Raw genomic sequence first — 56,525 nt, forward strand, 5'->3', positions numbered from 1 at the left:
TCATTTAACTATTATAAGCTATTGAAGAAATATAAGTTGGACAAGTTAGGCCACAAGCCTCATAACCCGCAACCCAAAAATCACAACTCCTTACGCGATTCCGTCAATCGGGAAAAGGTGTTTTTCTGCATGATAAGAAGAACGTACAAGCGGTCCGCTTTCTACATATTTCAAACCTTTAGCTAAACCAACTTCTTTATACATGGCAAAAGTATCCGGGTGAATCCAGTCTACTACCGGATGGTGATTGGGGGTTGGTTGTAAGTACTGACCTAAGGTTAAAATATGAACACCATTGGCTACTAAATCATCCATTGCCTCGAAAATATCTTCTTCAGTTTCCCCTAAGCCGAGCATGATACCCGTTTTGGTTCTTAAGCCGAATTCAGAAATTCTTTTTAAAGCCTCTAAGCTTCTGTCATATTTAGCTTGAATACGTACCTGTCTGGTTAAGCGCTTAACGGTTTCCATGTTGTGTGAAACCACTTCTGGTCTCTCTTCCAAAACACGGTATAAATTATCCCACTGACCTTTGAAATCGGGGATTAAAGTTTCTAACGTAGTAATTGGACTTTCGCGACGAATAGCCTGCAGCGTTTCAGCCCAGATAATTGATCCACCATCTTTCAAGTCATCGCGATCTACAGAAGTGATTACACAATGCTTAACCCCCATCAGTTTAACTGAGTTGGCCACACGGTTAGGTTCATCAAGGTCTACAGCCAGGGGTCTGCCTGTAGCCACAGCGCAAAATGAACAACTTCTGGTGCAAATATTTCCCAATATCATGAAAGTTGCTGTTCCTGCCCCCCAGCACTCACCCATATTGGGGCAATTTCCGCTTTCGCAAATGGTGTGGAGCTTATGCGTATCAACCAAACTGCGCACTTGGGCATATTCTTTCCCAACAGGCAATTTAACACGTAACCAATCAGGTTTGCGTTTTACTTCGGTTACAGCAGGTACAACAGGTAAATCAATCATGCTACAAAGTTAAGCAATCCTCTTCAAAAGTTTTAACCTTAAAATGTTTGGATGTTGTAATGTTTTGCCAGGTCATTTATCATCAGCTTTTCATCTCAAATACCTTTTGGGTTTTAGATAGGCTAAATCCCGCTTTTTGATAGAACACGTGGCTATCCTCACGAATAATATTGCACCTCACCTTTATGGTTTGAATATCAAAGTTTTTTGCCCAATCCATCACTTCCTTAATGAGATTTTTACCAATTTGTTTATTCCGGTGGTTGATATCTACTACTAAGCCTGCAATTTCAACAAAAGGATCTGACTCTATTCTCAGGGTATGAAATGCATGAATCCATCCAACAACCTGCCGATCAATAAGCGCAACAAAGGCGCAATTACCAGGCGTAGCCAGCAGTATTTTAATTCTTTTGATGATTTTACCGCTATTGGATGGGTATCCCAATTGCTCCGTGAGCTGGGTAATGGCATCAGAATCACCTAGCCCCATTTTTCTAATTTCGATCATTTTACCGGGTTTATTTGATTGACATCATCCTAAGTGTTAACGAAAATAGCTGAAATCTGTATTATTCTAAATACCAATCGCTTTTTTCTAATGTTACCTTAATGTCTTTTTGGCATTTTTAACGTCTAATTAAGAGGTTTGGTTCCAACTTTGCTAATCGTTGGTCAAAATCATAAAAGATTTTTTAATTTTTTGCAATTTTTTCAAGTTTTTTAGCCGAAAATTAGCATCCTTTTTAAATTCGTTCTAAATTTGTAACTCCTTTAAGATAAGATGACAAAAAAGAAAAAGACAGTTGGTAAAACTGACGCAGATGTAATTTTGATAGGGGCGGGCATCATGAGTGCTACCCTCGGAGTTTTGTTAAAAGAACTAGAGCCTAACTTAAGTATTGAGATTTACGAACGCCTTGACATTGCAGCAGCAGAAAGTTCTGATGCCTGGAACAATGCAGGGACAGGTCACTCGGCTTTTTGTGAGTTAAATTATACTCCCGAAAAGAAGGATGGTACAATCGAAACCAAGAAGGCGGTTCAGATTGCCGAACATTTCGAGGTCTCCAAGCAGTTTTGGTCTTATCTTGTTGAAAAGGGGTTGATTTCCGATCCGGAGAACTTCATTCGTAAAATTCCGCATATGAGTTTCGTATGGGGCAAAAAGAATGTGGATTATCTTAAAAAGCGCTACGATGCTTTGCAGAAATGCGATCTTTTTGCAGAAATGCAGTACACAGAAGATATAGAAACCGTGGCGCAATGGGCTCCGTTAATTATGGATGGGCGTAAGAAAAGTGATAAGGTTGCGGCCACCAAAATGGATCTTGGAACAGATGTGAATTTCGGTTCGCTAACCCGCGACATGTTTAATAACCTAAAGGAACAAAGCAACGTAAATCTTTTCTTTAACCATGAAATTCGTGATTTGAAGAAAAATAATGATGGCAACTGGGTTGTTAAAGTTAAAGATTTAGAAACGAAGGATAAACGTAAGCGTGTAGCTAAGTTTGTTTTTATTGGTGCAGGAGGAGGTTCTCTTCCATTGTTAGAAAAATCTGATATTCCGGAAGGTAAAGGTTTTGGCGGTTTCCCGGTTAGCGGTCAATGGCTGAAATGTACCAACGAGGAAATTATTAAGAAACACCACGCCAAGGTATACGGTAAGGCTGCGGTAGGTGCTCCTCCAATGTCGGTACCTCACTTAGATACCCGAATGATTAATGGTAAGCAAGCTTTATTATTTGGGCCGTATGCAGGTTTTTCGACTAAGTTTTTAAAGAACGGATCTTTTCTTGATTTACCCAAATCGATTAAATTTAATAATATCCGCCCGATGATTTCTGCGGGATTACATAACCTCGATCTTACGAAATATTTGATTGAGCAAGTAAGACAATCGCCGGAAGATAGATTAGCAGCATTAAAAGAATATTTGCCAACAGCAGAGTTAAAGGATTGGGAGTTGGAATATGCCGGGCAAAGGGTACAAGTAATTAAAAAGGACGAGAAAAAAGGTGGTATTCTTGAATTTGGTACAGAGGTAGTAAATGCAGGTGATGGTTCTATCGCAGCACTTTTAGGCGCTTCGCCAGGTGCATCTACAGCCGTTTCAATTATGTTGGAATTACTTACCCGTTGTTTTAAGGAAGATTTAGAAACTCCAGAGTGGCAAGCGAAGATTAAGGAAATGATCCCTACTTATGGCAAAGCTTTAGCAAATGATAGCCAACTTTGTAAGGAAACCAGAACCAGAACTTCCAGAGTACTTAAAATAGATGTTGATAAGGCGGTTGAAGTATAAAAGTTATTGAATTATTGAATGAGAGAGTGAGAGAATGCTGGTGCAATCGCTAGCAAACATTCACTCATTCAAACTTCACTCATTTGAAATAATTATAGAATGCTGGTGCAATCGCTAGGAAACATTCAGTCATTCACTCATTCAAAATTCACTCATTTGAAATAATTATAGAATGCAGGTGCGATCGCTAGGAAACATTCACTCATTGATTCATTCCAAATCACTCATTTGAAATAATTATAGAATGCTGCTGCAATCGCTAGGAAACATTCACTCATTGATTCATTCAAAATTCACTCATTAAACAAAAAAGGGATGCAAATTTTGCATCCCCTTTTTGTTTTATATTGTCATATTATGCTGCAATTACTTCTGCTACTTCTTCTGCAGAAATATCGCTATGTGAAGCTTCTAAAATGCAATCGCCATTCTTGATCAATAAAATCTGTGGCGACTGGTGTGCAACTTGAAAAACTTCCGCTATTTGATTAGAAATATCTCTGTAGCTAATCAAATCCAGAAAATAAAGTTTAGTATCTGCAGGAATTACCTCCCAGTTAAATTCGAAGTTGCGTTTTGCCATCATGCTAATAGAGCATCTGGTGCTGTGTTTGAAAATAAGGCTGAAGCCATTGTCGGCCTTAATCTCATCTAGTTGCGCTATGGAAGTTAAATTAACCCAAGTCATATTCTTTAATATTGTTATATAGGCTTAACACTCACAGAAATATAAAGTTCTGCAAATGACCTAAAAATGAAAATCCGGAATCGTTTTTGGTTAGTTTCTTCTGCGTTTTCCCTCTGGATATGAACCGTATGCAGGGCAAAGTTTAGAAGAGCAAGATTCTAAAATGGTAATGGTGCAAAACACCGCCAAAAGTAAGATGGCTATTTTTTTCATCTGATATTTATGTTTTTATTATTGGCTTACCTTTGTAAAAGTAGGTTTCACCTGTAAACATGAATTTAAACCCCTAAGTTACAAATACTTTATTAAAACACAAGGCTAAATATTTGCAGCAAAATCGGCCATTTTAATTGCAGTAATAGCGGCCTCATCTCCTTTATTGCCATGTTTACCTCCGGCTCTGTCTTGCGCCTGCTCCAGGTTATTGGTTGTTAAAACACCGAAAATAACTGGTTTGCTATATTTAATGCCCACGTTAGTTAAGCCCTGAGCTACAGCATCACAGATAAAATCGAAGTGCTTGGTATCTCCCTGAATTACACAGCCTAAACAGATCACACCATCTAAATCACTTCTTTTGCTTAATAAAATTTCAGCACCGCCGGTTAATTCAAAACTGCCGGGAACAGGTAGTGAAATGATATTCTCCTCTTTTACACCATTGTTTAAGAGTGTTTTTAGTGCGCCATTGTAAAGTGCACCAGTAATTTCTGCATTCCATTCGGCAACAATAATCCCGAATTTAAAGTTTGCTCCACTAGGAACAGTAGTGTGTGAGAAATCAGAAAGATTTTTTAATTGTGTTGACATGGAGCAAAGATAGTTGTATGTGTTTAATGTTGAAAGGGCTGAATGTTTAAATGTTGTAAGTTTTAATCAGGTAAGTTGTATTCCGGTATAGGTCGCTCCAATAGGGATGATCTTATCTGATATCCAGATTTGGTTGCGGTCATATTTGGTTATTTTGTTCTTGGCTACAATAAATGCCCTGTGGCAGCGAACGAAATTATTTTTAGGCAATAAGGCAGCCAAATCATTAATCGTAATTCTTGAACTTAATAACTTATCTTTTAATTGAATCTGGGTGTAATTACCTGAAGCCTCCACATATAAAATATCGGCTAATTCTACTTTTACCTGTTCATAACCATCTTTAATGAAGATGTATTCACTTTTAGCTTCCTGGAATTGGTTACGAAGATGATAGAGCTCCTGGGCCTTATTGCAGGCCTTCAAAAAGCGGGAAAGTGAAAAGGGCTTTAATAAATAATCAACGGCATCCAACTCAAAACTCTGTACCGCATGTTCGGTGTAGGCCGTAGTAAAAATGACCATGGGTGGATTGCTCAAACTTTTTAAGAAATCGATCCCGCTAATATCGGGCATTTTGATATCTAAAAAGATCAGATCAACTTTGTTTTGCTGAAGAAAGGTAATGGCATCGAATGCATTATTGAAGGTATTTAATAACTCAATAAAAGGCACTTTTGAGGCGTGTGATTTGATAATCTCAAGTGCAATCGGTTCATCATCTACAGCAATGGCAATCATTATTTTCGATATTAGGCATAGGCTTCTCCTTTAGATCCGCCAGTGCCCTAAAGTAATAAAAATCTCTGTTGTTAATCCAGTTGTAAAGTCAAATGGATAAAAAACTCATTGGCACTTTCCCTGATAATCAGTTCATGTTTGCCGTAATAGAGCAACGAAAGCCGTTGTTTTACGTTTTCTAATCCAATACCACTTTTTAATTTTTCCGGATCGTTGTCTGATTTAATGTAGATGCTGTTGCTTACATCAAAGTAAAGGGTACTTTCTTTGGTTTGTAGCGTAATTTTAATGTATGAAGGTTGTTGTAAACTGATTCCGTGTTTAAAGGCATTTTCAATAAATGGAATTAGCAGCATGGGCGTAATTTGAAGATTGTTCAGTTGCTCTTCAATATGGGTGTCTATCCGAATATCTGCAGAACGGGAAGTACGAAGTTTTTGCAGATCGATGTAATTGTTAAGGTATTCTACTTCTCTGGTTAAAGAAATTTTATCGAGGGTATTTTCATGCAGCATAAAGCGCATCATATCGCCAAGTTTTTGTATGCCTTCTCCCGTTCTTTCCGCATTTTCTTGCAGCGCAGTACCAAACAGTGTATTTAAGGCATTGAACAGGAAATGTGGATTGATCTGTGATTTTAAGAAGTTGAGGTTCGCATCCGATTTGCCTAACTCCGTTTTGAGCATCTGGATTTCAGTGAGTTTTTCAAATTTGTGTTTATAGATATACCAGGCTAAAGGCGTGGTAATACAAATCATGCTAATGCCAGTCAGTATCAAAGTAATCGGAACAGCTTCTCCTCCTCTCATAAAGGACACTGTGGCTAACGTAAGTAATAACGTAATGATAATGGCAATGCCCACATTACCCCAGAAATAGCGGCCAAATCCTTTAAAGTTCTTGCGCAGATTTGGGATAATAAAGTAAATGGAATAGAATGCTAAAAGGATGTTCGCAGGTGGTGCAATTAACCAGAAAACTAAAATATCCCAATCAAAACGAGCAGAAAGTACTGCACCGAAAATCATGAAGGTAATTAACCAGATCCTTGTTACAGTGAAAATTTCAGGTATAATGTTTTGTGTATGATTTTTAAGGAAATTGATTTTATGTAAAAGCTCCAGTCCTCTTTCATTAAAGTAGGCATAAGCATTGAATAGCATATATAAGAAGAATATGTAAGTAAAAGCTTCACCAAAAAAGATGTCGTATGCCTGGTCTAAGCTATCATATTCTAATAAACGGTAAGCCTGTGAATAGGTATTGGCAACCATCCACGTTACTATGGAAATAAAGGTTACAACTACTGTGAGGAATATATTTAAGGCTACATTATTTCGTTTGGCCAGCTGAGGCATGAAGCAAAAATTGAAAAGTAAGAAGCTGATGTATAAAATGCTGATTTTGAAAAGCTCAGGCAAAAAATAGTTCTTGATTACACTGTAATCTAAAGCGCTTGTACTAAACTGGTAATCATTTGATGATCCATAAGTTGTTTGCGAACAGATCCCGATTAATGATAAAATGTATAAAGTAGTAGAGATCCAGAATTCGAGCTGGTTGATGTTTCTTGTTTTCATTTCGCTAATTATCATGCTGCAATTTTACAAAGCTTAAATTAAAGGATATTTAAAATGTGATAAATGGGGCAAAAAATGTGATGAATGAGGGGGGTGTAAGATGTTGGGATGGAAGATGGTGCTGATTTCCTTTCTGGTTGTAGCGTCTCCAATGCTATTAACTTAAGGAGAAAACTAAAATGGATTGTCATCCTGAGCCTGTCGAAGGGCAATCTATTTTAGTTTTCTCCTTATTAGGAAGGTCTTCGACAGGCTCAGACAGGATAGGGTTTAGCTTAACTTAATAGCATTGGTAGCGTCTCGCTACGACCTAATTTTTTAATCTATCGGTTGCTATCCCTACCAACCGGAATAATTTTCCTCTCTAGTTGTAGCGTCTCGCTACAGTACGGCAACTGGTGTGATGCATTACCTGTTTTCTTCTATAGTTCGATAATTTTTCACCATTTAAGGCATGTAAGATCATTGTAATAAAAAGGGCAGTTATGTTTGAACGGGAGGTAGCATGATGCACAATCCCCCTGCGGTCGTCATGTCCTCGCAGGAGGGAATCTTAATGCGACTTTAGGGATATGAAAATGTTATTGGTTTTGATTTGACTCATAGCTTTCATTCCTTTTCATTCAGAAGAGGATTGTATTTTTCCTGCCTCAATGTTGGTTTTAGTACGGTGTGGTTAAATAAGCTATGCTTATGTTTTCTTATATGGCTTATATGGTAAGAATTATTTCGTATTACCCTCTCCAGTTCTAGCGTCTCGCTACGACCGTAATAATTCTCGTTCCTTGTATCATTCCTAATCTTTACCTTTGGATTTACATTTTTAGACATCGCAACACTTTATTAAAATGACAGTTTACGGCATACCCAATTGCAATACAGTTAAAAAGGCACTCGATTGGTTGAAGGAAAACCAGATTACATACGAATTTCACGATTTTAAAAAGAAGGGAATTACTGCAGAGAAGCTCAATGAATGGTCGGCCAGGTTTGGTTGGGAAACGGTGCTCAACAGAAAAGGATTAACCTGGAAAAAACTTTCTAAAGAGGAACAAGCGGCTATTCAAACGCAAGAGGCGGCAGTGAATTACCTGATTAATAATACAAGCGCCATTAAGCGTCCAATAATTGAAAAGAACGATCAGGCCATCCTAATAGGATTTGATGATGACAATTACGCTAAAACACTTGCCTAATTCTATTGTTTTTATGTTAAAGTTTGTTAAAAGCAGGCTTTGAGAATTTAACTCACTTACTTTTGAATTATGTATAAGCTGATCATCATCCTCTTTTTTGCCCTCCCCTTAGGCGCATTTGCACAAACAGTATCTACAGGTATAGTTTACGACTATTCAAAAAAAACATTAACTCTACCGGGTGTGGTGGTTAAAAACCTGAGTACGCAGAAAACGGTATTGAGCAACAGTACAGGTAAATTCACTATTCCTGCAAAGATTGGAGATCTACTCGAGTTTTCTTTAATGGGTTACCATACCGATACTCTCTATCTGAGTAATTTACTAGCCAGGGCAATTTACCTGCCGGTAAAAAGTACAAACTTGAAGGATGTGGATATTCAGGGAGTAAAAATCAACAAAGAAGTGGCAAATGCTGCTGATCCGCTGGCAGAAAAATATACCTTATTAAGCACAGGAGGAAATTTGGGAAGAAAACGCATGACCGACAAAGTAGGGGGATTGGGACTGAATTTAGGATACGGGAAATACAAGCGTCAGCAACGAAAAGAGGCCGATTTGGAAGAAAGAGAACAATATTTAGAAGAGATTGATGAGAATTTCAGTGAAAAGAACATCACTGAGTTGACCAAACTGGAAGGAGAGGATTTGAAGCATTTTATGATCATCTATCGCCCTTCAGTAGAACAGGTAAAGGCCGAACGACCATATCGGTATACCTATTATATATCAAGGGCATATGTAGCCTGGCAAAAGTTAACCCCTCAGCAGCGAAAGTTGCAAGACCTGCCAAAACTTAAAGCGAATTAATCATTATTCAAATAGTAACATTATAAGCACAAACTCAACAGTTTGTGCTTATTTTTTATATTTACGGTTCAATAGAACAAACTTATTAAACATGAAAGTAAACAGATTGATTGCACTGTGCTTAACCTGCTGTGCATTTGATTTTTCAACAAATGCTCAGCAAACCAGCTCAGCACCCGCAAGTAACTATAATGCCGCCGAAGCCTTTGGACCTTTATTTTATACGCAGAACGGTAACGAATTTCGTTCGGCAATTGGTTCTCCTGGCCCTAAGTACTGGCAAAACAGAGTAGATTATAACATTACCGCCAGCTTAGATGAAGCTAAAAATACGGTTACGGGAACAGTTACCCTTACTTATAAAAATAATAGTCCTGATAAATTGCCTTATTTATGGCTTCAACTGGATCAGAATACCTTTAAGAAAACTTCTCGTGGTTATGCCATTACCCCTGCACGTAGCCGTTATGGAGCGCAGGGTGAGAATTTTGAAGGTGGTTATACCATTAGCAACATTAGTGTAGTACAAAAAGCTGCCGCCGTTAAATTCAGCTCTTTGGTGGAAGATACGCGTATGCAAATACGTTTAGACCAGCCTATTGCTGCTGGTGGTGAAGTGGTTACCATTAAAATGGATTATTCTTACGTCGTACCTAAAGAAGGGTCGGATAGAACAGGTCACTTAACTACTAAAAACGGTGAAATTTTTGCCATTGCACAATGGTTCCCACGCATGTGTGTGTATGATGATGTGATTGGTTGGAATACCTTGCCTTATTGGGGCGGAGGCGAGTTCTACTGTGAGTATGGTGACATCAATTTCGCCATTACTGCACCGGCAAGCCATATTGTGATGGGTTCTGGAGAGCTGTTAAATCCGCAGGAAGTTTTCACTGCTGAGCAATTGAAAAGATGGAACGAAGCAAAAAATAGCGACAAAACGATTCATATCCGTAGCGAAGCTGAAGTTACTGATCCTAAATCAAGACCAGCAAAAGATAAGTTAACCTGGAAATTCAAGATCTTAAATGCGCGTGATGCAGCCTGGGCTTCATCTAAATCTTTCGTGCTTGATGCGGCCAGATTTAACCTGCCAAGCGGAAAAAAAGGATTAGCAGTTTCAGCGCACCCGGTAGAAAGTAATGGTGCAGATGGTTATGGGCGTGGAGTTGAATATGTTAAAAGTACTATCGAACATTATTCTAGCAAATGGTTTGAATATCCATACCCAATGGCCGTAAATGTGGCCGCTAATATTGGTGGTATGGAATATCCAGGTATTGTTTTCTGTGGCTGGAAAGCTAAAAATGGAAGCGCCTGGGGAGTAATTGATCACGAATTTGGTCATACCTGGTTCCCAATGATTGTAGGTTCTAACGAACGTAAATATGGCTGGATGGATGAAGGTTTTAATACTTTTATCAATGGTATTTCGTCAGAAAATTTCAATAATGGCGAGTATAAACAACGCCCCACAGATATGCATGCTATTGGCAAGCAGGTAATTGGTAATCCACGTTTTGAAAATATCATGCAAATGCCTGATGAAATGATGGAAGCTAATATTGGTGTTAACCTTTATTCAAAGCCAGGATGGGGATTAGATATTTTAAGAGAGCAGGTTCTGGGTCAAGACCGTTTCGATTATGCTTTCCGTCAATACATTAAAAACTGGGCATTTAAACATCCAACGCCTTTTGATTTTTTCCGTTCTATGGAGAATGCAGCAGGAGAGGATCTTGCCTGGTTCTGGAGAAGTTGGTTCTTAAACAGTTGGAAAATGGATCAGGCCATTGGCAATGTACAACCGATCAAATCCAATGGAACCACTATCGGTTATGCCATTCAGGTGCTTAATTTGGAGAAAATGCCTATGCCGATTATCCTTCAGGTAAAAACCAAAAGTGGTAAAACAGAAATTGTAAAGGTTCCGGTTGATGCCTGGATGAAAGGCAATACCTGGGTAGTACGCTATCCTACTACAGAGGAAGTTGTTTCAGTAACTTTAGATCCAAATAAAGTACTTCCTGATTCAAATGCCGATAATAATACCTGGACTGCTTCAGGAAATTAAGCATTAAAATATTTTAAAGGAAGCCATTTGAATTACATGTTCAAATGGCTTTTTTTATGGCAAAGTACCGACTGTTTTCAGCCCGTCTTCGGTTATGTTTGCAAGTATGGAAACCGAAAACTTACAAATAACAAATCCTGAGGGGATATATGATCCACGGCCACACGGTTATTCGCACCTGGCCAGTATTAGTCCAAATTCGAAATTGGTTTATGTAGCCGGACAGGGTGGGAGTAAAACCGATGGACTATTAAGCAACGATTTCAGAACCCAGGTACAAATTGTTTTCGATAATATCGCTATTGCATTAAGAAGTGAGGGGTTGGAAATGAAACACATTGCTAAGCTAACTACGTTGGTGGTAGATTATGATGAGGCTAAGCATGAAGTGCTTATTGAAGAATCTAACAAAATCTGGCCAGATCTTAAATTTCCGGTAAATACATTGATTCCGGTCCAGCGCCTGGCCTTAACAGGTATGTTAATAGAAATCGATGCCACGGCGGTTGCTTAAAAAACAGAATAAATCTACTAACTTCGCAACATGGCCGAGCAGCAGAAAAACAACCCCCTACATGGTATAACCCTCGAAAAAATAGTAACTGATCTGCAGGTACATTACGGATGGTCGGAGTTGGGGTATATGCTCAGATTCGAATGTTTCATCAATAATCCAAGCATTAAATCCAGCTTAAAGTTTTTACGCAAAACACCCTGGGCCCGTAAAAAGGTAGAAGATTTATTCTTGAGTACTTTTCATAAATAAGCAACTCATCCTAGTTTGCTATTTCTGGTTAACTGCTATTTATTTAGAAAAAAATATCCTCAGGTTGTTACTTTTTCAAATTTGTAGTGTCTTATTGGAGTAACTATTGATCAAAAGATCAAAACCATCAAACCAACAAGAACATCTACTTACTATGAAAACCTACTTATTGATTATCCTGTGCATTTTATCTACGAAGACCTTCGCACAACTTCCTCATGTTACTGGAAAGGTTCTGGAGCGCAAAAATGGATTACCACTTGAATACGCCGGAGTGATCCTATCCAGTAAAAAAGATTCTACCAAAAGGGTTGGGCTTGTTACCAATAAAGCTGGAGAATTTATTTTTAAGGATGTTGCTAATGGAGATTATCAGATTAAGATATCTGTTTTAGGGTATTTATCCCTCAGTAAAAATATAAGTGTATCGGGTAAAGCACTCTCGCTGGGAACATTTAAGTTAGAAGAAGATGCCATTAACTTGAAGGATGTTGCAGTTAAGGCCAGATATGCTACAGCTACCGTAAAAAAGGATACCATAGAATTTAATGCAGATGCTTATAAAACTAAACCCAATGCTGCGGTTGAAGACCTAATCAAAAAGCTTCCCGGTGTAACGGTTGATAAAGATGGAAGTATTTTAGTAGGGGGGCAAAAGGTTACCCGATTAACAGTAGATGGAAAGGATTTTTTTGGAACTGATCCAAAAACCGCGACCAAGAACCTTCCTGCAGATGCAATTGCCAAAGTACAACTCATTGATAGTAAAACCTTAGAGGCAAAGGCAACAGGCATTGATGATGGACAACGAGAAAAAGTACTGAACCTCACCATTAAGGAAGACAAGAAAAAAGGTTGGTTCGGCAATGCCAGTTTATCTGGGGGAACTACCGATAAATATGGTAGTTATTTAAGTGCGAATCATTTTAATAAGAATTTGCAGTTTGCGGTGCTCGGAATGAGCAATAATACCAATGATGCCAGTTTTGGATATGATGATTTAAATAGCTTTAGCAGCGGAAACATCGGGAATATTTTTGCACCTCCTGCCGGCGGAAGCTTCTCTATTAACGTTAACAATGGCAAAACAACGGTAGGAGGAAGTGGAGTGTTTGATAATAATGCTATTGGTCTGTACACTACACATAGCGGTGGTGTTAACTACAGTAACTCCTGGGGTAAGAATAATAAGCTGAGCCTGAGTGGAAGTTATTTTACCTATTTCTCATCGGGTTTAGGGAATAAATTATCAAATATTCAGGATTTAAGTTCTGGCGATATTCTGAGAACTCTGGACAATACAGACCGCAACAGCGATAACCAGGCACACCGTTTTAATTTTAAGGCAGAGTACCATCCGGATTCATTAACTGATATTACTTTCAGACCAAATGTAATTTTAAATAATACCACCAATATTAATAACCGCTCTTTTAATTCTTTCTTTGACGGGACAGGAAAAACCAACGATGGAAGTCAATATTATAACCAGCATAACTTTAGCCCCTCCTTGTTCGGAGAGTTTAGTGTACTTCGAAGGATGGCCAACAAGAAAGGTTCAATCTCTTTGAGACTTAACGGCACTCAAAATACTTATAACTCGGATTGGCTTAACAGATCATTGTTAAACCAGTATACGAATGGTACGCCAACGGCCACAAACATTAACCAGGAAGCCAACCAGGAGAATGCCTCGAAAACCTATACTTTGAATGCCAGTTACGCCAGGCCACTCAGTGCGAAATGGAGTTCTAATTTAGGATATACTTACAACAGGAGTTTGGTTAACGCAGCTCAGGCCACTTTTGATTATAATGCAACTACAGGTAGCTATGATGTTATTGTACCTAACTTAACCAATACCTTTGATAGCCAGAATTACCTGAGTGCTGCGGGTTTAGGTTTTATTTTTACGGGTAAAGATTGGACATACAACTTTGGGGTAAATCTTCAGCAAACAGGTTTAAATGCCAATACATTTGATACAGGTGGAGCCAACATCAACCAAATGGAGAAGACCTATTATAATTTATTACCCCGGCTGATGATTAACTTTAAAAATAAGGCCAATCAAACTTTAGCCATTAATTATAGAGCCAGCGTAAATCTGCCGGCAGTTACCGATTTGCAGCCTGTGCAGAATAATACCAATCCATTATATCAAAGAGAGGGTAATCCTGATTTGGAAGCCAGGAAAAATCATCGGATTTCTGTGAATTTTAATACTTTCAGTCCTGACAATAACCGGTATTGGAATGGATATTTCCTTTATAACTTAGCCTTTGATGATACCGGAAATAACATTAGATACGATAAAGGGGTGCAGTACGTGCGGCCCGTTAATGTGGGTGGCAACTATTTTTTAAGGGCCGGTACGTTCTTTGGTATGCCTGCAAAGTTAAAAGGCCTGAGGACGAATTATGGTGTTAACTTTTTCGCTGAGCACCGCACTAGCTTTATCAGCGATGAGAAGAACATTACCAATAGATTTGAGGTTGGCCCAAATATTAACTGGAGTTATGATGTAGATGATAAATTTAATGCTGATGTTTATGCCTATGTTGCCTATACCAAGGTAAATAATTCATTAGAAACAGCGGTTGATAATCGATATTTCACCCTTTCGAATAGTTTAAATATAAGTTACGAGTTTATTAAAGATTTACGGATAGAAGCAGATTTAGATCATATTGGCTCCGCAGGGAGAGCGGATGGCTTTAACAGTAATTACTTTTTATTAAATGCAGGCATTAATAAATATATTATGCAAAGGCAGGTAACGCTAAGTTTAAAAGGTTTTGATATTTTAAATCAAAATACAAGCATCGATAGAATTATTAACAGCAGTCGTATCGAAGATGTGAGGTATAATAACATCACCCGCTATTTTTATCTTTCATTAAATTACAAACTCAGTAAAGTTGGTGCAAAGAACGAAAGGAGCAATCCACGAAATACCGTGAACTAATAAACGCTAGCTTTTAAATTAACAGAAACCTGGGATATTAAAAATTACCAGGTTTTTTTGTGCCTTATGAAAGGGTTTGAAAGCCAGGATTGTCTTTGTTTTTAGCCAATTTCAACGCAAACGTTTGTTGAAAATCTAACTTCGGTGATCATCCTGCTTCTATCACTTAAATAGTGAAGTTTTTTGTATGATAAATCAGCATAAATTCTATATCCTACATCGAAGGTCCTTTTCTCCACTCCAGCAAAAAGTCGAAACGCCAGTAAATTGCTTAAAAGGCCTTTTTTAGCCAAACAAATTAATTTTTTGAGCAAACGTTTGCGTGGTCTTTTTCAAATTTTTGATGAATTGATGCTCTAATTTAGTTTAAAATTAATTCGCCCTCCACACTTAATCAGGCTTAACTCATCCGCTATCGCAATCTATTTAACCATCGATAGTTGGCTGGTTGTCTTGCCTGAATAAGGGTTTAAGAAAACTGATTGCCAATGACGTAAAGCGAAACATTATCAAAACTAAGACTAACAACTAACTTAAACTAAATCTAAGAACATGAATATTAAGTATTTAATATTTTTGGGTGCAGCAACCTTGCTAGGCGCAAATAAGAGCTATGCGCTAACACCCGACAATCCGCTAAAAAAGAATAATGCACAGAGTCTGATCAGTTCAAAATTAGCAGACAAAAATCTCATCAACAGCTTTGCTGATATTACCGTAAAGGGGAAAATTACCGATAGTGCGGGTCCTGTTCCAGGTGCCTCTATAACACTAAAATCAAACCCGAGTATAGGTACATCAACCGATGGATCAGGGAATTTTGTCATTACGGTTCCTGCAGATGGTATTTTGGTGATCAAATCCATTGGCTATAAAACGCTGGAGGTTCCGGTACAAAATAAAACCAGTATTAATATAAAACTGGAAGAAGAGAATAACAGCCTGTCTGATGTTGTGGTAGTGGGCTATTCTTCTAAAAAACAAGGAGAACTTTCGAGTTCCGTTACCGTACTCTCTGCCGAAAAACTCAAAGGTGTAGCTACGAATGATGTGGTAAACATGATTCAGGGTAAAGCACCTGGTGTAGTGGTTTCCTCAGGTTCTGGAGATCCAACTTCGGCCCCTAAAATTAATATCAGGGGTATAAGCAGTATTAATGGTGGTACGGCACCATTATTAGTTGTAGATGGAAACATTCTTGGCGCATACGGAAGCGAAGGAGCCACCTATAGCCCTAATGATGTTGAATCGGTAACCATTTTAAAGGATGCTGCGGCAACCGGGCTTTATGGCTCCAGGGCTGGTAGTGGAGTAATTATTGTAACCACTAAATCTGGAAAGGCAGGAGAATCTAAGATCGAATTTAATTCAGTTGTCGGGTTTAATACCCCATCCAATGGTAAATTTCATTTGATGGATAGCCAGCAATTGTACGATTATCAAAAAACTTTCTCTAATCCTAATCCATCTGTATTGAATACCAATACCAACTGGTGGGATTTGGCAACCAGAACCGGAATGACTCAAAATTATACGGTATCCGCCTCTGGTGGTTCTGAGAAGATGAAATATTATATCTCCGGAAATTACTACCGGGAGCAAGGTACGGTAGTGAACAATGATAAAAATGCCTACAACCTGAGGGCAAATTTAAACGGACAGCTTACACCAAAACTTAAGCTAAGCTTATTGCTTAATGGTGTGTTTACGAAAGACAATTATCAAACAGGTAATACATTGGGTGATGCTTATTTAAACTTACCCTATGATCCTGCCTATAATCCAGATGGAACACCGGTAGATCCGAGGATTACACCAACATGGCTTGGACGGGATATAGAAAACTTTCTGCACTCCACTCAATATAACTTCTCCAATGCCAGAAGTTTAAATTTAAGTGCAGATTTAAACTTAGATTATAACATCGCTAAACACCTTACTTTTTCGAGTTACAACCGGACAACCTTTTTTAATAGCTTCTCTGTAGATTATTACGATAAAAGAACTAAAGAGGGCGGTTCTACCAATGGTGCGCTTTATAATTCTACCGATTATAAAAACCGTTTGCTTAGCTCAAACCGCTTAAAGTATGAAAATAGTTTTGGTGCACACCACCTTACAGCATTGGCGGTAGGAGAGGCTGAAAAATCATACTATGACGTGGCGAGTTTAAATGGTAAAAATCTTCCTGCTGGTCGTCCGGTAATGTCAACCGCTACCGATATTATCAGTAATCCATCAGGAGGATTAAATGAATATAATTTCAGTAAGTATTTATCGCAGGTAGATTATGATTATGCAGGTAAGTATTTTGCCGTAGCTTCATTTGTACATGAAAACTCTTCCCGTTTTGGTTTAAATAATAGCGGAGGCGATTTCTATCAATTGGGCGCTTCATGGATTTTAAGTAATGAACAGTTTCTAAAAGGTATCAAGCCCATCAGCTTCTTAAAACTAAGAGCAAGTTATGGCACAACGGGAAATGCTGAAATTGGAGATTATCCCTCATTAGGCTTATACGCAATTGATGCTTCTGCAAGCTATGGAGGCGTACCGGGTGCTCGTCCTTCTCAAAAAGGTAATCCAGATTTAACATGGGAAAAGCAAAAAACGACAAACTTAGGCTTCGATATCGGCTTTTGGAACAGGATTGATTTAAGCGTAGATGTTTATGATAAACGTTCTAATGCACTCTTATTTCAAGTGCCTCTACCTTCAACAGAAGGATACTCCTACATTTTTCAAAACGTTGGTGCGCTGAAAAACCGAGGATTAGAATTTAATCTGACTACTAAAAACTTTACAGGTGAATTTACCTGGGAAACCAATTTGAATATGGCTTTTAACCGCAATACGATTTTGCAGTTAACCGATAATAAGGATGCTATTTCACCGGGGGGGTCTCAACCTAAAGCAATTGGGAGAGATATTTACGACTGGAAAATGCCTATCTGGGCAGGAGTAGATCCGAATAATGGCGACCCACTTTGGGAAAAAGTAATTGTTGATGCTGATGGTGTAGAACATATTGCCGTAACTAATACTTATGCACAGGCAACACGTCAATATACAGGAACTTCGGCCACGCCAAAATTTACAGGTGGCTTTACCAATACTTTTGGCTATAAAGGTCTTACCCTGAGTGCTTTTTTCAACTTCGTGTATGGAAACGAAATTTACAATAATAGCCGCGCATACTTTGATAACGATGGCTTGTATGAAAGCTATAACGCCATGGTATTGCAATCTGGGTGGAGCCGCTGGTCTAAAATCGGCGATGTAGCCACTCATCCAAAGCCAGTTTTAGGGGGGAATCACGATTCGAACCAACAGTCTTCTCGCTACCTGGAAGATGGAAGCTACATCCGTTTGCGTAACATCACTTTAGGCTACCAGATTCCTGCAAGCTGGTTAAGCAAGATCAAGATTAGCAGTGCCAGAATATTTGTTAGTGGCGATAACCTTTGGACTGCAACCAGGTTTACGGGGGTAGATCCTGAGGTAGATCTCAGTTCGGGTATATCAAGTTTCAAATACCCGATTAGTAAAAAAGTTTTGTTCGGAATAAATGTTGGTTTATAAGGAGGGGATTATCATGAAAAAAAATCAAATTAAAATATTCACATTGGCATTTGCTTTATTAATAAGTTTTAATGCTTGTAAAAAAGAAGTTAAACCTTCAACAGCTATCGATGACGAGTCGGCGCTAACCAATCCTGGCGATATTGAAACGGCAACAATAGGTACTTATGCTGTTTTAAGAAATGCCACTTATGTAAGAAGTGCCCATTTTTTAACCGAATATCAAGGCGATAATATTGCACAGGGACAGCCATCATCAGATGATTTATCACGTTGCTATCGGTATACCCACATTCCTACAGGAACACATGGTTCAAATTTCTGGAAACAAGCTTTTTACGTAATTGTTGCGGCAAATAAAATTATCGCTGCTATTCCTGATAATGCATCCGTAGAACTAAAGCAGTTAAAGGGAGAAAACCTTTTCTTAAAAGGGATGATGGAGTTTAACCTGGTAAGGGTTTTTGGAAGACCATATACCCAGGATAACGGGGCTAGTGCTGGTGTTCCTATTTTAAAGGAAGGAACCAATGATTCTGCCCCATCTCGTAAACCAGTTAAGGAAGTGTATGAAGCCGCTATTGCCGATTTGCTTAAGGCCGCAGATTTAATGACTGTAAGTAAACCAGATATATTCGCATCAAAAGAAGTTGCATATGCACTTTTATCCCGAATTTATTTAAACATGGGCGATAATGCCAATGCCATTAAATACGCCGATTTGGTCATTAATTCGGGCAGATACACCTTGTTACAAGGCACAGATTATTCTGGTTACTTCACCAAAATCCCTGAAGAAAACAAGGAAACCATATTTGCTATTCGCTATACCAAAACTGAAGATCAGGATTTTGGTGCCATTGGTTCTATGTACTACAGTGGTACCCCAGGAAGCTTGTCAACGCCAGGCCCGCAGGGAAGTACAGGTTACGCTGAAATTTATGCCTCTCAACAATATGTAGCAGAGCTGGATAAGAACCCTACAGATTTAAGGCACAGCTTTATTGCACCTTATAAAGTAAACGGTGTATTGCAAAATAACACGAAAATTGCGCCAAATGTACCGATGTACTATGTAACCAAATACAATTTGCAGGAGGGGATCGCTAATTTAAGTTCGCCGGTTTATTTGCGCCTGGCCGAAATGTATTTGAATAAAGCTGAGGCTTATGCGAAACAGGGTAACGGACAATTGGCCCTAGATAATGTTAACTTAATTAGAACCCGTGCCACCATACCTGCACTTACCTTAACGGGGATTGCTGCGGCAAACAAATCAGCTTTAGATGTAGTGTTGGAAGAACGCAGGTTGGAATTCGCTTTTGAAGGTCAGCGTGCTTATGATCTTTTTAGAAACAACAGGCCAATGGTGAGGAACTATCCGGGTACACATGCCCTTAATAATACACCAACAACCATTATTACCCAGACTATTTTGCCTACAGATGCCAGAGTGATATTCTATGTGCCACAGTATGAAATAGATAACAATAAAAATCTTAGCCAAAATCCTTAAACCAAAAGCAATGAAAAAAATAAAAATATATGCTGCAGCCTTGCTTTTTATGGGGGTAGCACTTACCGCTTGTAAAAAAGATAAGTCTGCCGAACTCAGCTCTAATTTGGAAGAGGTGGTGTTGGATAGAACCGGATGGACAGCAACAGCTTCCAGTCAGGAAGGTGCAAATACAGCCGCAATGGTTTTAGATGGCTATACCAATACTTATTGGAACAGTGCCACCGGACAAGCTTTTCCGCATTCATTAATAATAGATATGAAGCGCCAAACAGTAGTAACAAAGATAGGTTTAACTACAAAGCAGGCAGATCCGAAAGGCTTTACCAAATTTAGGTTGGAGGGGAGCAATGATGGAACAACTTTTACGAGCTTTGGCGAATTTACCTTGAATCCGGTCACTTACACAGAACAATCATTTACACTTTCTCCAGCCAGAAATGTGAGGTTTATTAAGCTGGTGGCTCTAGAAAAGGCAGCTACACAAACCGGAACGATTACGTTTTTGGCAGAGTTTAGCGCCACAGGATTACAGGAACGTAAACCACTTACGGATATAGCACTTAATAAAACCGGTTGGACGGCTACTGCATCCAGTCAGGTTAACTTCCCTGGAGATGAAACCAATTTGGCTGCCCATGTAGTGGATGTGATTTCGGCTAAAAGTCCAACAGCGCCTACTGTGCCATCTTTTTGGCAGGCCGATTATGATGTGCTCCACCCTTATCCGCATTGGATTCTAATTGATATGAAAACTGCAAGCCCATTAACTTACGTTGGTTTAAATGCACATACTGATCCGAAACAAGGTTTTAGCAAATTTTCAATTTCGGGCAGTACAGATGGTGTAAGCTTTACCAAATTAGGTGATGACAGAAACTTTAATGCCACAACCACTTTAGAGCAAAAGTTTGCGGTATCACCAACAGCTCCAATTCGATATGTGAAGATCACATTGCTCGAAGGTTCAAACTACCCTTGTTTGGCCAACTTCGAAGCTTATGTAAAACTTTAATTAAAGTTAATTTTCTGAAGCCTGCCGCTATAATAGTGGCAGGCTTTTTTGGTGATGTGGGAAACCATAATTAATAGGAGTTCCAGTTGGTGCCAATTTTTATCAATTTACTATAAACCGCACTTAAACCGAAGGTTCCCTGCTTGCCATAGTCGCTAATCTCCTTTACGGATTTGTCTTTAAAAGTGATTTTTATGGTTGCTGTTTGGTCATCGGTCCAACTTACTTCATAGTGGTCTTTTAAATTTTTAATATCTATATAGGTGATTAAATCTGCAATTTCTTCGAAAAATCTGGTTGGCAACTTTTTAGTTGACTTGCCTTTAAATTTGGTGTAATCAATTCCATCAAAATTTGCCAATCCACTTTCAAGCAGTTGGAGCGTAAAGGAGGGACAAGTGCCAAAACAGGTACTGGTGTATATTTCAATGGTAGCGATTTCAGATTTATTTTTGGGAGTTGGGTTGAACTCGATAAAATCACTGAATTTGAAAATTAAGGTATCTATAATGACGAGATCTTTATAGCTGAAAGGGATTTTGCTTTGTTCGTCTCTTTCTACTGCTTTATGGTAAACTTTAAGGTAGTTTTTTGAATTTATTTTTATTGGCTTTATAAAATCACAATTTTCAAACGAATTCTTAGAGAACCAGAAAAGTTTAAAGCTGTTGTTACCATCATCGATCAATGCAAATGACTTATAATTGTACCAATGGGCTACAAATAGAAGATCTGTCAAGCCGTCATTGGTAATGTCAATTTTTTCCCAGTTATTTATTTTCCATTGGCGGAATACCCCATTGCAATCCAGCGCCTTAGCTACCGAATCAGTAGGATAAATGTTAAATGAACCATTTTTAGCAAATTGTGGTTGTACCAGTTTTAGAAAGTCTTCAACCTCTTTGTCTGTTTTTAAATTATCTATCTGATTAGCGTATATCTGCTTACTGAAAAGCATTAGTAATAGAAAAAAGGTTGTGCAGTAAATTTTCATTGAGGCGTTTTTTTTATTAAAAATAGCAGTTTTGTTAGATAAATTTTAATCAAATCGATTTTCATTGCATTATAAACCCGATATACGCGTATGCCAATATTTTCTATTGGCAGCAGCATTAGCGGGACCAAACCCGGCCAAAGAATTACTGGACATGCTTTCCAAAAAAAAAAAGTATTTAGAATACCTTGTGGATCATCCTGGTGGTTTGAAAACTGAAAACTCAAAACCGAACTGCAACTCATTCTGTTGCAACCTGTAACCAAGAACTTCAAACTGAAAACTTTTTATCCTAACCCCTTGATTTTTAAAAAGAATTGTTCTACTTTTGCAGTCCGTTTCGTGGGCTTGCTATGCAGCAAGCTGTTTAACGGGAAAAATAAATAAAAAAGAAACATAAAAAGCAACAATGCCAACCATTCAACAATTAGTTAGAAAAGGTAGAGTAGCACTGGAGTTCAAGAGTAAGTCTCCAGCGTTGGACAGCTGTCCACAGCGAAGAGGAGTATGTACACGTGTATATACCACTACCCCTAAAAAACCAAACTCAGCAATGCGTAAAGTAGCCCGTGTTCGTTTAACAAACGGAAAAGAGGTGAATGCATACATCCCTGGTGAAGGTCATAACTTGCAAGAACACTCGATCGTTTTGATCCGTGGTGGTCGTGTTAAGGATTTACCGGGTGTACGTTACCACATCATTCGTGGTGCATTGGATACATCAGGTGTTGCTGGTCGTAACCAACGTCGTTCTAAATATGGTACTAAACGTCCTAAACCAGGTCAGGCAGCTGCTGCACCTGCAAAAGGCAAAAAGAAATAATCAGGAGGAAATAAGAAATGAGAAAGTCAAAACCAAAAAAGAGAATTATTCTTCCTGATCCAAAATTTAATGATGTTCAGGTAACTCGTTTTGTAAACAACATGATGTACGATGGAAAAAAATCTATCGCATATTCAATTTTTTACGATGCTGTTGAAATCGCTGAGAAAAAAGCTGGTGAAAACGGTTTAGAGATCTTTAAACGTGCTTTAACTAACATTATGCCTGCTGTAGAGGTTAAAAGCCGTCGTGTAGGTGGTGCTAACTTCCAGGTTCCAACTGAGGTTAGACCAGAGCGTAAAACAGCTTTAGGTATGAAATGGTTAATTTTATATGCTCGTAAACGTGGTGAAAAAACCATGAAAGAGAAATTAGCTGGTGAAATCGTAGCTGCTGCTAAAGGTGAAGGTGCTGCTGTTAAGAAGAAAGAAGATACGCACAAAATGGCTGAGGCTAACAAAGCGTTCTCTCACTTCAGATTCTAGTATAAAATGATTGAATTTTGAATGACTGAATAATTGAATGATGAAAGGTGTTATGCACTTACTCATTCAAACATTCGGTCATTCATTCATTAATAAAAAAAATGGCAAGAGATTTAAAATTTACAAGAAATATTGGAATCGCGGCTCACATCGATGCAGGTAAAACTACAACAACTGAGCGTATTCTTTATTATGCTGGTGTAAGTCATAAAATTGGTGAAGTGCACGAAGGTGCTGCAACCATGGACTGGATGGCACAAGAGCAAGAGCGTGGTATTACCATTACTTCTGCTGCAACTACAGTTAACTGGAAATACAGAAACCAGAACTATCACATGAACATTATCGATACACCGGGACACGTGGATTTTACCGTAGAGGTAAACCGCTCGTTACGTGTATTAGATGGTTTAGTGTTCTTGTTTTCAGCTGTTGATGGTGTTGAGCCTCAATCTGAAACTAACTGGCGCCTGGCTAACAACTATAACGTTGCCCGTATCGGTTTCGTTAATAAAATGGACCGTTCTGGTGCAGATTTCTTAAAAGTTGTTAAACAAGTTAAAGATATGTTAGGTAGTAATGCAGTTCCTTTGCAATTACCTATCGGTTCTGAAGACCAATTCAAAGGTGTAGTTGATTTGATCAACAACCGTGGTATCGTTTGGAATGAGCACGATAAAGGTATGACCTTTACCGAAGTTCCTATTCCTGATGATATGATTGATGAGGTTGCTGAGTGGAGAGAGAAATTATTAGAATCAGTTGCTGATTATGATGAGTCTCTAATGGAGAAATTCTTCGAAGCTCCTGAAACAATTACTGAGCGCGAAGTTTTAGACGCTTTACGTGCAGCTGTTTTAGATGCTAAAATCGTACCTATGGTTTGTGGTTCATCTTTCAAAAACAAAGGTGTTCAAACCATGTTGGATTATGTAATGGAATTATTGCCTTCTCCTTTAGATTCTGAAGGTGTTGTAGGTACTAACCCTGATACTAACGAAGAAGTTTTATTAAAACCAAGTATTGATGAGCCTTTTGCAGCTTTAGCATTTAAAATTGCAACAGACCCATTCGTAGGTCGTTTATGCTTTATCCGTGTTTACTCGGGTAACTTAGAGGCTGGTTCATACATTTACAATACACGTTCAGAAAGTAAAGAGCGTATTTCTCGTATCTTCCAGATGCACGCTAACAAGCAAAACCCAGTTCCTAATGTAGCTGCTGGTGATATTGCTGCGGTAGTTGGATTTAAAGATATCAAAACTGGTGATACACTATGTGATGAGAAACACCCTATCGTTCTTGAATCAATGGTATTCCCTGAGCCAGTTATCGGTTTAGCTATTGAGCCTAAAACTCAGGCAGACGTAGATAAATTGGGTATGGGCTTAGCCAAATTAGCTGAGGAAGATCCAACATTCAGAGTTCAAACTGATCAGGAAACTGGTCAAACTGTAATCTCTGGTATGGGTGAGCTTCACTTAGATATTTTAATTGACCGTTTAAAACGCGAATTTAAAGTAGAGGTTAACCAAGGAGCGCCACAAGTAGCTTACAAAGAAGCTATCTTTGGTACTACTCAACACCGTGAAACATACAAAAAACAATCAGGTGGTCGTGGTAAATTCGCCGATATCCAGGTTGTTATTTCTCCAATTGATGCAGATTTCGAAAAAGGTGGTTTACAATTCGTAAACGAAATTACAGGTGGTTCAATTCCACGTGAATTTATCCCTTCAGTAGAAAAAGGATTTGCAGCAGCAATGTCTAATGGTGTATTAGCTGGTTATCCACTTCCTGATATGAAAGTACGTTTGATTGATGGTTCATTCCACGCAGTCGATTCAGATGCTTTATCATTCGAGCTTGCAGCCCGTATGGCATATCGTGAAGCTTTACCTAAATGTAAACCTACTTTGATGGAGCCAATCATGAAAATCGAAATCTTAACCCCTGAAGAAAACATGGGTGATGTTATCGGTGATATGAACCGTCGTCGTGGTCAATTATTAGGTATGGATACTCGTAATGGATCTCAGGTAATTAAAGCAACTGTGCCTCTTTCTGAAATGTTCGGTTATGTAACTCAGTTACGTACAATCACTTCAGGACGTGCAACTTCTACAATGGAATTTGACCACTACGAAGCTGCGCCTAAAAACGTACAGGATGAAGTAATTGCTAAATCTAAAGGTAGAATCAAGTCTGAAGACTAGTAATAAAGTATCAAGATAAAAGTATCAAGTAGCAAGATAAAAGTATCGAGATAGATTTAACGTCTTGATACTTGATACTAAATACCTGATACTCAATGATAAATCCGGTCAATGTTATAAATAGCTCTAACAATGATCATAATTAAATAAAAAATGAGCCAAAGAATCAGAATTAAATTAAAATCTTACGATTATAACTTAGTAGATAAATCTGCTGAGAAAATCGTAAAAACTGTTAAACCTACGGGTGCAGTTGTAAGTGGTCCAATTCCACTTCCTACAGAGAAAAAAATCTTTACTGTATTACGTTCTCCACACGTAAACAAAAAAGCTAGAGAGCAGTTCCAATTATGCGCTTACAAACGTTTATTGGATATTTATAGCTCTAACTCTAAAACAGTTGATGCTTTGATGAAACTTGAATTACCTAGCGGTGTTGAAGTTGAAATCAAAGTGTGATAGATTTTAAAGAGAAACAAAAAAGCCTTAACGAAAGTTGAGGCTTTTTTGTTTTTATACTAATACTAAACTTTGTTGCCGCATCTGTTGTTATAACTTTAAACATTAACCTGATGAATAACGAGACTAAAAAAGATGGAATAACACCATCATCTGCTGCAGAGCAAGGCAAAACTGTTGAGGTAAGCCCATTTTCAGAACTGGAACTTTCGCGTATGGATAATCCGCCTGAGCAGCGTGATGAAAATGGTTCAACCGAAGCAGATGTGGAAGATGTACAACACGATAAGCAAAATAAAGGTAAAAACTAAATCTGCTTATGTATTTCATTTTTAGTTATTTAATAAACCTTTTCAATAATTCAGTTGTTTATTATTAAAAGATTAATAAAACAGGACATGGAAAATAATAAATCAGAACAAAATAAGCCAATGAAAGAGGATGATGGGATAGAATGGGATGGTGATGATGCAACGTATGGCCATGCAGTTAATAATGCCGCTTTTAAAAGGAAAGATTCGCCAGACGAAGCGCATCAGTCCAAAACAGAAGAGCTAGACAATGCTGAGATCAGAAAGAATTTAAAAAATAGCAAGTTTGTAAATGATACTGATATTGCAAAGCAGAATAAGAAGGAAGAAAAAGGCATCGGGGGCAGAGACTTATAAATAAAAAGGGATTAAATATTTGTTAATCCCTTTTTACTTGATGTATGATTATCCCGGTAGATGGATTGATCATAAAACTCTACAACAGAATGCGTTAATTTAAGCAGCGTTTTTGAATAACCCTCAAATCGTTTTAGTTAATTGATTTTGTTTTAATCGTCGTCGCGAGTTTTAATTAGGTCGCAAATTTGATAATCTTTATTCCAATAGGCAAGTATATTTGATAATTACTTATTGATAAATATCAATATTTATTGTATTAGAATTAGATTAGAATTTGTCAGTATAAGTCGCTTGTCTGTCTGAAATCTCTTTTCATATTTTGACCAAATTCCTTAATCTTATCTATGATTTCAGGAGATTTTTCCTTAAAATCATCTACTAGCGACTTGCCATCCGTTACTCTTTTCTTTGTTGCATATTGGTAACCATAAACGGCCGCTGCTCCAAGTAATGCATATTTTAATAATCCCATAGCTTTATATTTTTAAATTCCTGTATTGAGTACCTCATCCTCATCTCTTTGCTGAACGGGATGTTTTACATCCTTAAAATCATCAGATGAACTTCCTGTGCCGCTTGCCGCACTCTCTACACTTGGATGCCTGTCGGCAGAATGATATGAATCGTCGCTTAGAGAATCTTTTCCTTGTGTTCCGGTGTTATCGTAACCGTCTTTAGCTTTTACAGGCATATTCCTTAAGTTGGTTGCATTTTCTTTTGCAATGGTTTCTCTACCAAAACTGGTCACTTCATTGGTATCATTTCCCTGTTCATAAGCTTTTTGAACGTCAGATTTTTCTGCGGCTTCTTTATCATCACCAACATATCCTTCTAAATGTTCTTTTTTGTTATAAATACTCGTTTTCATAACTTCCTTTTCTTAAAAAACATTTCCAAAAGGTAAAAGTTTTCAATAGCTGTCCTTTTAATAGATTTTAGCATAATTATTTCATTGCCATTTTTCGCTTTTGATTAACTTGCGCCATATTTAATATAGGCTATTATAAATGGATTGGAAATATTTACTCTCAAATAAAAGGTTTGGTCAGGAACAGTATGGTGCAAGTACAGATAAAGCAAGATCTGATTTCCAACGGGATTACGACAGACTGATTTTTTCTTCTCCATTTAGGCGTTTGCAAAATAAAACACAGGTATTCCCCTTGCCTGGGAGTGTTTTTGTTCATAATCGCTTAACACATAGTTTGGAGGTGGCCAGTGTAGCCAGGTCAATGGCTAATATTTTCCTCAATACCGTGGAAGAAAGAAACCCAGATTTGATCAAAGAAGCACCTTTAATTACAGAGGTTGGAAATATTGTTGCAGCTGCCGCCCTGGCGCATGATCTGGGTAACCCCGCATTTGGTCACTCCGGCGAGGCCGCAATCTCCAGATATTTCACCGATGGCGATGGAAAGGTGTATAAAGATCAGATGAGCGATGAACAATGGCATGATTTGATCAATTTTGAAGGAAATGCAAATGCCATCAGGATTTTAACCCACCCACTCAAAGGAAAGGGAAATGATGCTTATGCCTTAACTTATTCTACTTTGGCATCTATCGCCAAATATCCTTGTTCTTCTATAGCAGGTAAACAAAAAGGATTACTACACCGTAAAAAATATGGCTTTTTCCAGTCAGAAGTAGAAACCTTTAAAAGAATTGCTACAGAACTTCATCTGGAACAGGAGGAATCGGAGCACTTAATTTATAAAAGACACCCCTTGGTGTATATCGTAGAAGCAGCAGATGACATCTGTTATAGCATTATCGATTTGGAAGATGCACATCGACTGAAAATATTATCTTATGAAGAGGTGAAGGGTTATTTATTACCTTTTGCGAATTCGAAAACGATTGAAGATCGTTTGATAAATGATTATGAAGATGATGATGCAAAAATTGGACTTTTAAGGGCAAAGGCAATTAATACCTTAACAGGTTTATGTGCCAACATATTTTACAGAGAACAGGAACTGTTATTGAAGGGAGATTTAAATTACAGTCTCACCGACTTAATTCCTGAGCCCTATTTAACTGCCTGGAAAGCTATTGAGGCAGTTTCCATCGAGCGGATTTATAATTTCTCATCAGTAATCCAGAAAGAAGTGGCAGGATATAAAATCATGGCTGGATTGTTAGAGGAGTTTGTGCCTGCATTGATTAATAACAACACGCATTATTACAAGAAACTCGTAAAACTGATTCCTAAGCAATATCACACCGATTTACCTGATATTTACTCACGTACGCAAAGTGTATTGGATTTTGTTTCGGGCATGACTGACTTATATGCCGTAGATCTTTATCGGAATATCAAAGGGATTTCTTTTCCGTCAGAAACTTAATTTATCCCTATACAAAGCAAAAGAGCCCGTTAAACCTATCTAATAAAGGTTTAACGGGCTCAAATCTTTTTAAGATTTATTTATCTGCCTCTGCCATCATCCCACTTATTTCGCTCGTCTTGTAGTTCGCGTGCAAGTTTCATTTCTTTATCCTTTGCCTTAACTTTATGCGTTTGGAATTCATCTGCTACTTCCTGGTAGAGTTGCGTTCTATAGATGGCCTCTCTCCGGTATTTGCCAGATTGGAATACAATGAATGCGAGTACAGCTGCCAGAACAATAATGATTGTCCACACAATAGTGTTGTAAGTACCCTTGTTAAAAGAAATACCTAGAAACTTAATTTCATTAACCATGGCATTTGAAGAGGCCAGGGAGCTCTCTTTCCCCGAAACTTCAGTTTTTAATCCGGCAATGTTTTCGTTCTGCGATTTAATTTGTTGTCGGGCCTCCTGAAGCTGTTTACGCTCTTTCTTCAATGTATCATTAACACTTTTCCATAGTGAAGATAGCCTTGAAGGATTAATCAATCTAGCTCCATTAAAGTTTTTTGATTTAGACAACATGAAATTATACTGCCCGTTTAAAGAAGGGTCGGCATTTTTTGAAGTGTCTCTAACAACTTGGGCGAATGTTGTACTGAACATCAACATGGCCATAAAAAACAGTAAAAGGTGTTTTGGTTTTTGCATAGTTAAATTATAGATTCTTAATGTAAAACTACGTTTTAAATATTTTCTTTTCGATCCACCGGGATAAATCTTAATGTGAAAATATAAAAACAAGTTCGTTTTGATTTATAACATAACAATTTTATCGGAGATTTATTATAATTTAATTAACGATAGATTACATTTGTTCCATGCAAATAGGAATAATAGGCTTGGGCGATATGGGCAAATTGTATGCTTTATCGTTTGCCGCTTCAGGATATAAGGTATGTGGGGCAGATATGCCACTGCGTTTTGCTGACTTAAAAAAGGAGCTTGAACCTAAGGGAATCGAGATTTTGGTTGATGGGCATGAGGTTTCCCGAAAATCAGATTTCATCATTTATTGTGTGGAGGCAGAAAAGATAGATGAGGTGGTTTCAACCTTTGCACGTTCTACCAAATTTGGCGCAATTGTTTCCGGGCAAACTTCAGTTAAGCATCCTGAAATAGCTGCCTTTGAAAAATACCTTCCCGAAGATGTTCAGATCGTAACTTGTCATTCGCTACACGGACCAGCTTTTAGCCCTGAAGGGCAAACACTTGTTGTGGTAAGGCATCGGGCTACTGATGAGGTTTACGCAAAAGCCCTTCAGGTATACCAGTCTTTAAAATCCATCATCATCGAAATGGATGATTATAAAGAGCACGATCGGATAGTGGCCGATACGCAGGCAGTTACCCATATGGGTTTCGAAAGTATGGGCTCTGCCTGGAAGAATGCTGGTTTTTTCCCCTGGGATAACCCTGCTTATGCAGGAGGAATAGATAATGTTAAGATTTTAACTACATTAAGGATTTTTAGCTACAAATCTCACATTTATGCCGGTTTGGCCATCTTAAACCCATATGCACAGAAACAGGTTAAGTACTATGCACAGGCAGAGTCTGAATTATTTAAATTGATGATTTGCGAGAATGAAGCTGAATTCAGGGCTAAAATTTTTGCTGCCCGCGATTTTGTTTTCCATGAAAGCAGGCAGCTTTTGTTGCTCGATGATAAGATTATGAAGGAATTTAGTCTTTCTGACGCTGAGCACAAACAGAAGCCCAATTCTCACCTCAGTTTGCTGAGTATGGTATATGCCTGGTATAAAATGGGCGTTAATCCATACGATAACCTGATATGCCAAACACCGCCCTTTAAATTGCGTTTAGGCATAGCCGAATATTTATTTAAGAATGAAGACATGCTGGAAGAGTCTATCCAAACGGCTTTATATGATAAATCAATCAGAGGTGATGATTTAGAGTTTCATACGGCAGTGCACGAGTGGGCATCTATTATTGGTTATGGTGATATTAACGGGTATAAGGCGCATTTCGAAGCTGCAAAATCCTTTTTTGCCAATAGATTGAATGATGGAAGAGATTTAAGTGCGGAGATGATTAAGCGGCTGGGAAAATAGATTTAATTTAATGCGCTTCTCATGCCTTCTTATTCTTTCAATTTTCAGATAGTAAAATCAGTAAGATATCTTATCTACGGTGCCATATTGGGCTTCAGTTTAATGGTTACACTGTTGCTATGCAATGTGTTAAATATTGTGCTGATTATATTGGCCGTTTTTGTTCCTTTTATCGTAGGTGGCTGGCTTTTTTATCAGAAGGGGAAGGGATCAGATCAGATCGTTCTAGATAATGGTGGCTTCACTTCCTCATTTTTTGGTAGAGTGGAGTATAAGGAGATAGATCGTATTCCACATCCTGCCTGGTTTGGTGCGCCGGCACCTTCATTAAAGATTGTGTTGAAATCTGGCCGTAAGTTGGTGTGGGGGGTGAGCGATATAGGCAGTGTATTTAATACTTCAGCCGATGCGGTAATATTCAGAAATTTTATAGATGATTTGCATGTTCATCTCGAGCGGGATATTCCATCAGCAGCTCCTGAAAAAGATTCACAGCTTGTTAATGGCGACCTACTTTCAAAAGAAAGTCCATTCCGGCAGCTTGATAAAATTAAAACCAAGTATAGTAAACAAGCGATTATTTGGCCTGTTGGAATTCTCTTTTCAATACTCATTTTTGTTAAAACGTGCGGAACAGATTTTATTCGGGAGAACAAGGATAGAGAAATAAAGGAGGCTTTCCGAAATAGTGAGCTGCGTTACAAAGAAAATATTAAGGCTTCTAAACTGGTACTGGATAGTTTTGCTAAAACCTTAGGGCCAGTTTACCTTTACAGTAATGATCAGGATATCGACGTTTTATTGCTTCCCATAATCAAAGAAGAAAATACATTGGATCGGATACCTGCATTAAAACACGCCCTTACAAATGTAGAACTCAGAAAGTTTATTCAGCATCCAGATAGCGCCCAATTTGTGACCGTATTGCTGGATAAGCATAAAAAGATGACGATGATGAAGAAAAGTATGATGAACTATGGCGACTCCAGTAATACTTTTCTATTCCTGCGATTTTATGATCCAAGCCAAAAGCTAAACCCCGATCCCTATATTAAGAATAAACCAGTAGATTCTTCAACTTTCGTACCTTTTGATGTAACTACAGCTGTAATGATTAAAAAAGGGCAGTCCGTAAGTGAAAGCTTAGAAAATTCTGTAGTTTCTTTAAAAATGATGCTGGCACAGGCCAGGCTTAGGCCAGCGTTTCGAATTTATTTGAGTGGAGCACAATATAATAATGTTTCTAAAGTACTTTTCGATGAGGCGGTAGTTGCACTTAAGAAGAAATTGGTAGCGGTGGAGGTAGATACGAGCCAATTTAGCCTGAAGGAGCATAATCAATAATTTACTCCTCAGTAATTCACCATCATTCACTCATTCATTTCTTTACTCATTCATTTCTTTACTCATTCAATCATTTCTATATAGCATATAGACTTTATTTTATCCGCTTAATCCTTCGTTTAGAAGAAAACTGTAGATTATATTTGTCTGCATGTCGGTATTGCTATTTACCTTAATTGTTTTGGTTGGCGCACTTCTAGCTGGTTTTTTGGGCTCACTAACCGGTTTAGGTGGTGGAGTAATTATTATTCCCTTATTAACCCTGGGTTTAGGAGTGGATATTCATTACGCCATTGGAGCATCAATTGTATCGGTTATAGCAACGTCATCAGGTTCGGCGGCAGCGTATGTAAAAGAAGGAATTACCAATATCCGAATCGGGATGTTTCTGGAAATTGCCACAACTGTTGGGGCCATATGCGGGGCAATTGTAGCGGTTTATCTTAACCCGGATTATATTGCGATAATTTTTGGCTTTATATTGATTTTTTCGGCAATCATGACGCTAAAGAAAAAAGTAGATCACTCTACACAAGATGATTCCAGTAAGTTGGCCAGGTTTTTTAAGTTGAATGGTAGTTTTCCTGATAAAGGCGTAACACAAACCTATGCCGTTAAAAATGTTGCAGGCGGCTTTTCTATGATGCTTTTCGCAGGTACACTTTCTGGATTATTGGGTATTGGGAGTGGAGCTTTGAAAGTGATTGCAATGGATAATATTATGCGTTTGCCTTTTAAAGTGTCTACCACCACCAGTAATTTTATGATGGGGGTTACGGCGGCAGCCAGTGCCATCGTTTATCTCCACAGGGGGCAAATTGATCCGGGCATAGCTATGCCAGTGTGTATTGGCGTGTTAACAGGGGCTACAGTTGGCTCAAAGGTATTGATTAAAACAAAGACAGATAAACTAAAGGCTGTGTTTGCGGTGGTTGTTATTTTTCTGGCCCTGCAAATGATATATAAAGGTTTAAGTGGCACAATGTAATGGCTGAGACGAGAAAAGAAAATTTGAACGATAGGGATATCCAGGTGATCTTGGGCACACTTTTACGTGCCGGAGTAATTATTTCTATGAGCATAGTACTGCTTGGGGGCATAATATACCTGGTGCATAACAAGGGTGTAATAACCGATTATGCGGTATTCAAACCAGAGCTGTCTAAATTTTCTTCCATTGCATCTATTTTCAAAGGGGTTTTAACCTTTCATGGCGATGCGATTGTTCAATTTGGCGTTTTGATGCTGATATTCACGCCTATAGCACGTATCGTTTTCGCACTTTTTAGCTTTTTAATCGAACGAGATTACCTATATGTTCTTATCGGTATCATCATACTTGGGATCATCACTATCAGTTTAAATGGCGGATTGGCACATTAGCCCTGCTTTTTTAGCTAACTTCCCATCTATCAGCAAATTATTTGAAAAAATATTTAGCTAACTATTTGAAAATTAATAATTCTTTCCTATTTTTGCCGTCCCTTTCGGGGGATGTACAACCACCTTGAACGAAGCCCTACTGCTTCGATGGGTGTTAAATTAAAAGATAAAATGTCAGGAATTATTGGAAAAAAAGTAGGAATGACCAGTATTTTCGATGCTGAAGGAAGAAACATTCCTTGTACAGTGATCGAAGCTGGGCCTTGTGTAGTTACACAGGTAAAAACCGAAGAAAAAGACGGTTATTCATCTATCCAGTTAGGATACGATGAGGCTAAAGAGAAAAACACAACTCAACCGTTAAAAGGCCATTTCGCTAAAGCGAACACAACTCCAAAACGCAAACTGGTAGAATTCAACTCGTTTACAACAGCACTTAATTTAGGTGATGTAGTAACAGTTGATGCATTCGCAGAAGGCGATTTTGTTGATGTTGTAGGAACCTCAAAAGGTAAAGGTTTTCAAGGTGTTGTGAAACGCCACGGATTTGGTGGTGTTGGTATGCAGACTCACGGTCAGCATAACCGTTTACGTGCCCCAGGTTCATTGGGAGCATCATCTTTCCCTTCACGTGTATTCAAAGGAATGCGCATGGCAGGAAGAACAGGTGGAGACAGAGTGAAAATTCAAAACTTACAGGTTTTGAAAGTTTACGCTGATCAAAACTTATTAGTAGTTAGTGGTTCCATTCCAGGAGCTAAGGGTTCTTACGTAATCTTAGATAAGTAGTCAGATGGAAGTTAAAGTATTAAACATTTCAGGTAAAGAAACAGGTGCCAAGGTGCAACTTCCTGAATCGGTATTCGGTATCGAGCCTAACGACCACGCGATTTATTTAGATGTAAAACAGTATTTGGCTAACCAACGTCAAGGTACTCACAAATCTAAACAACGTAATGAGATTGCAGGTTCTACTCGCAAACTATACAAACAAAAAGGTACAGGTGGTGCACGTGCAGGAAGCATTAAATCTCCATTATTCAATGGTGGTGGTCGTGTTTTCGGTCCTCAGCCACGTGATTACAGTTTTAAATTGAACAAGAAATTAAAATCTTTAGCACGTAAATCAGCTTTAGCTTATAAAGCGAAAGATAACAACGTGGTAGTTTTAGAAGATTTCAACTTCGATACGATTAAAACTAAAAACTTCACAAGTTTAATCGCTGCGTTAAACGTAGGTTCTGAGAAAACTTTGTTGGTTTTACCTGCGCAAAATAATAATATCTATTTATCAAGCAGAAACGTTCAGAAAACTAAAGTAATTACTGCAGCAGAATTAAATACATATGATGTATTAAACGCTGGCAAACTTTTATTAACTGCAGATTCTGTTAAAACTTTGGAGGAGGCATTTGCCAAGTAATATGGAAATTTTAAAAAAACCAATATTAACCGAAAAAGCTTCAGCTTTAACTGAGAAATCTAACCGTTTCACATTTAGCGTAAACCATAAAGCAAACAAATTGCAAATTAAAGCAGCTATTGAGAAATTATACGGTGTTACTATCGTAGCTATCAATACAATGGTTGTAGATGGAAAAGCTAAATCTCGTTACACTAAAGCAGGTTTTGTTTCAGGCCGTAGCCCGAAATACAAAAAAGCAATCGTAACGTTAAAAGACGGTGAAACAATAGATTATTACGCAAATCTTTAATTTAATAATTAAAAATAACTATGGGCTTAAGAAAATTTAAACCAGTTACTCCGGGTACCCGCTTTAGAGTAGGGGCTAGTTTTACGGAGATTACAGCAACCAAGCCCGAAAAATCATTGGTTGTATCATCAAAAAAGTCTGGTGGACGTAACAATACAGGTAAAATGACTATGCGCTACATGGGTGGTGGTCATAAAAAATCATATCGTATTATCGACTTCAAACGCGATAAATTTGATATTCCTGCTACAGTAGCTACTGTAGAATACGATCCAAACCGTACTGCACGTATCGCATTATTACACTATGCAGATGGCGAGAAGCGTTATATCATCGCTCCTGAGGGATTACAAGTTGGTCAGAAATTAGTTTCTGGCGATACTGCAGCTCCAGAAGTAGGTAACACTTTAAAATTATCAAACATTCCATTAGGTTCTATCATTCATAATGTAGAGATCCATCCTGGAAAAGGAGCACAATTAGCTCGTAGTGCAGGTGCTTACGCACAATTAGCTGCCCGCGATGGTAAATATGCTACCTTGAAAATGCCTTCAGGTGAAACCCGTTTAATCTTGGTTACTTGTTTAGCAACTATCGGAGCTGTATCTAACTCTGATCACGCTAACGAAGTATTAGGTAAAGCAGGTCGTAAACGTTGGTTAGGTCGTCGTCCAAGAACAAGACCGGTAGCAATGAACCCTGTCGATCACCCAATGGGTGGTGGTGAAGGTAGATCATCAGGTGGTCACCCACGTTCTAGAAAAGGTTTGTTGTCTAAAGGCTACAAAACTAGAGAACTTAAGAAATATTCTAATCGTTACATCATAGAGAGAAGGAAGAAATAATGGCTCGTTCGATAAAAAAAGGACCTTATATTGACCATAACGTAGAGAGAAAAGTTAGCTCTATGAATGATTCAGGCAAAAGAACTGTAATCAAAACTTGGTCTCGCAGATCAATGATCTCACCAGATTTTGTTGGTCATACATTTGCAGTACACAACGGAAATAAATTTATTCCTGTGTATGTTACAGAAAACATGGTTGGTCACAAGTTAGGAGAATTTGCTCCAACTCGTACATTCAGAGGACACGCTGAAAAGAAAAAATAATTAGACAATGGAAGCAGTAGCAAAATTAAACAATTGTCCAACCTCACCGCGTAAGATGCGTTTGGTTGTAGATCTTATCAGAGGTGAACGTGTAGAGAAAGCATTAAGCATTTTAAAGTTTACCAATAAAGAAGCAGCAATAAGAGTTGAGAAATTATTATTATCTGCTATCAAAAACTGGGAATCTAAAAATGAAGGTGCTCGCCCTGAAGAAAGCCAATTATTTGTAAAAACAGTAATGGTAGACGGTGGTCGCCAGCTTAAACGTTTGAGACCGGCACCTCAAGGCCGTGGATACAGAATTCGTAAACGTTCTAACCACGTAACTTTGATCGTAGACAGTAAAAATACAGAAACTCAAAACTAATATCAGGAAATGGGACAAAAAGCAAATCCAATAGGTAACAGGTTAGGTATCATCAAAGGATGGGATTCTAACTGGTTCGGTGGCAACAACTACTCCGATAAATTAGTTGAGGATGAAAAAATCAGAAAATACCTTTCTGCTCGTATCGCAAAAGGCGGTGTTGCAAAAGTAGTTATCGAGCGTACGTTAAAACGTATCACTGTAACTATCCACACAGCTCGTCCAGGTATCGTAATCGGTAAAGCAGGTGCAGAGGTTGATAAAATCAAAGAAGAGTTAAAGAAATTGACTAAAAAGGAAATTCAAATTAACATTTTCGAGATTAAACGCCCGGAACTTGATGCACAATTAGTTGCAGAAGGTGTTGCAAAACAATTAGAAGCAAGGATCTCATTCCGTAGAGCAATGAAATCTTCTATCGCATCAACAATGCGTATGGGTGCTGAAGGTATTAAAATCATGACTTCTGGTCGTTTAGGTGGTGCTGAGATGGCACGTACTGAGCAGTACAAAGAAGGAAGAGTTCCTTTACATACCTTACGTGCTGATATCGACTATGCTTTAGCAGAAGCTTTAACTACTTATGGTAAAATAGGTATCAAAGTTTGGATCTGTAAAGGTGAGGTTTATGGAAAACGTGATTTGTCTCCGAACATCGGATCAACAAACAACGGTCCTAAAGGCCAGTCAGAGAAACCAGCATTCGGTGGAAGAGATAACAGAGGTGGTGGAAGAGACAACCGTGGCGGTGGTGACAGACGTGGTGGAAACCAAGGTCGTCCTGGTCAAGGTGGTGGAAACAGAGGTGGTGGCGCAGGCGCTAACAGAGGTCCTCGTAAATAATTGATTTATTAACATCGTTTAACGATTAGAACAAAATAAAATGTTACAGCCAAAAAGAACGAAGTTCAGGAAGATGCAAAAAGGCAGAATGAAAGGTTTAGCTTCTCGTGGAGCTGAATTAGCATTCGGATCTTTCGGTATCAAATCTTTAGAAGCCACTTGGATCACAAGTCGCCAGATAGAGGCTGCCCGTATTGCCGTAACTCGTTTCATGAAACGTGAAGGACAAGTATGGATCAGGATCTTCCCGGACAAACCGGTAACTAAAAAGCCTGCTGAGGTACGTATGGGTAAAGGTAAGGGTGCTCCTGAATACTGGGTAGCAGTAGTTAGACCCGGACGTGTAATTTTCGAAGCTGAAGGTGTTCCTTTAGAAGTTGCTAAAGAAGCATTACGCTTAGCTGCACAGAAATTACCAATCCAAACTAAATTTGTAGTACGTAGAGATTACGTAGAAGCATAGTAAAGTGTTGAGATGAATGTTGTAAATACTTGTTTTTATAACCGCTACACTCAATCGTAAAAGAAAAATAAAAATGAAAAATTCAGAAATCACAGGGCTTTCAAAAGAAGAATTAGTAGCTAAGATTGCGGAAGAAAAAGAGAACTTGTCAAAATTAAAGTTCGCTCACACCATTTCAGCTATCGAAAATCCTTCACGTATTTCAAAAGTAAGGAAAGATATAGCCCGTTTAAATACTGAACTGACTAAAGTTGTTAAAGCTGAGTCAGCTACTGAAACTAAATAATTTTAGAGTCCAAATGGAAAGAAATTTAAGAAAAACAAGAACCGGGTTGGTGGTAAGCAACAAGATGGATAAATCTGTTGTTGTGTCGGTTGAACGTAAAGTGAAGCACCCGATTTATGGTAAGTTCGTGAAGAAAACTACCAAATTTATGGCTCACGATGAGAAAAACGAATGTGGTATCGGTGATACGGTATTAATCATGGAAACTCGTCCTTTGAGTAAAAACAAGAACTGGAGATTGGTACAAATTTTAGAAAGGGCTAAATAAGATGGTACAACAGGAATCAAGATTAAACGTTGCTGATAACAGCGGCGCAAAAGAAGTATTAGTAATTCGTGTACTGGGTGGAACTGGTAAACGTTATGCTTCAATTGGAGATAAAGTAGTTGTTACCGTAAAAAGCGCTTTACCATCAGGTAACGTAAAAAAAGGTACAGTATCTAAAGCAGTTGTGGTAAGAACAAAGAAAGAGATCAGACGTAAAGATGGTTCTTATATCCGTTTCGACGATAATGCAGCTGTATTATTGAACGCACAGGATGAGCCACGCGGTACACGTATCTTTGGCCCGGTTGCGAGAGAACTACGTGAAAAACAATTCATGAAAATTGTATCATTAGCACCGGAGGTATTATAAAATGGGAAACAAAGTAAATACACCAGTTAAATTAAAGATCCGTAAAGGTGATTTAGTTAAAATCATTGCTGGCGATTCAAAAGGTCAACAAGGAAAAGTACTTGAAGTACTTAAAGATAAAAACAGAGCCGTTGTAGAAGGTATCAATTTAGTGTCTAAACACACTAAACCAAATGCTGCTAATCCAAACGGTGGTATTATTAAAAAAGAAGCCGCTCTTCATATTTCTAACCTGATGTTGGTTGATCCAAAATCTGGTAAACCTACCCGTGTTGGTCGTAAGGCTAACGCTGAAGGTAAATTGGTTAGAGTTGCTAAAGTTTCAGGGGAGGAAATTAAATAATGGCTACACCTAGATTAAAAAGCAAATACAAAGAAGAAGTTGTAAATGCATTAAAAGAAAAATTCCAGTACAAAACTGTAATGCAGGTTCCTAAATTGGAAAAAATCTGTATCAATCAGGGTGTAGGTCGTTTTTCTGTTACTGATAAGAAGATCGTAGATTCTACTATCGTTGAGTTAACCACTATTACTGGTCAACAAGCGGTTCAGGCACAATCTAAGAAAGATATCTCTAACTTTAAATTACGTAAAGGTATGCCAGTAGGTGTACGTGTAACGTTGCGTGACAATAACATGTACGAGTTCTTAGATCGTTTGATCTCTGTAGCTTTGCCACGTATTCGCGATTTCAAAGGTATCAATGACAAAGGATTTGATGGACAAGGTAACTACACTTTAGGTGTTACTGAGCAAATCATCTTCCCAGAGATTAATATCGATAAAATCAATAAAATTTTAGGTATGGATATTACTTTCGTAACTTCGGCCAAATCTGATGTTGAGGCTTTAGAGTTATTGAAACAATTCGGATTACCATTTAAAAATCAAAAAACAGCAGAATAATGGCAAAAGAAGGTGTAAAAGCACGCGAAGTTAAGCGCCAAAAATTGGTTGCTAGATACGCTGAAAAACGTGCAGCTTTAAAAGCAGCGGGTGATTTCGAAGGTTTAGATAAACTACCTAAGAACTCTTCTCCAGTACGTTTACACAACCGTTGTAAATTAACTGGCCGTCCTCGTGGTTATATGCGTACCTTTGGTATCTCAAGGGTAACGTTCCGCGAAATGGCGTTAGACGGTAAAATACCAGGTGTTAAAAAAGCATCTTGGTAATATAAAGTAGCTAGTACAGAGTATCAAGTATCGAGACCGAAAGGTTTCTTGATACTTGATACTTATGTCTATATACTGAAACAGAATTTTAACCGATAGCAGGTCCCATCGCTGGGTAGCGTCAGGAAACCACTATCAAAAACAATAAATAATGAATACAGATCCAATAGCAGATTATTTAACAAGAGTAAGGAATGCCATTAAGGCCAACCACAGAGTTGTAGAAATTCCTGCATCAAACCTTAAAAAGGAAATTACTAAAGTACTTTTTGATAAAGGTTACATCGCGAATTATAAATTTGAGGACACTACAGTTCAAGGCACCATCAAAATTGCTTTGAAGTACAATCCAATAACTAAAATTCCTGCTATTCGTACATTAGTGCGAGTAAGTAAACCAGGTTTGAGACAATATGCAGGCGTAGATAATATGCCAAGAGTATTAAACGGTTTAGGTATCGCAATCTTATCAACTTCTAAAGGTGTTATGACCGATAAAGAAGCAGCCAAATTAAACATTGGTGGTGAGGTATTGTGTCACGTTTATTAATATTTAGGAGAACAGCACAATGTCAAGAATAGGAAAAGCCCCAATTACAATCCCTGCAGGTGTTACTATCACTGTATCTAACGATAACTTAGTTACAGTTAAAGGCCCTAAAGGTGAATTAGCTCAAGCAGTAGATAAAGATATCACTGTAAGTCAAGAAGACGGTATTTTAACAGTAACTCGTCCTTCTGATCAAAAGAAACACAAAGCATTACATGGTTTATACCGTTCATTGCTTAACAATATGGTTGTTGGTGTTACAACTGGTTATAAATTAGAACAAGAATTAGTAGGTGTTGGTTACCGTGCTTCAAACCAAGGCAACACTTTAGATTTAGTTTTAGGTTATTCTCACCACTATGTATTCCAATTACCAGAAGAGATTAAAGTAACAACTACATCAGAAAAAGGTCAGACTCCTAAAATCATTTTAGAGAGTATCGACAAACAATTGATTGGTCAGGTAGCAGCGAAAATCCGTTCGTTACGTGCACCAGAGCCTTACAAAGGTAAAGGTATCAAGTTTGTAGGTGAAGTGTTAAGAAGAAAAGCAGGTAAATCAGCATCTAAAAAATAGTAATCATGGCAGGTAAAAAATTATCAAGAAGAGATCGTATTAAAAAAGGGATCAGAAAAAGACTTACCGGTTCGGAAGAGCGTCCAAGGTTATCTGTTTTTAGAAGCAATAAAGGGATTTATGCTCAGGTAATTAACGACGTTACTGGTACAACAATAGTTTCAGCATCATCAACATCTAAAGATTTTGCAGGTACTGGAAGCAAAAGCGATCAATCAGTTGCAGTAGGTAAATTAGTTGCCGAAAAAGCAATTGCAGCTGGTATTAAACAAGTTGTTTTCGATAGAAATGGCTATTTATATCACGGTCGTGTGAAATCGTTGGCAGAGGGTGCCCGCGAAGCTGGTTTAGTATTTTAATCTGAAGAAAAAGTAAGATGTCAACTATTAATATAAAAAGAGTAAAAACCACCGATATCGAATTAAAGGATCGTTTGGTTAGTATACAACGCGTTGCCAAAGTAACCAAAGGTGGCCGTACTTTCAGCTTTTCTGCAATTGTTGTAGTAGGTGATGAGAACGGTGTTGTAGGTTTCGGTTTAGGTAAAGCAAAAGAAGTAACTGAAGCTATCGCTAAAGGAGTGGATGATGCTAAAAAGAACTTGGTGAAAGTTCCGGTTTTAAACGGTACTGTTCCTCACGAGCAAATCGGTAAATTCTCAGGTGGTTTTGTATTGATCAAACCAGCTGCAGTAGGTACTGGAGTAATTGCTGGTGGTGCAATGCGTGCTGTATTAGAGAGTGCTGGTATCCATAACGTATTAGCAAAATCTAAAGGTTCATCTAACCCACACAACGTGGTAAAAGCAACTGTTGATGCATTAACTAAAATGCGTGATGCTTATACAGTAGCTCAAACTCGTGGTATTGATTTAAACAAAGTATTCAACGGATAATATCATGGCTAAGATCAAAGTAACACAAATAAAAAGCGTTATCGACAGAAGCGAGCGCCAAAAGAGAACCGTTCAGGCTTTGGGTTTATCTAAATTAAACCAAAGTGTTGAGGTTGAAGCTACTCCACAAATCATTGGTATGATTCGCAAAGTGAATCATTTAGTAGCAATCGAAAGTATCTAATAATTATTTGAAGGTAGTATCGGAGAAAATCTGGTACTGCCTTTATATATGTTTAATCGTTGTACCTGTTTAGTGAAAGCGAAGGGCAACACAAATTCAAAAAAATGAATTTAAGTAATTTAAAACCTGCAGCAGGTTCTACAAAAAACAGAAAAAGAATTGGTCGTGGTACTGGTTCAGGTCGTGGCGGTACTTCAACTCGTGGTCACAAAGGTGCTGGTTCACGTTCTGGTTACTCACGTAAAGTTGGTTTCGAAGGTGGTCAAATGCCTTTGCAACGTCGTGTACCTAAAGTTGGTTTCAAACCAATTAACCGTACAGAGTATGTTGGTGTAAACTTAGATGTTTTACAAGGCTTAGCTGAGAAATTCAATTTAACTACAATTGATTTCGCTGCTTTACAAGAGCATGGTTTAGCTTCTAAAAACGACTTAGTAAAAGTTTTAGGTCGTGGTGAAGTAAAAGCAAAATTAGAAGTTACAGCACATGCGTTTTCTGCAACCGCACAAAAAGCTATTGAAGCTGCAGGTGGTTCTATTGTAAAATTGTAATTATTAAATGAAGAAGCTATTTACTACTTTAAGTAATATCTGGAAAATTCAAGAATTAAAAGAGCGTATTTTGTTTACGCTCTTAATTCTTTTGGTATACCGTTTTGTATCTCACGTGGTTTTACCAGGTGTAGATCCAAATGCTTTGGGAGATAACGAAAAATCAGGACTTTTAGGCTTACTGGATATGTTTGCCGGAGGTTCTTTTTCTCGTGTATCGATCTTAGCTTTGGGCGTAATGCCTTATATCTCTGCATCTATTGTGGTGCAACTATTGGGTATTGCTGTTCCTTCTTTCCAAAAAATGCAGAAAGAAGGCGAAAGTGGTAGAAAAAAAATGAACCAGATTACACGTTACCTAACGGTAGCGATTACCATCGTTCAATCAGTTGGTTACGTTAAAACTCAGGTTCCCGCAGAAGCTATTTTATTACCCAATACTTTATTCTTAGTGTTATCTACGTTTGTTTTAACGGCAGGTACATTATTTGTAATGTGGTTAGGTGAAAAAATTACGGATAAAGGTATTGGTAACGGTACGTCACTTATCATCATGGTAGGTATCATTGCTCGTTTACCAGTAGCAATCAGTCAAGAATTTAGTGCACGTGTTGGTTCATCTGCCGAAGGCGGAGGTCCTGTTGCCTTGGTTTTAGAAATTGTTGCCTTGTTTGCAGTGGTAATGTTTACCATTTTAATTGTTCAAGGTGTGCGCAAGGTTCCTGTACAGTACGCTAAAAAAATCGTTGGTAATCGTCAGTTTGGCGGTGTTCGTCAGTACATTCCTTTAAAGGTAAATGCTGCCGGGGTTATGCCAATCATTTTTGCTCAAGCGTTAATGTTCATTCCAGGAGCTTTAATGTCGCTTATGCCTTCGTTACAAGGATCTTGGTTAATTCAATTTAGTAACACAACATCGTTGGCTTATAGCTTAACATTCGCATTTTTAATTATCGCTTTTACTTTCTTCTATACCGCTATCACGGTAAATCCAACTCAAATGAGTGATGATATGAAGAAAAATGGTGGTTTTATCCCAGGTGTTAAGCCGGGGTTTGCAACATCAACTTTTATTGATGATGTAATTTCTAAAATCACTTTCCCAGGAGCGGTATTTTTAGCGATCATTGCTATTCTGCCTTCGTTAGCGGTTAAATTTGGAATTAAGCAAGAATTTGCTCACTTCTTTGGTGGTACTTCATTATTAATTTTAGTGGGTGTAGTATTAGATACTTTACAGCAAATTGAAAGTTATCTTTTAATGCGTCACTATGATGGTTTAATGAAAACGGGTAGAGTTACTGGTAGAACAGGAGTTCCTGCGGCTAGTAGCAATGCTGCGTTGTAGTTCTTAAGGATGTCTAAAATCTATTACAAATCTCTAGAAGAGATCGAGTTAATAAGAGAGAGTTCTTTACTTGTTTCTAAAACTTTAGCTGAAGTAGCCAAAGTGATTAAAGCAGGTATGACTACTTTAGCATTAGATAAACTTGCTTATGAGTTTATTAATGATCATGGAGCAATCCCTGCTTTTTTAAACTATAATGGTTTCCCTTATTCTTTATGTATTTCACCCAATGAGCAAGTTGTTCATGGTTTTCCGAGTGATTATGTAATACAAGAAGGAGATCTGATTTCGGTGGATTGTGGGGTAATCAAAAACAATTATTTTGGCGATTCGGCGTACACTTTTTCTATTGGAGAGGTTGATGCCGAAAAGCAAAAATTAGTAGAGGTAACCAAACGCTGCCTGGAATTGGGAGTGGAGAAAGCAGTAAGCGGAATGCGAATTGGTGATGTCGGTTTTGCCGTACAGCAACATGCAGAAGCCAATGGTTTTGGAGTAGTAAGAGAATTAGTAGGACATGGTGTAGGTGTTAAACTTCACGAGAAACCCGAAGTACCTAATTATGGAAAGCGCGGTAGCGGGCCAAAACTTGAAGAAGGAATGGTGATTGCGATTGAGCCAATGATTAATGCTGGCGTAGCAGGTGTTAAGTTTCATAAGGATGGATGGACGGTAACCAGTAAAGACAATAAACCTTCAGCACATTTTGAACATACAGTAGCCATAAAAAAGGGCCAGGCAGATGTTTTATCGACCTTTTCTATTATAGAAGAAGTTTTACAACAAAAAAAATAAATAATTAAATTTTTTTATTTAATTTTGCAACCCTGTTTAGAAGCAGCTAATTAAGTAACAATCAATAAAATATGGCTAAACAAGCCTCAATTGAACAAGACGGCGTAATAAGAGAAGCATTATCTAATGCGATGTTCAGAGTAGAACTCGAGAACGGACATGAGATTATTGCGCATATTTCAGGAAAGATGCGGATGCACTACATCAAAATTCTTCCTGGGGATAAAGTAAAATTGGAGATGTCTCCTTATGATTTAACAAAGGGACGCATCACTTATAGATATAAATAAAATGAAAGTTAGATCATCAATTAAAAAACGTAGCGCTGATTGTAAGATTATTCGCCGTAAAGGTAAACTTTACGTAATCAACAAGAAAAATCCTAAATACAAGCAACGTCAAGGGTAATTAGAAAATATTGTAATGTACCGTACAACGGTGGCCCGCCGTTCGGAATTACTCAAAAACATAAATAAATATGGCAAGGATTTCAGGTATTGATTTACCAAGAAACAAAAGAGGTGAGATCGGTTTAACTTATATCTATGGTATAGGTAGAACAACTGCACAACGTATATTAACTACTGCAGGTATCGATTTAAACAAAAAAGTACAAGATTGGTCTGATGATGAGTTATCAGCAATCCGTACAATGATTAACGATGAGATTAAAGTAGAAGGTGCTTTACGTTCAGAAGTTCAGTTGAACATCAAACGTTTAATGGATATCGGTTGCTACCGTGGTCTACGTCACAGAAAAGGTTTACCTTCTCGTGGTCAGCGTACTAAAAATAACTCACGTACTCGTAAGGGTAAGAGAAAAACAGTTGCTAACAAGAAAAAAGCTACTAAGTAGAAAAAATTAATGATTGAATTATCGAATGACTGAATTATTGAATGTTTAGGCATTCTCTCATTCAAAACTCAATCATTCTTTCATTATAGTAAAAATAAACATGGCTAAGAGTAAAAAAGTAACAAAAAAACGTATCGTTGTAATTGAGCCTGTTGGTCAGGCACACATCAATGCTACTTTCAACAACATCATCGTTACCTTAACAAACAACAACGGACAGACTATTTCATGGTCTTCTGCTGGTAAAATGGGCTTTAAAGGTTCTAAAAAGAACACGCCTTATGCAGCTGGTCAAGCAGCTTCAGATTGCGGTAAAGTAGCATTTGATTTAGGTTTACGTAAAGTTGAAGTATTTGTAAAAGGTCCGGGTTCAGGTCGTGAATCTGCAATCAGAACATTACAAGTAGCAGGTATCGAAGTAACATCTATTAAAGATATTACTCCACTTCCACACAACGGATGTCGTCCTCCTAAAAAGAGAAGAGTTTAATTAAAAATTTTTAAAGCTAAGAATCTTCGGTTACAGACCGGATGATACTTTAAAACAAAAGAAAATGGCAAGATATACAGGCCCAAAAAGTAAAATCGCCCGTAAGTTCAGAGAACCAATCTTCGGTCCTGATAAGGTGTTAGACAGAAAAAATTATCCTCCTGGCCAACATGGCGTTTCAAAAAGAAGAGGAAAACAATCTGAATATGCAATCCAGTTAATGGAGAAGCAAAAAGTAAAATACACTTATGGTGTATTAGAAAAACAGTTCAGTAACTTGTTTAAAAAAGCATCTTCTCGTGCAGGTATCACTGGTGATAACTTATTACAATTGTTAGAAGCACGTTTAGATAATACCGTTTACCGTTTAGGTATTGCAACAACCCGTTCTGGTGCACGCCAGTTAGTTAGCCATAAACACGTAACCGTGAATGGTGAAGTTGTAAATATCCCTTCATATCAGTTGAAAGCTGGTGATGTGGTTGCGGTTCGCGAGAAATCAAAATCACTAGAATCAATTACTAACTCAGTTGCAGGCAGAGTAATCAATAAATTTGCCTGGTTAGAGTGGGATGCTAGTCAGTTATCAGGTAAGTTCTTAACTTATCCTCAACGTGACGAGATTCCTGAAAACATTAAGGAAAACTTAATCATCGAGTTATACTCAAAGTAATAAATGACTTAGTTAATTACCTCCAAAGGGTAATTAACTTTTTTCATGTTACTATATATTCAATAACGAATTTAAAAAATTATAAATGGCAATTTTAGCATTTCAGAAACCAGACAAAGTGATCATGCAGAAATCGACTGATTTCGATGGTACATTCGAATTTCGTCCTTTAGAGCCCGGTTTCGGTGTAACAATTGGTAATGCCTTAAGAAGAATTTTACTTTCTTCATTAGAAGGTTATGCTATTACTACTATTCGTTTTTCTGGCGTTTCTCACGAATTTTCTACCATCAAAGGTGTTGTAGAAGATTTAACAGATATCATCTTAAACTTAAAACAAGTTCGTTTTAAGAAAACTGGTGAATCTGGAGATGCGGAGAAAGTGTTCATCATTGTAAATGGCCAAGAGCAGTTTAAAGCTGGTGATATCACTAAATTCTCTAACAACTTTACAGTTTTAAACCCTGAGCATGTTATTTGCAATATGGATAAATCTGTTACTTTAGAAGTAGAATTAACCATCAATAAAGGACGTGGTTATGTTCCTGCTGAAGAAAATAAAGTTGCTGATGCTGTTGTAGGTGTTATCGCTATCGATTCGATCTACACTCCAATGAAAAACGTTAAATACACGATAGAAAACTTCCGTGTAGAGCAAAAAACGGATTACGAGAAATTGGTTTTAGATATTTCTACTGATGGTTCAATCCATCCAGAAGAAGCATTGAAAGAAGCTGCTAAAATCTTGATCCAACACTTTATGTTGTTCTCTGATGAGAATTTAGTGTTAGAATCTCAAGCCAAAGAAGAAACTAAAGAAGTTGATGAGGAAATTTTACACATGCGTAAAATCCTTAAAACTGAATTAGTGGATATGGATCTTTCAGTTAGAGCATTAAACTGCTTAAAAGCTGCTGATATCCGCACTTTAGCTGATTTAGTTTCTTATGATGTAGCTGATATGTTAAAATTCAGAAACTTCGGTAAAAAATCTTTAACAGAGATCCAGGAACTAGTAAAATCTAAAGGTTTATCTTTCGGAATGAACCTGTCTAAATTTAAATTAGACGAAGAGTAAGATTAGTCGGGAGTCTTTGGTTCGGAGTCGAGAGTCTTCTTACTAATGACTTTACTAATATAAAATAATTTTTCACAGTGTATAATTCCCTCGATAAGGAGACGGTATACACTTAATTACAGAACAATGAGACACGGTAAAAAAGTTAATCACTTAGGCAGAACCGACAGCCACAGAAAAGCAATGTTAGCTAACATGGCTACATCTTTAATCAAAGCAAAAAGAATTACTACAACTTTAGCAAAAGCTAAAGCTTTACGTACTTATGTTGAGCCAATCATTACTAAATCTAAGAATGATACTACTCACTCACGTCGTACAGTTTTTGCTTATTTACAAGATAAAGAAGTAGTAACTATCTTATTCCGCGAGATTGCTGAGAAAGTTGCAAACCGTCCAGGTGGTTATACTCGTATCATTAAATTAAACAACCGTTTAGGTGATAACGCTGAAATGGCTTTAATTGAATTGGTAGATTACAACGAAATTTACGGTAAAAACGTAGAAGCTAAAGAAGAGAAGAAAACTACTCGTCGTGGTAGAAGTAAAGCTGCTGCTCCTAAAGCTGCTGAGGCAAAAGCCGAAGCTACTGAAGAAGTTGCTACAGAAGCTGCTCCTGCTGAAGAAGCTCCAGCTATGGAAGAACCTAAAGGAGAATAATTTATTCTACTTTAAAAGTTTAAAAGTCCTGCTCATTGAGCAGGACTTTTTTGTTTTAGATCATACTTGTTTTATTACACAAACGTTTGCTTCATTTTTTCATTACATAGCTTTAAATCGGCTAGGTATCTATAAATTAGCCTAAAACAAATTCAAGATGAAATTTAGGCTTTTTCTTTTGGTCTGTCTATTCGGGCAGATGTCACTCCATGCTCAGATCGTTAAATATACCAATGGTAATAATAGTTGGAATCCAGATTCTTTAGGTAATCACAGGGCTATTGTTCAATACAATGGTGTTGAGGGTGTAGCACACGTAAAAATCGACTGGAGAAGAAGGGATGAGCATCCAGAATTAAAAAGGATTATCATCCAGGATGCTAATGGGAAGACCATTGCAAATTCATCTGCTGAGCGGGTAACGAGAGAAAGTGCTGATATTTACTTCGAAGCACCTTCAAAAGGAAAATACTTTGTTTACTACATGCCTTATAAAAATGAAGGCAGAAGCAATTATCCGAAGGGGGTATATCTTAAGCCCAATGCCATTAATACTTCCTGGCAAGCGAAAGTAAAAGGAACTTCCATTAATAGCGCTGTAGTAGAGATTCAATCTATTGATGCCTTTAACTCTTTCTATCCAATGGAAGTTATCGCTACAGCAAAGGAAACGGCATCAATGAAGGCTAAACATGCAGGACAATCGTTTATCGTTTTTCCGGAAGATCGTATGTTTCCAATTAAGATGCCAAAGGACCTGCCTTACCGCTGGATACAAAAAAGAAGTGCTGATACATTTTCGGGTACAGCAAACAGAGGGGAGAATTATGCCTTTCAGCTTGGGGTATATGCATTGGACGATTTAAATAACCTAAATATTGCCTTTGGTGATCTCAAGACAAGCACAGGCAAAGTAATTTCTGCCAGATACATCAACTGCTTAAATACCAATGGAACTGGTTACGACAATAAGCCGCTAACCAAAAAAGTTAACGTAGTATCTGGTAACATTCAACCCATGTGGATAACGGTAGATGTGCCTAAAGGTACAAGTGCAGGGATTTACACTGGAAAATTGATCGTAAAGGCTAACGGTAAATCAAAGAACATCGCAGTTAAGCTTACGGTAACCAATTCTGTATTGACGGATGCTGGCGTTGGCGAACCGGAGAAGCAAACGCGCTTAACCTGGCTCAATTCTACCTTGGCTCAATCTAATACCGTGGTTGCACCCTATACACCGCTAAGCGTGGAAGGAAATGTAATTTCACTTTTAGGAAGGAAGTTTGAAATCAATACGGATGGTTTTCCTAAACAAATTCAAACTTTGTTCAATGCAGAAATGACCGGTTATACAGATAAGCCTAATAATATTTTAGCCGAACCTATCCACTTTCATTTTTTTAATACTCCAAAAACACAGGAGAAATTTACAACCAGTAACTTTCAGATCCTAAGTAAGGAAGCTGGAACAGTAAAATGGACAGCTACTAATACATCTGAAAACCTGAAGATGGACCTGGAAGGTGCTTTGGAATTTGATGGCTATGTACATTATGTAGTTAAAGTTACTGCTTTGAAAGATGTGGAATTTAGTAATGTTGATTTTCACATTCCGTTTGATAAAGGATCTACGAAATATTTGATGGGTTTGGGTGAGAAAGGTGGAGTAAGGCCAGATACCGTTAAGTGGAAGTGGGATGTAGCCCATAAAAATCAGGATGCAGTATGGATAGGAAATGTGAATGCTGGCTTGTATTATAACTTAAGAGATGAAAACTATGTTCGACCGCTCAATACCAATTTCTACCTGCAAAAGCCTTTATTATTACCTAAATCATGGGGTAATGATAATAATGGAGGAATCCAGATTAACGTAAAGGGAAGCTCTATGCTTGCCGATAATTTTACAGGAGCCAGGAGTATGAAAAAGGGGGAGGTGCTTTATTATAATTTTAATTTACTGATTACACCTTTTCACTTAATTGATACTAATTTCCAGTGGGATAATCGTTTTTACCATAAATACGGTAATCTGGACAGTATCAAATCAAATGGTGCTACGGTGGTAAATATTCATCATGCAACACCAATAAATCCCTGGATCAACTATCCGTTTATAGAATGGAAGAAAATGAAGAATTATATAGGCGATGCACACTCAAAAGGTTTAAAAGTTAAAATTTACAATACCGTGCGTGAGCTTTCTAATCATGCTTACGAATGGCCGGCATTACGCAGTTTGGGTACCGAAGTGTATTCTCCAGGAAATGGGGGAGGCTTCAGCTGGTTACAGGAGCACATCGATTCAAATTACATCGCTGCCTGGTTTGTGCCCGAAATTAAAGATGCTGCCATTATCAATAGTGGAATGAACCGCTGGCACAATTACTATGTTGAAGGCATGAACTGGTTGGTAAAGAATGTTGGTATTGATGGTGTTTACCTGGATGATGTGGCCTTTGATCGGGTAACGATGAAACGCATTAAACGGGTATTAACGCAAGATAATCACCCTGGGATTATTGATTTACATTCTGCCAATCAATATAACAAAAGCGATGGTTTTAATAACAGTGCAATTTTGTATATGGAGCATTTCCCTTATTTGAATCGTTTATGGTTTGGCGAATATTTCGACTATGAAAAGAATAATCCGGATTTCTTCCTGACCGAGGTAAGTGGTATTCCTTTCGGCTTAATGGGAGAGATGCTTCAGGATGATGGAAATCAATGGCGGGGAATGATTTATGGAATGACAAGCAGATTGGGCTGGTCAGATAAAAGTGATCCAAAACCTTTATGGAAAACCTGGGATAGCTTCGGAATTAAAGATTCTGAACTGATTGGCTATTGGAGCGATAACTGCCCGGTAAAAACGGATAACCCTAAAGTTTTAGCCAGCGTATATAAGAAAAAAGGTAAAACCATGATCGCCATCGCCAGCTGGGCTGATACAGACGTAAAGGTTAATTTAAACATCAATTGGAATAAACTAGGATTAGATCCTGATCAGGTAAAAATTACTGCCCCGGCGATTGATAAGTTTCAAGCAGCAGGAAGCTTTCCAGGAGGAAAATCTATTCCGGTTGAAAAAGCTAAGGGATTAATACTGATTGTAGAGTAGAAGTTAAGATAATTACCACAAAGGCGTAAAGACAGCCATGAGAATAAGCATTCTTCGTGTCTCAATGCCTTTGTGGTATTCGTTTTTTGTATGCTGAACGGATAAAATATTAAACTTTTACATTTTGCATTCCGTATTGTTTCAATACATCATCGGGTACACCGGCCCATTGATTGGGTGAATTGCCCATGTAACCAATGTCTTTTACACCTATCTCAGTGGTATAAAAACCAGATGCAGTTAAATCGCGCATTCGGTTAAAGAAAATAACCCCTGCCTGAACTTCCGGCTTTGCCTTTTTTGGGTAGGCAATCTCATCAATAATGGAGATTTGCTGTTCTTCTGAAGCTTCTACAAATGATTTTTCGTATTTGTTAAAGCAATATACATCCAACCATTTTAAACCTCCACGCATGGGTACCTGATGCTCAGGAATATCCTTCACAATAAATTCTATAAATTCGGGCACTTTAGCATCTGTAGCACTACCTGAAACATCATCTTTTGGAATGATGATATCTGCTAAAACGGTAATGGTGGCCATTTCGTGCTTATTGAAAAAGGTTTCTGATTTTAATTTCTTATCCCTGTCAAGTTCCCATTTTTCACGGCCAGCCTCTTTAGCTGTTTCTTCTGGAACTACTGCTTCTGTTTTGTTTTCGGGTTGTTTACATGCATCAATAAGCACAGTAGTACTTAGTGCAGTTAAACCCAATGCTTTTATGGAATCACGTCTGTTCATGTTGTAATTCTTTAAATGTTTTGTTTTTTCTTTTGAGCCAATATATATTCTGCAGTACGCATAGAGAGGGCTAGAATCGTCCAGGTGGCGTTTTTATCGCCCTGTTGAACGAACGGTCCAGCATCTACCACAAATAGGTTTTTGCAATCGTGTGCCTGGCAATACTTATTTAAGGCCGATTTCTTAGGATCATCACCCATGCGAATTGTTCCTACTTCATGAATGATTTTCCCCGGGGGAAGTAAACCATAATTGGTTTCGGGACCTTGAATTTCCGAAGTTACCACACCGCCCATTTCTTTCATCATGTGCAAGAAGGTTTCCTGCATGTGTTTGGCCTGGAGAATTTCTTCTTTCGCCCATTTATAATGAAATCTCAATACAGGGATCCCATATTTATCCACCATGTTAGGATCAATTTCACAATAATTATCTTCCCGTGCAATAGCAGTTCCACGACCAGCCATACCTACGGTAGTGCCATAAAACCTTCTATAATCGTCTTTTAATGATTTACCATAGCCACCTGCATCCTTCATCTTCCCATTTCGATCAGGAACCATGCCATTCATGCGCGGAACACCTCCGCCGAAACCGTATGCTGGCATACCCATTCCTCCCCAATATTCGATATGGTAACCACGAGGGAAGTTTAGTTTTTTATTGTCGAGCCACCAAGGAGAGTAAATATGAACACTACCCAAGCCATCTTCGTTATAACGTTTACGATCCATGAGTTGAGGAAGAAAACCTGATACACTTACTCCGGTAGAATCGTGTAAATACTTTCCAACCACACCACTACTGTTTGCTAATCCGTTTGGATGAGAAGAAGATTTAGAATTCAATAAAATTCTGGCTGATTCGCAAGCGCTTGCCCCTAAAATAACAAGCTTACCATTTACCTGGTATTCCTGAAGATCTTTTCTATTTACATAAGAAACACCTTTCGCTGTGCCATCTTTATCGGTGATTACTTCGCGTACCATCGCGTCGGTAATCACAGTCAGATTTCCCGTTTTTACCGCTGGAATAACTAAACAAGACGAAGAAGAAAAATCGCCATACACTTTACAGCTTCTGCCGCATTGACCACAATAGAAGCAAGGTGCACGATCGCTGTTATTTGGCAAGGCTTCTGTAAGTACAGATCCTCTACCAGCAATTACTTTTACACCGGCTTTTTCAGCACCTTTTTTAATGAATAATTCGTTTAACCGGGGTTTTGGCGGTTTCATGAAGATTCCGTCAGGTTCGTTTTCTAAACCCTCAGTACTGCCATAAATCCCGATCATTCGGTCAATTTTATCGTAAAATGGTTTTACATCGTCGTAAGTAATAGGCCAATCATCAGTTAAACCATCTTTTGCCTGGAAGTCTTTAGGCCCCATGCGGAGCGAAATCCTTCCCCAGTGATTGGTACGGCCACCTAACATCCGCGACCTGAACCATTCAAACTCTGTTTTGTTTTTAGTTGTGTAGGGTTCACCTTCTAATTCCCAGCCACCGTAAGAGGCATCGAAATCACCGAAAGGTCTTACTGTACTTGCACCTCGGCGGGGAGATTCCCAAGGCCATTTTAATTGATGTGCATCTATTCGTGGATCGAAATATTGACCTGCTTCAAGCATTAACACTTTTTGTCCGGCATTAGCTAAAACATAGGCTGCCATTCCGCCCCCTGCGCCCGATCCCACAATAATGGCATCATAAACAGTAGGCGATTTTTTTATCTGAAAGTCACTCATGAAATATGGTTAGATATAAAACGATATTCTAATCTAAACTTTAATTTGCGCAATTAAAAGCAACCCAATAGATCATGAAGTTTTTTGGAATGATTATAAATAATCTGCCATTCCAGTTTAGTAAAACGTATTATGTAAATGTTGGCTCTAGAATATTTTGACAGGTGCTTTTTATTATGCGATGGTAAAATATATCCTGTCATGCCTCAAATAAAGTCGCTCAATTGTTACATTATAAAGAGAAGATTAACGGTGCCAATAAACTTGATTATCTTTGTCTTTTAAAATTTTCTCATGTCGGTTCAGCAGCACGCAACAACATTTATATCTTCGGTTCAGGAGAGTTTGGCTAATCAAACTTTTGTTAAACTTTCTTTAGGGAATTACAAAGGTGAGGAGGAAGCTCTTAAACAGCTTCTTATCCGGAGAGTATTGATTAAGCGTGAAGAGAAACTTGCTTTTACCTTTCGCTACAAAACGCGCGATGTGGTTAAAAACTACTCGATTGATGAAGGTTTAACACTTGTAGTCAATTACCTGAACACTGGTTTTAAGATCGCAACTTTATTCAGTACCCAAAAGGATCTTATTCTTGAAGAACTGAACAGCGGTAAAGTGGTTTTAAGGGAGAGCAAGGCGTCAAGTACTGTAGCGCCATCTGCAAGCCATGATAAGGAGAAAAATCGCCTCATTAAACCTGAATCAAAAGCTTATTTGCAAGAGCTAAAGATTACCGATGCGGAAGGGAATGTATTTAAAAATGCTCAGGATAAATATCGTCAGATCAATCATTATATCGAAATTCTCAGTGCCTTAATTAAAGAGCTTCCAACAGGAACGGTTAAAAAAGTTGCTGATATGGGTTCTGGTAAGGGCTATTTAACCTTTGCTTTATATGATTATTTGCATTCCGTTTTAAATCTGAAATCAGAAGTTGTTGGCGTAGAGTATCGCCAGGATATGGTTGATTTGTGTAACCAGGTAGCACAAAAATCTGGCTTTAATCAGTTGAATTTTGTTCAGGGAACGATTCATGATTATCATGCTGCTGATGTAAACTTATTAATTGCGCTCCATGCTTGCGATACCGCTACCGATGATGCAATTTACAAAGGTATTAAAGCCAATGCCGAATTAATTGTAGTAGCACCTTGTTGCCACAAACAGATCAGACGGGAAATGGAGAAAAGCAAAGTAAAAAATGATGTTTCGTTTTTAACCAAATATGGTATCTTCTTAGAACGCCAGGCAGAAATGGTTACCGATGGCATTCGGGCGTTAATTTTAGAGTACTTTGGGTATAAAACGAAGGTATTTGAATTTATATCAGACGCACATACCCCTAAAAATGTTCTTGTAGTAGGCGTGAAGAGAGCCGATAACTTGAAGCCTGAAGCAGAAAGCGAAAGACAAGCAACAGTTTTACAAAAAATAAAAGAAAGTAAAGCGTATTTCGGAATTGACTACCATCACTTAGAGCGGTTGTTGGATTTGTAATTTTTTCAACCTTTTTTCATATATTAAGGTGTCGCAATTTGCGACACCTTAATATATGGCTAAAAATAAACTTAATCTGATTGTCCCTGATGAAGTTTTAATTAATAAAATATATTTCTTAAGGAACCAAAAGGTTATGTTGGATAGAGATTTAGCTGAGCTTTATGGTGTATTACCCAGACGATTAAGAGAGCAGGTTAAAAGAAATATAAATAATTTTCCAAATCATTTTATGTTCCAACTTTCTGATACAGAAGTTGAAATTATGATATC

The 56,525-nt window shown here is 38.0% G+C and carries 65 protein-coding genes (1 of these 65 running past the window's edge); 53 read left to right on the forward strand and 12 right to left on the reverse strand.

The features are described 5' to 3' along the window. Nucleotides 1-90: 90 nt before the first annotated feature. Nucleotides 91-984, reverse strand: a complete 894-nt coding sequence (gene lipA, locus BMX11_RS17040; protein ID WP_090886453.1) for a lipoyl synthase — start codon at nt 982-984, stop codon at nt 91-93. Nucleotides 985-1,066: 82 nt separating this feature from the next. After that, on the reverse strand, nt 1,067-1,495 hold the full coding sequence (locus BMX11_RS17045; RefSeq protein ID WP_090886455.1) for a GNAT family N-acetyltransferase: 429 nt from the start codon (nt 1,493-1,495) through the stop codon (nt 1,067-1,069). 273 nt (nt 1,496-1,768) lie between these two features. Here BMX11_RS17045 and BMX11_RS17050 point away from each other — a divergent pair, with 273 nt between their 5' ends. Further along, complete coding sequence (locus BMX11_RS17050) at nt 1,769-3,292, forward strand: malate:quinone oxidoreductase (protein WP_090886457.1); 1,524 nt, start codon at nt 1,769-1,771, stop codon at nt 3,290-3,292. Between the two features lie 355 nt (nt 3,293-3,647). Here the strand turns inward: BMX11_RS17050 and ytxJ are convergent, their stop codons facing one another. The 4 genes from ytxJ to BMX11_RS17070 all read right to left on the reverse strand — a co-directional run bounded on the left by ytxJ (nt 3,648) and on the right by BMX11_RS17070 (nt 7,111). After that, a complete protein-coding gene (ytxJ, locus tag BMX11_RS17055) occupies nt 3,648-3,980 on the reverse strand; it encodes a bacillithiol system redox-active protein YtxJ (RefSeq protein WP_090886459.1) in 333 nt (110 codons plus the stop codon). Nucleotides 3,981-4,298: 318 nt separating this feature from the next. Beyond that, nucleotides 4,299-4,790, reverse strand: coding sequence for a 6,7-dimethyl-8-ribityllumazine synthase (gene ribH, locus BMX11_RS17060; RefSeq protein WP_090886461.1), 492 nt, complete (start codon nt 4,788-4,790; stop codon nt 4,299-4,301). Nucleotides 4,791-4,856: 66 nt separating this feature from the next. Further along, nucleotides 4,857-5,531 carry a LytR/AlgR family response regulator transcription factor gene (locus BMX11_RS17065; RefSeq protein WP_090886463.1) on the reverse strand — a complete coding sequence of 225 codons (675 nt, stop codon included), beginning with the start codon at nt 5,529-5,531 and terminating at the stop codon, nt 4,857-4,859. Between the two features lie 71 nt (nt 5,532-5,602). Then, entirely contained in the window at nt 5,603-7,111 is a 1,509-nt protein-coding gene (locus BMX11_RS17070) for a sensor histidine kinase (protein ID WP_217643864.1), read from the reverse strand. Between the two features lie 848 nt (nt 7,112-7,959). On the opposite strand from BMX11_RS17070, the gene BMX11_RS17075 reads away from it, so the two are divergent. The 9 genes from BMX11_RS17075 (at nt 7,960) to BMX11_RS17120 (ending at nt 21,038) form a co-directional block, all read left to right on the forward strand. Next, nucleotides 7,960-8,307 carry a Spx/MgsR family RNA polymerase-binding regulatory protein gene (locus BMX11_RS17075; protein ID WP_090886465.1) on the forward strand — a complete coding sequence of 116 codons (348 nt, stop codon included), beginning with the start codon at nt 7,960-7,962 and terminating at the stop codon, nt 8,305-8,307. Nucleotides 8,308-8,376: 69 nt separating this feature from the next. After that, nucleotides 8,377-9,117 carry a hypothetical protein gene (locus BMX11_RS17080; RefSeq protein WP_090886467.1) on the forward strand — a complete coding sequence of 247 codons (741 nt, stop codon included), beginning with the start codon at nt 8,377-8,379 and terminating at the stop codon, nt 9,115-9,117. A gap of 91 nt (nt 9,118-9,208) precedes the next feature. After that, entirely contained in the window at nt 9,209-11,191 is a 1,983-nt protein-coding gene (locus BMX11_RS17085) for a M1 family metallopeptidase (RefSeq protein WP_175474601.1), read from the forward strand. A gap of 106 nt (nt 11,192-11,297) precedes the next feature. Further along, nucleotides 11,298-11,705, forward strand: coding sequence for a RidA family protein (locus BMX11_RS17090; RefSeq protein WP_090886471.1), 408 nt, complete (start codon nt 11,298-11,300; stop codon nt 11,703-11,705). 30 nt (nt 11,706-11,735) lie between these two features. Beyond that, nucleotides 11,736-11,957, forward strand: a complete 222-nt coding sequence (locus tag BMX11_RS17095) for a VF530 family protein (protein WP_090886473.1) — start codon at nt 11,736-11,738, stop codon at nt 11,955-11,957. A 154-nt stretch (nt 11,958-12,111) separates the two neighbouring features. Then, complete coding sequence (locus BMX11_RS17100; RefSeq protein ID WP_090886476.1) at nt 12,112-14,925, forward strand: TonB-dependent receptor; 2,814 nt, start codon at nt 12,112-12,114, stop codon at nt 14,923-14,925. Between the two features lie 552 nt (nt 14,926-15,477). Continuing rightward, nucleotides 15,478-18,507 (forward strand): SusC/RagA family TonB-linked outer membrane protein, encoded by a 3,030-nt coding sequence (locus BMX11_RS17110; protein ID WP_090886481.1) that lies wholly within the window; start codon nt 15,478-15,480, stop codon nt 18,505-18,507. Between the two features lie 13 nt (nt 18,508-18,520). After that, nucleotides 18,521-20,023 carry a RagB/SusD family nutrient uptake outer membrane protein gene (locus tag BMX11_RS17115; RefSeq protein WP_175474602.1) on the forward strand — a complete coding sequence of 501 codons (1,503 nt, stop codon included), beginning with the start codon at nt 18,521-18,523 and terminating at the stop codon, nt 20,021-20,023. A 10-nt stretch (nt 20,024-20,033) separates the two neighbouring features. After that, nucleotides 20,034-21,038, forward strand: a complete 1,005-nt coding sequence (locus BMX11_RS17120) for a discoidin domain-containing protein (RefSeq protein WP_090886485.1) — start codon at nt 20,034-20,036, stop codon at nt 21,036-21,038. Nucleotides 21,039-21,108: 70 nt separating this feature from the next. Here BMX11_RS17120 and BMX11_RS17125 read toward each other — a convergent pair whose 3' ends face one another. Beyond that, nucleotides 21,109-22,032: a DUF6438 domain-containing protein gene (locus BMX11_RS17125; RefSeq protein WP_139180212.1), complete on the reverse strand. Its 924-nt coding sequence runs from the start codon at nt 22,030-22,032 to the stop codon at nt 21,109-21,111. A gap of 409 nt (nt 22,033-22,441) precedes the next feature. Between BMX11_RS17125 and rpsL the strand changes: the two genes are divergently transcribed. The 6 genes from rpsL to BMX11_RS17160 all read left to right on the forward strand — a co-directional run bounded on the left by rpsL (nt 22,442) and on the right by BMX11_RS17160 (nt 26,683). After that, entirely contained in the window at nt 22,442-22,855 is a 414-nt protein-coding gene (rpsL, locus tag BMX11_RS17135) for a 30S ribosomal protein S12 (protein WP_010599925.1), read from the forward strand. Between the two features lie 17 nt (nt 22,856-22,872). Next, nucleotides 22,873-23,340 carry a 30S ribosomal protein S7 gene (gene rpsG, locus BMX11_RS17140; RefSeq protein WP_029278632.1) on the forward strand — a complete coding sequence of 156 codons (468 nt, stop codon included), beginning with the start codon at nt 22,873-22,875 and terminating at the stop codon, nt 23,338-23,340. A 101-nt stretch (nt 23,341-23,441) separates the two neighbouring features. Beyond that, nucleotides 23,442-25,556: an elongation factor G gene (gene fusA / locus BMX11_RS17145; protein WP_090886491.1), complete on the forward strand. Its 2,115-nt coding sequence runs from the start codon at nt 23,442-23,444 to the stop codon at nt 25,554-25,556. A gap of 153 nt (nt 25,557-25,709) precedes the next feature. Beyond that, nucleotides 25,710-26,015 (forward strand): 30S ribosomal protein S10, encoded by a 306-nt coding sequence (gene rpsJ / locus BMX11_RS17150; RefSeq protein ID WP_008244591.1) that lies wholly within the window; start codon nt 25,710-25,712, stop codon nt 26,013-26,015. A 113-nt stretch (nt 26,016-26,128) separates the two neighbouring features. Then, nucleotides 26,129-26,326 carry a hypothetical protein gene (locus BMX11_RS17155; protein WP_090886493.1) on the forward strand — a complete coding sequence of 66 codons (198 nt, stop codon included), beginning with the start codon at nt 26,129-26,131 and terminating at the stop codon, nt 26,324-26,326. Nucleotides 26,327-26,413: 87 nt separating this feature from the next. Further along, on the forward strand, nt 26,414-26,683 hold the full coding sequence (locus BMX11_RS17160; protein WP_139180213.1) for a hypothetical protein: 270 nt from the start codon (nt 26,414-26,416) through the stop codon (nt 26,681-26,683). A 280-nt stretch (nt 26,684-26,963) separates the two neighbouring features. Here BMX11_RS17160 and BMX11_RS17165 read toward each other — a convergent pair whose 3' ends face one another. Next, on the reverse strand, nt 26,964-27,158 hold the full coding sequence (locus tag BMX11_RS17165; protein ID WP_090886497.1) for a hypothetical protein: 195 nt from the start codon (nt 27,156-27,158) through the stop codon (nt 26,964-26,966). Between the two features lie 12 nt (nt 27,159-27,170). Next, complete coding sequence (locus BMX11_RS17170; protein ID WP_090886498.1) at nt 27,171-27,554, reverse strand: hypothetical protein; 384 nt, start codon at nt 27,552-27,554, stop codon at nt 27,171-27,173. Between the two features lie 139 nt (nt 27,555-27,693). Here BMX11_RS17170 and dgt point away from each other — a divergent pair, with 139 nt between their 5' ends. After that, nucleotides 27,694-29,037 carry a dGTP triphosphohydrolase gene (gene dgt, locus BMX11_RS17175; RefSeq protein ID WP_090886500.1) on the forward strand — a complete coding sequence of 448 codons (1,344 nt, stop codon included), beginning with the start codon at nt 27,694-27,696 and terminating at the stop codon, nt 29,035-29,037. A gap of 80 nt (nt 29,038-29,117) precedes the next feature. Here the strand turns inward: dgt and BMX11_RS17180 are convergent, their stop codons facing one another. Next, the gene (locus BMX11_RS17180) at nt 29,118-29,729 is read right to left on the reverse strand and encodes a hypothetical protein (protein WP_090886502.1); all 612 of its coding nucleotides are present in this window, start codon (nt 29,727-29,729) and stop codon (nt 29,118-29,120) included. Nucleotides 29,730-29,899: 170 nt separating this feature from the next. On the opposite strand from BMX11_RS17180, the gene BMX11_RS17185 reads away from it, so the two are divergent. The 34 genes from BMX11_RS17185 to BMX11_RS17350 all read left to right on the forward strand — a co-directional run bounded on the left by BMX11_RS17185 (nt 29,900) and on the right by BMX11_RS17350 (nt 52,265). Continuing rightward, nucleotides 29,900-31,156, forward strand: coding sequence for a prephenate dehydrogenase (locus tag BMX11_RS17185; protein WP_090886504.1), 1,257 nt, complete (start codon nt 29,900-29,902; stop codon nt 31,154-31,156). A 21-nt stretch (nt 31,157-31,177) separates the two neighbouring features. Continuing rightward, nucleotides 31,178-32,500 (forward strand): hypothetical protein, encoded by a 1,323-nt coding sequence (locus tag BMX11_RS17190; protein ID WP_090886506.1) that lies wholly within the window; start codon nt 31,178-31,180, stop codon nt 32,498-32,500. 151 nt (nt 32,501-32,651) lie between these two features. Continuing rightward, nucleotides 32,652-33,488, forward strand: a complete 837-nt coding sequence (locus tag BMX11_RS17195; RefSeq protein WP_090886508.1) for a sulfite exporter TauE/SafE family protein — start codon at nt 32,652-32,654, stop codon at nt 33,486-33,488. Then, nucleotides 33,488-33,883 carry a DUF1634 domain-containing protein gene (locus tag BMX11_RS17200; protein WP_090886510.1) on the forward strand — a complete coding sequence of 132 codons (396 nt, stop codon included), beginning with the start codon at nt 33,488-33,490 and terminating at the stop codon, nt 33,881-33,883. The genes BMX11_RS17195 and BMX11_RS17200 overlap by 1 nt, the downstream gene beginning before the upstream one ends. 171 nt (nt 33,884-34,054) lie before the next feature. Beyond that, nucleotides 34,055-34,672 (forward strand): 50S ribosomal protein L3, encoded by a 618-nt coding sequence (rplC, locus tag BMX11_RS17205; protein ID WP_090886600.1) that lies wholly within the window; start codon nt 34,055-34,057, stop codon nt 34,670-34,672. A gap of 4 nt (nt 34,673-34,676) precedes the next feature. After that, entirely contained in the window at nt 34,677-35,306 is a 630-nt protein-coding gene (gene rplD, locus BMX11_RS17210; protein ID WP_090886512.1) for a 50S ribosomal protein L4, read from the forward strand. 1 nt (nt 35,307) lies between these two features. After that, on the forward strand, nt 35,308-35,598 hold the full coding sequence (gene rplW / locus BMX11_RS17215; protein ID WP_090886514.1) for a 50S ribosomal protein L23: 291 nt from the start codon (nt 35,308-35,310) through the stop codon (nt 35,596-35,598). A gap of 20 nt (nt 35,599-35,618) precedes the next feature. Then, nucleotides 35,619-36,443: a 50S ribosomal protein L2 gene (rplB, locus tag BMX11_RS17220; protein ID WP_090886516.1), complete on the forward strand. Its 825-nt coding sequence runs from the start codon at nt 35,619-35,621 to the stop codon at nt 36,441-36,443. Then, nucleotides 36,443-36,709: a 30S ribosomal protein S19 gene (rpsS, locus tag BMX11_RS17225; RefSeq protein ID WP_090886518.1), complete on the forward strand. Its 267-nt coding sequence runs from the start codon at nt 36,443-36,445 to the stop codon at nt 36,707-36,709. The genes rplB and rpsS overlap by 1 nt, the downstream gene beginning before the upstream one ends. A gap of 7 nt (nt 36,710-36,716) precedes the next feature. After that, nucleotides 36,717-37,076, forward strand: coding sequence for a 50S ribosomal protein L22 (gene rplV / locus BMX11_RS17230; RefSeq protein WP_090886520.1), 360 nt, complete (start codon nt 36,717-36,719; stop codon nt 37,074-37,076). Nucleotides 37,077-37,085: 9 nt separating this feature from the next. Next, entirely contained in the window at nt 37,086-37,919 is an 834-nt protein-coding gene (gene rpsC, locus BMX11_RS17235; protein WP_090886522.1) for a 30S ribosomal protein S3, read from the forward strand. Nucleotides 37,920-37,959: 40 nt separating this feature from the next. After that, nucleotides 37,960-38,382, forward strand: a complete 423-nt coding sequence (gene rplP, locus BMX11_RS17240; protein WP_010599903.1) for a 50S ribosomal protein L16 — start codon at nt 37,960-37,962, stop codon at nt 38,380-38,382. 73 nt (nt 38,383-38,455) lie between these two features. Further along, on the forward strand, nt 38,456-38,668 hold the full coding sequence (gene rpmC, locus BMX11_RS17245) for a 50S ribosomal protein L29 (RefSeq protein ID WP_090886525.1): 213 nt from the start codon (nt 38,456-38,458) through the stop codon (nt 38,666-38,668). A 13-nt stretch (nt 38,669-38,681) separates the two neighbouring features. Then, entirely contained in the window at nt 38,682-38,936 is a 255-nt protein-coding gene (gene rpsQ / locus BMX11_RS17250; RefSeq protein ID WP_090886527.1) for a 30S ribosomal protein S17, read from the forward strand. A 1-nt stretch (nt 38,937) separates the two neighbouring features. Continuing rightward, nucleotides 38,938-39,306 (forward strand): 50S ribosomal protein L14, encoded by a 369-nt coding sequence (rplN, locus tag BMX11_RS17255; protein WP_090886529.1) that lies wholly within the window; start codon nt 38,938-38,940, stop codon nt 39,304-39,306. Between the two features lies 1 nt (nt 39,307). Further along, on the forward strand, nt 39,308-39,649 hold the full coding sequence (gene rplX, locus BMX11_RS17260) for a 50S ribosomal protein L24 (protein WP_090886530.1): 342 nt from the start codon (nt 39,308-39,310) through the stop codon (nt 39,647-39,649). After that, entirely contained in the window at nt 39,646-40,212 is a 567-nt protein-coding gene (rplE, locus tag BMX11_RS17265; RefSeq protein ID WP_090886532.1) for a 50S ribosomal protein L5, read from the forward strand. The genes rplX and rplE overlap by 4 nt, the downstream gene beginning before the upstream one ends. Further along, nucleotides 40,212-40,481 carry a 30S ribosomal protein S14 gene (rpsN, locus tag BMX11_RS17270; RefSeq protein WP_039475193.1) on the forward strand — a complete coding sequence of 90 codons (270 nt, stop codon included), beginning with the start codon at nt 40,212-40,214 and terminating at the stop codon, nt 40,479-40,481. Before rplE ends, rpsN begins: the two co-directional genes overlap by 1 nt. Nucleotides 40,482-40,632: 151 nt before the next feature. Next, a complete protein-coding gene (gene rpsH / locus BMX11_RS17275) occupies nt 40,633-41,031 on the forward strand; it encodes a 30S ribosomal protein S8 (RefSeq protein ID WP_090886534.1) in 399 nt (132 codons plus the stop codon). Nucleotides 41,032-41,050: 19 nt separating this feature from the next. After that, nucleotides 41,051-41,608, forward strand: coding sequence for a 50S ribosomal protein L6 (rplF, locus tag BMX11_RS17280; protein WP_090886537.1), 558 nt, complete (start codon nt 41,051-41,053; stop codon nt 41,606-41,608). Between the two features lie 5 nt (nt 41,609-41,613). Beyond that, on the forward strand, nt 41,614-41,967 hold the full coding sequence (rplR, locus tag BMX11_RS17285; RefSeq protein WP_090886539.1) for a 50S ribosomal protein L18: 354 nt from the start codon (nt 41,614-41,616) through the stop codon (nt 41,965-41,967). Between the two features lie 17 nt (nt 41,968-41,984). Then, a complete protein-coding gene (gene rpsE / locus BMX11_RS17290; protein ID WP_090886540.1) occupies nt 41,985-42,503 on the forward strand; it encodes a 30S ribosomal protein S5 in 519 nt (172 codons plus the stop codon). Nucleotides 42,504-42,507: 4 nt separating this feature from the next. Further along, nucleotides 42,508-42,687, forward strand: a complete 180-nt coding sequence (gene rpmD / locus BMX11_RS17295; RefSeq protein ID WP_090886542.1) for a 50S ribosomal protein L30 — start codon at nt 42,508-42,510, stop codon at nt 42,685-42,687. Nucleotides 42,688-42,791: 104 nt separating this feature from the next. Continuing rightward, entirely contained in the window at nt 42,792-43,238 is a 447-nt protein-coding gene (gene rplO / locus BMX11_RS17300) for a 50S ribosomal protein L15 (protein ID WP_090886602.1), read from the forward strand. Nucleotides 43,239-43,245: 7 nt separating this feature from the next. Continuing rightward, entirely contained in the window at nt 43,246-44,586 is a 1,341-nt protein-coding gene (secY, locus tag BMX11_RS17305) for a preprotein translocase subunit SecY (RefSeq protein ID WP_090886544.1), read from the forward strand. A gap of 9 nt (nt 44,587-44,595) precedes the next feature. Further along, nucleotides 44,596-45,381, forward strand: coding sequence for a type I methionyl aminopeptidase (gene map / locus BMX11_RS17310; RefSeq protein WP_090886546.1), 786 nt, complete (start codon nt 44,596-44,598; stop codon nt 45,379-45,381). 71 nt (nt 45,382-45,452) lie between these two features. Beyond that, nucleotides 45,453-45,671, forward strand: a complete 219-nt coding sequence (gene infA / locus BMX11_RS17315) for a translation initiation factor IF-1 (protein WP_010599888.1) — start codon at nt 45,453-45,455, stop codon at nt 45,669-45,671. A gap of 1 nt (nt 45,672) precedes the next feature. After that, nucleotides 45,673-45,789, forward strand: a complete 117-nt coding sequence (gene rpmJ, locus BMX11_RS17320) for a 50S ribosomal protein L36 (RefSeq protein WP_010599887.1) — start codon at nt 45,673-45,675, stop codon at nt 45,787-45,789. A gap of 70 nt (nt 45,790-45,859) precedes the next feature. Further along, nucleotides 45,860-46,237, forward strand: coding sequence for a 30S ribosomal protein S13 (gene rpsM / locus BMX11_RS17325; protein WP_010599886.1), 378 nt, complete (start codon nt 45,860-45,862; stop codon nt 46,235-46,237). 100 nt (nt 46,238-46,337) lie between these two features. Continuing rightward, complete coding sequence (gene rpsK, locus BMX11_RS17330; protein ID WP_010599885.1) at nt 46,338-46,727, forward strand: 30S ribosomal protein S11; 390 nt, start codon at nt 46,338-46,340, stop codon at nt 46,725-46,727. A gap of 64 nt (nt 46,728-46,791) precedes the next feature. Then, complete coding sequence (gene rpsD / locus BMX11_RS17335) at nt 46,792-47,400, forward strand: 30S ribosomal protein S4 (protein WP_090886548.1); 609 nt, start codon at nt 46,792-46,794, stop codon at nt 47,398-47,400. A gap of 85 nt (nt 47,401-47,485) precedes the next feature. Next, nucleotides 47,486-48,478 (forward strand): DNA-directed RNA polymerase subunit alpha, encoded by a 993-nt coding sequence (locus BMX11_RS17340; protein WP_090886550.1) that lies wholly within the window; start codon nt 47,486-47,488, stop codon nt 48,476-48,478. Nucleotides 48,479-48,604: 126 nt separating this feature from the next. Then, complete coding sequence (rplQ, locus tag BMX11_RS17345) at nt 48,605-49,138, forward strand: 50S ribosomal protein L17 (RefSeq protein WP_090886551.1); 534 nt, start codon at nt 48,605-48,607, stop codon at nt 49,136-49,138. Between the two features lie 157 nt (nt 49,139-49,295). Then, complete coding sequence (locus tag BMX11_RS17350; RefSeq protein ID WP_090886554.1) at nt 49,296-52,265, forward strand: glycoside hydrolase domain-containing protein; 2,970 nt, start codon at nt 49,296-49,298, stop codon at nt 52,263-52,265. Nucleotides 52,266-52,374: 109 nt separating this feature from the next. Here BMX11_RS17350 and BMX11_RS17355 read toward each other — a convergent pair whose 3' ends face one another. Next, complete coding sequence (locus tag BMX11_RS17355; RefSeq protein ID WP_090886556.1) at nt 52,375-53,007, reverse strand: gluconate 2-dehydrogenase subunit 3 family protein; 633 nt, start codon at nt 53,005-53,007, stop codon at nt 52,375-52,377. Nucleotides 53,008-53,018: 11 nt separating this feature from the next. Then, the gene (locus tag BMX11_RS17360) at nt 53,019-54,755 is read right to left on the reverse strand and encodes a GMC family oxidoreductase (RefSeq protein WP_090886558.1); all 1,737 of its coding nucleotides are present in this window, start codon (nt 54,753-54,755) and stop codon (nt 53,019-53,021) included. Between the two features lie 294 nt (nt 54,756-55,049). On the opposite strand from BMX11_RS17360, the gene BMX11_RS17365 reads away from it, so the two are divergent. Both BMX11_RS17365 and BMX11_RS17370 read left to right on the forward strand, forming a co-directional pair. After that, nucleotides 55,050-56,252: a class I SAM-dependent methyltransferase gene (locus BMX11_RS17365; protein WP_090886560.1), complete on the forward strand. Its 1,203-nt coding sequence runs from the start codon at nt 55,050-55,052 to the stop codon at nt 56,250-56,252. A gap of 55 nt (nt 56,253-56,307) precedes the next feature. Beyond that, nucleotides 56,308-56,525, forward strand: partial view of an ORF6N domain-containing protein gene (locus BMX11_RS17370; RefSeq protein WP_090886562.1) — the beginning only. It continues 325 nt past the right edge of the window; 218 of the gene's 543 nt are visible here — the first part of the coding sequence; it begins with the start codon at nt 56,308-56,310; the stop codon falls past the right edge of the window.

The organism is Pedobacter rhizosphaerae (genome assembly GCF_900111155.1).
GTDB classification, from domain to species: domain Bacteria; phylum Bacteroidota; class Bacteroidia; order Sphingobacteriales; family Sphingobacteriaceae; genus Pedobacter; species Pedobacter rhizosphaerae.

Bases quoted from the DNA above. Each gene is read 5' to 3' on its own strand.
- rpsQ (WP_090886527.1), top strand. From the start codon at position 38,682: ATGGAAAGAAATTTAAGAAAAACAAGAACCGGGTTGGTGGTAAGCAAC.
- rplC (WP_090886600.1), top strand. From the start codon at position 34,055: ATGTCAGGAATTATTGGAAAAAAAGTAGGAATGACCAGTATTTTCGAT.
- BMX11_RS17155 (WP_090886493.1), top strand. From the start codon at position 26,129: ATGAATAACGAGACTAAAAAAGATGGAATAACACCATCATCTGCTGCA.
- rpsS (WP_090886518.1), top strand. From the start codon at position 36,443: ATGGCTCGTTCGATAAAAAAAGGACCTTATATTGACCATAACGTAGAG.
- map (WP_090886546.1), top strand. From the start codon at position 44,596: ATGTCTAAAATCTATTACAAATCTCTAGAAGAGATCGAGTTAATAAGA.
- rplO (WP_090886602.1), top strand. From the start codon at position 42,792: ATGAATTTAAGTAATTTAAAACCTGCAGCAGGTTCTACAAAAAACAGA.
- BMX11_RS17045 (WP_090886455.1), bottom strand. From the start codon at position 1,495: ATGATCGAAATTAGAAAAATGGGGCTAGGTGATTCTGATGCCATTACC.
- BMX11_RS17075 (WP_090886465.1), top strand. From the start codon at position 7,960: ATGACAGTTTACGGCATACCCAATTGCAATACAGTTAAAAAGGCACTC.
- rpsG (WP_029278632.1), top strand. From the start codon at position 22,873: ATGAGAAAGTCAAAACCAAAAAAGAGAATTATTCTTCCTGATCCAAAA.
- ytxJ (WP_090886459.1), bottom strand. From the start codon at position 3,980: ATGACTTGGGTTAATTTAACTTCCATAGCGCAACTAGATGAGATTAAG.
- BMX11_RS17100 (WP_090886476.1), top strand. From the start codon at position 12,112: ATGAAAACCTACTTATTGATTATCCTGTGCATTTTATCTACGAAGACC.
- rpsL (WP_010599925.1), top strand. From the start codon at position 22,442: ATGCCAACCATTCAACAATTAGTTAGAAAAGGTAGAGTAGCACTGGAG.
- rpmJ (WP_010599887.1), top strand. From the start codon at position 45,673: ATGAAAGTTAGATCATCAATTAAAAAACGTAGCGCTGATTGTAAGATT.
- BMX11_RS17350 (WP_090886554.1), top strand. From the start codon at position 49,296: ATGAAATTTAGGCTTTTTCTTTTGGTCTGTCTATTCGGGCAGATGTCA.
- BMX11_RS17365 (WP_090886560.1), top strand. From the start codon at position 55,050: ATGTCGGTTCAGCAGCACGCAACAACATTTATATCTTCGGTTCAGGAG.
- rplQ (WP_090886551.1), top strand. From the start codon at position 48,605: ATGAGACACGGTAAAAAAGTTAATCACTTAGGCAGAACCGACAGCCAC.
- BMX11_RS17195 (WP_090886508.1), top strand. From the start codon at position 32,652: ATGTCGGTATTGCTATTTACCTTAATTGTTTTGGTTGGCGCACTTCTA.
- BMX11_RS17050 (WP_090886457.1), top strand. From the start codon at position 1,769: ATGACAAAAAAGAAAAAGACAGTTGGTAAAACTGACGCAGATGTAATT.
- BMX11_RS17125 (WP_139180212.1), bottom strand. From the start codon at position 22,032: ATGAAAATTTACTGCACAACCTTTTTTCTATTACTAATGCTTTTCAGT.
- rpsK (WP_010599885.1), top strand. From the start codon at position 46,338: ATGGCTAAGAGTAAAAAAGTAACAAAAAAACGTATCGTTGTAATTGAG.
- BMX11_RS17070 (WP_217643864.1), bottom strand. From the start codon at position 7,111: ATGAAAACAAGAAACATCAACCAGCTCGAATTCTGGATCTCTACTACT.
- BMX11_RS17110 (WP_090886481.1), top strand. From the start codon at position 15,478: ATGAATATTAAGTATTTAATATTTTTGGGTGCAGCAACCTTGCTAGGC.
- lipA (WP_090886453.1), bottom strand. From the start codon at position 984: ATGATTGATTTACCTGTTGTACCTGCTGTAACCGAAGTAAAACGCAAA.
- secY (WP_090886544.1), top strand. From the start codon at position 43,246: ATGAAGAAGCTATTTACTACTTTAAGTAATATCTGGAAAATTCAAGAA.
- rplX (WP_090886530.1), top strand. From the start codon at position 39,308: ATGGGAAACAAAGTAAATACACCAGTTAAATTAAAGATCCGTAAAGGT.
- rpsE (WP_090886540.1), top strand. From the start codon at position 41,985: ATGTCAACTATTAATATAAAAAGAGTAAAAACCACCGATATCGAATTA.
- BMX11_RS17095 (WP_090886473.1), top strand. From the start codon at position 11,736: ATGGCCGAGCAGCAGAAAAACAACCCCCTACATGGTATAACCCTCGAA.
- BMX11_RS17180 (WP_090886502.1), bottom strand. From the start codon at position 29,729: ATGCAAAAACCAAAACACCTTTTACTGTTTTTTATGGCCATGTTGATG.
- BMX11_RS17115 (WP_175474602.1), top strand. From the start codon at position 18,521: ATGAAAAAAAATCAAATTAAAATATTCACATTGGCATTTGCTTTATTA.
- rpsH (WP_090886534.1), top strand. From the start codon at position 40,633: ATGAATACAGATCCAATAGCAGATTATTTAACAAGAGTAAGGAATGCC.
- BMX11_RS17080 (WP_090886467.1), top strand. From the start codon at position 8,377: ATGTATAAGCTGATCATCATCCTCTTTTTTGCCCTCCCCTTAGGCGCA.
- BMX11_RS17085 (WP_175474601.1), top strand. From the start codon at position 9,209: ATGAAAGTAAACAGATTGATTGCACTGTGCTTAACCTGCTGTGCATTT.
- rpsM (WP_010599886.1), top strand. From the start codon at position 45,860: ATGGCAAGGATTTCAGGTATTGATTTACCAAGAAACAAAAGAGGTGAG.
- rpmC (WP_090886525.1), top strand. From the start codon at position 38,456: ATGAAAAATTCAGAAATCACAGGGCTTTCAAAAGAAGAATTAGTAGCT.
- rplD (WP_090886512.1), top strand. From the start codon at position 34,677: ATGGAAGTTAAAGTATTAAACATTTCAGGTAAAGAAACAGGTGCCAAG.
- BMX11_RS17160 (WP_139180213.1), top strand. From the start codon at position 26,414: ATGGAAAATAATAAATCAGAACAAAATAAGCCAATGAAAGAGGATGAT.
- ribH (WP_090886461.1), bottom strand. From the start codon at position 4,790: ATGTCAACACAATTAAAAAATCTTTCTGATTTCTCACACACTACTGTT.
- rplW (WP_090886514.1), top strand. From the start codon at position 35,308: ATGGAAATTTTAAAAAAACCAATATTAACCGAAAAAGCTTCAGCTTTA.
- rpmD (WP_090886542.1), top strand. From the start codon at position 42,508: ATGGCTAAGATCAAAGTAACACAAATAAAAAGCGTTATCGACAGAAGC.
- BMX11_RS17170 (WP_090886498.1), bottom strand. From the start codon at position 27,554: ATGAAAACGAGTATTTATAACAAAAAAGAACATTTAGAAGGATATGTT.
- BMX11_RS17200 (WP_090886510.1), top strand. From the start codon at position 33,488: ATGGCTGAGACGAGAAAAGAAAATTTGAACGATAGGGATATCCAGGTG.
- rplR (WP_090886539.1), top strand. From the start codon at position 41,614: ATGGCAGGTAAAAAATTATCAAGAAGAGATCGTATTAAAAAAGGGATC.
- BMX11_RS17340 (WP_090886550.1), top strand. From the start codon at position 47,486: ATGGCAATTTTAGCATTTCAGAAACCAGACAAAGTGATCATGCAGAAA.
- BMX11_RS17120 (WP_090886485.1), top strand. From the start codon at position 20,034: ATGAAAAAAATAAAAATATATGCTGCAGCCTTGCTTTTTATGGGGGTA.
- infA (WP_010599888.1), top strand. From the start codon at position 45,453: ATGGCTAAACAAGCCTCAATTGAACAAGACGGCGTAATAAGAGAAGCA.
- fusA (WP_090886491.1), top strand. From the start codon at position 23,442: ATGGCAAGAGATTTAAAATTTACAAGAAATATTGGAATCGCGGCTCAC.
- rpsD (WP_090886548.1), top strand. From the start codon at position 46,792: ATGGCAAGATATACAGGCCCAAAAAGTAAAATCGCCCGTAAGTTCAGA.
- rplP (WP_010599903.1), top strand. From the start codon at position 37,960: ATGTTACAGCCAAAAAGAACGAAGTTCAGGAAGATGCAAAAAGGCAGA.
- rplF (WP_090886537.1), top strand. From the start codon at position 41,051: ATGTCAAGAATAGGAAAAGCCCCAATTACAATCCCTGCAGGTGTTACT.
- BMX11_RS17360 (WP_090886558.1), bottom strand. From the start codon at position 54,755: ATGAGTGACTTTCAGATAAAAAAATCGCCTACTGTTTATGATGCCATT.
- rpsN (WP_039475193.1), top strand. From the start codon at position 40,212: ATGGCAAAAGAAGGTGTAAAAGCACGCGAAGTTAAGCGCCAAAAATTG.
- BMX11_RS17065 (WP_090886463.1), bottom strand. From the start codon at position 5,531: ATGATTGCCATTGCTGTAGATGATGAACCGATTGCACTTGAGATTATC.
- dgt (WP_090886500.1), top strand. From the start codon at position 27,694: ATGGATTGGAAATATTTACTCTCAAATAAAAGGTTTGGTCAGGAACAG.
- rpsJ (WP_008244591.1), top strand. From the start codon at position 25,710: ATGAGCCAAAGAATCAGAATTAAATTAAAATCTTACGATTATAACTTA.
- rpsC (WP_090886522.1), top strand. From the start codon at position 37,086: ATGGGACAAAAAGCAAATCCAATAGGTAACAGGTTAGGTATCATCAAA.
- rplV (WP_090886520.1), top strand. From the start codon at position 36,717: ATGGAAGCAGTAGCAAAATTAAACAATTGTCCAACCTCACCGCGTAAG.
- rplN (WP_090886529.1), top strand. From the start codon at position 38,938: ATGGTACAACAGGAATCAAGATTAAACGTTGCTGATAACAGCGGCGCA.
- rplB (WP_090886516.1), top strand. From the start codon at position 35,619: ATGGGCTTAAGAAAATTTAAACCAGTTACTCCGGGTACCCGCTTTAGA.
- BMX11_RS17185 (WP_090886504.1), top strand. From the start codon at position 29,900: ATGCAAATAGGAATAATAGGCTTGGGCGATATGGGCAAATTGTATGCT.
- BMX11_RS17090 (WP_090886471.1), top strand. From the start codon at position 11,298: ATGGAAACCGAAAACTTACAAATAACAAATCCTGAGGGGATATATGAT.
- BMX11_RS17355 (WP_090886556.1), bottom strand. From the start codon at position 53,007: ATGAACAGACGTGATTCCATAAAAGCATTGGGTTTAACTGCACTAAGT.
- BMX11_RS17190 (WP_090886506.1), top strand. From the start codon at position 31,178: ATGCCTTCTTATTCTTTCAATTTTCAGATAGTAAAATCAGTAAGATAT.
- BMX11_RS17165 (WP_090886497.1), bottom strand. From the start codon at position 27,158: ATGGGATTATTAAAATATGCATTACTTGGAGCAGCGGCCGTTTATGGT.